At 66.0% G+C, this 57,671-nt stretch carries 46 protein-coding genes and 1 tRNA gene (2 of these 47 running past the window's edge); 29 read left to right on the forward strand and 18 right to left on the reverse strand.

Annotated elements, in window-relative coordinates:
* From AC07VH_RS20330 to AC07VH_RS20345, 4 genes are all read left to right on the forward strand, one after another.
* On the forward strand, positions 1 to 840 hold the final stretch of the coding sequence (locus AC07VH_RS20330; protein ID WP_494787796.1) for an ABC transporter ATP-binding protein. Its footprint begins 912 nt before the window's first position; only the last 840 of its 1,752 coding nucleotides appear in the window; its start codon lies off the left edge, out of view; it ends in the stop codon at positions 838 to 840.
* On the forward strand, positions 830 to 2,641 hold the full coding sequence (locus AC07VH_RS20335) for an ABC transporter ATP-binding protein (protein ID WP_494787797.1): 1,812 nt from the start codon (positions 830 to 832) through the stop codon (positions 2,639 to 2,641). Before AC07VH_RS20330 ends, AC07VH_RS20335 begins: the two co-directional genes overlap by 11 nt.
* Positions 2,642 to 2,766: 125 nt before the next feature.
* Positions 2,767 to 4,467: a methyl-accepting chemotaxis protein gene (locus tag AC07VH_RS20340; protein WP_494787798.1), complete on the forward strand. Its 1,701-nt coding sequence runs from the start codon at positions 2,767 to 2,769 to the stop codon at positions 4,465 to 4,467.
* Between the two features lie 173 nt (positions 4,468 to 4,640).
* Positions 4,641 to 6,707, forward strand: a complete 2,067-nt coding sequence (locus tag AC07VH_RS20345) for a sensor domain-containing diguanylate cyclase (RefSeq protein WP_494787799.1) — start codon at positions 4,641 to 4,643, stop codon at positions 6,705 to 6,707.
* Positions 6,708 to 6,764: 57 nt separating this feature from the next.
* Here AC07VH_RS20345 and AC07VH_RS20350 read toward each other — a convergent pair whose 3' ends face one another.
* Together AC07VH_RS20350 and AC07VH_RS20355 are read right to left on the reverse strand one after the other, a co-directional pair.
* Positions 6,765 to 7,094, reverse strand: a complete 330-nt coding sequence (locus AC07VH_RS20350) for a hypothetical protein (protein WP_475414782.1) — start codon at positions 7,092 to 7,094, stop codon at positions 6,765 to 6,767.
* A 174-nt stretch (positions 7,095 to 7,268) separates the two neighbouring features.
* On the reverse strand, positions 7,269 to 8,156 hold the full coding sequence (locus AC07VH_RS20355) for a hypothetical protein (protein ID WP_494804032.1): 888 nt from the start codon (positions 8,154 to 8,156) through the stop codon (positions 7,269 to 7,271).
* 168 nt (positions 8,157 to 8,324) lie between these two features.
* Here AC07VH_RS20355 and AC07VH_RS20360 point away from each other — a divergent pair, with 168 nt between their 5' ends.
* Positions 8,325 to 9,197 (forward strand): hypothetical protein, encoded by an 873-nt coding sequence (locus tag AC07VH_RS20360; protein WP_494787801.1) that lies wholly within the window; start codon positions 8,325 to 8,327, stop codon positions 9,195 to 9,197.
* Positions 9,194 to 10,708 (forward strand): hypothetical protein, encoded by a 1,515-nt coding sequence (locus tag AC07VH_RS20365; RefSeq protein ID WP_494787802.1) that lies wholly within the window; start codon positions 9,194 to 9,196, stop codon positions 10,706 to 10,708. Before AC07VH_RS20360 ends, AC07VH_RS20365 begins: the two co-directional genes overlap by 4 nt.
* Positions 10,709 to 11,023: 315 nt before the next feature.
* Here the strand turns inward: AC07VH_RS20365 and AC07VH_RS20370 are convergent, their stop codons facing one another.
* Entirely contained in the window at positions 11,024 to 11,443 is a 420-nt protein-coding gene (locus tag AC07VH_RS20370) for a hypothetical protein (RefSeq protein ID WP_475414786.1), read from the reverse strand.
* A 304-nt stretch (positions 11,444 to 11,747) separates the two neighbouring features.
* Here AC07VH_RS20370 and AC07VH_RS20375 point away from each other — a divergent pair, with 304 nt between their 5' ends.
* Positions 11,748 to 12,818: a M29 family metallopeptidase gene (locus AC07VH_RS20375; protein ID WP_475414787.1), complete on the forward strand. Its 1,071-nt coding sequence runs from the start codon at positions 11,748 to 11,750 to the stop codon at positions 12,816 to 12,818.
* A 3-nt stretch (positions 12,819 to 12,821) separates the two neighbouring features.
* On the opposite strand, the gene AC07VH_RS20380 is transcribed toward AC07VH_RS20375, so the two are convergent.
* Entirely contained in the window at positions 12,822 to 13,781 is a 960-nt protein-coding gene (locus AC07VH_RS20380; RefSeq protein ID WP_494787803.1) for a LysR family transcriptional regulator, read from the reverse strand.
* A 110-nt stretch (positions 13,782 to 13,891) separates the two neighbouring features.
* On the opposite strand from AC07VH_RS20380, the gene AC07VH_RS20385 reads away from it, so the two are divergent.
* The 13 genes from AC07VH_RS20385 to AC07VH_RS20445 all read left to right on the forward strand — a co-directional run bounded on the left by AC07VH_RS20385 (position 13,892) and on the right by AC07VH_RS20445 (position 31,346).
* Positions 13,892 to 14,731, forward strand: a complete 840-nt coding sequence (locus tag AC07VH_RS20385; RefSeq protein WP_494787804.1) for a phytanoyl-CoA dioxygenase family protein — start codon at positions 13,892 to 13,894, stop codon at positions 14,729 to 14,731.
* Positions 14,731 to 15,549 (forward strand): sugar phosphate isomerase/epimerase family protein, encoded by an 819-nt coding sequence (locus AC07VH_RS20390; protein WP_494787805.1) that lies wholly within the window; start codon positions 14,731 to 14,733, stop codon positions 15,547 to 15,549. The genes AC07VH_RS20385 and AC07VH_RS20390 overlap by 1 nt, the downstream gene beginning before the upstream one ends.
* Before the next feature lie 109 nt (positions 15,550 to 15,658).
* On the forward strand, positions 15,659 to 16,120 hold the full coding sequence (locus AC07VH_RS20395; protein ID WP_475414791.1) for a MarR family winged helix-turn-helix transcriptional regulator: 462 nt from the start codon (positions 15,659 to 15,661) through the stop codon (positions 16,118 to 16,120).
* Between the two features lie 165 nt (positions 16,121 to 16,285).
* Positions 16,286 to 18,655: a M1 family metallopeptidase gene (locus AC07VH_RS20400; RefSeq protein ID WP_494787806.1), complete on the forward strand. Its 2,370-nt coding sequence runs from the start codon at positions 16,286 to 16,288 to the stop codon at positions 18,653 to 18,655.
* Positions 18,652 to 19,140 carry a DUF6702 family protein gene (locus tag AC07VH_RS20405; protein WP_494787807.1) on the forward strand — a complete coding sequence of 163 codons (489 nt, stop codon included), beginning with the start codon at positions 18,652 to 18,654 and terminating at the stop codon, positions 19,138 to 19,140. Before AC07VH_RS20400 ends, AC07VH_RS20405 begins: the two co-directional genes overlap by 4 nt.
* A 22-nt stretch (positions 19,141 to 19,162) precedes the next feature.
* Positions 19,163 to 21,196, forward strand: a complete 2,034-nt coding sequence (locus tag AC07VH_RS20410) for a TonB-dependent receptor (protein ID WP_494787808.1) — start codon at positions 19,163 to 19,165, stop codon at positions 21,194 to 21,196.
* A gap of 103 nt (positions 21,197 to 21,299) precedes the next feature.
* A complete protein-coding gene (locus AC07VH_RS20415) occupies positions 21,300 to 22,034 on the forward strand; it encodes a 2OG-Fe dioxygenase family protein (protein WP_475414795.1) in 735 nt (244 codons plus the stop codon).
* A gap of 142 nt (positions 22,035 to 22,176) precedes the next feature.
* Positions 22,177 to 23,538 carry a hybrid sensor histidine kinase/response regulator gene (locus AC07VH_RS20420; protein ID WP_475414796.1) on the forward strand — a complete coding sequence of 454 codons (1,362 nt, stop codon included), beginning with the start codon at positions 22,177 to 22,179 and terminating at the stop codon, positions 23,536 to 23,538.
* Between the two features lie 262 nt (positions 23,539 to 23,800).
* On the forward strand, positions 23,801 to 24,529 hold the full coding sequence (locus AC07VH_RS20425; protein ID WP_493047175.1) for a CerR family C-terminal domain-containing protein: 729 nt from the start codon (positions 23,801 to 23,803) through the stop codon (positions 24,527 to 24,529).
* Positions 24,526 to 25,941, forward strand: coding sequence for an efflux transporter outer membrane subunit (locus AC07VH_RS20430; RefSeq protein ID WP_494787809.1), 1,416 nt, complete (start codon positions 24,526 to 24,528; stop codon positions 25,939 to 25,941). Before AC07VH_RS20425 ends, AC07VH_RS20430 begins: the two co-directional genes overlap by 4 nt.
* 13 nt (positions 25,942 to 25,954) lie before the next feature.
* Positions 25,955 to 27,130, forward strand: a complete 1,176-nt coding sequence (locus AC07VH_RS20435) for an efflux RND transporter periplasmic adaptor subunit (protein WP_494787810.1) — start codon at positions 25,955 to 25,957, stop codon at positions 27,128 to 27,130.
* Positions 27,131 to 27,139: 9 nt separating this feature from the next.
* Positions 27,140 to 30,256 (forward strand): efflux RND transporter permease subunit, encoded by a 3,117-nt coding sequence (locus AC07VH_RS20440; protein WP_494787811.1) that lies wholly within the window; start codon positions 27,140 to 27,142, stop codon positions 30,254 to 30,256.
* Positions 30,257 to 30,386: 130 nt separating this feature from the next.
* Complete coding sequence (locus AC07VH_RS20445; protein WP_494787812.1) at positions 30,387 to 31,346, forward strand: hypothetical protein; 960 nt, start codon at positions 30,387 to 30,389, stop codon at positions 31,344 to 31,346.
* A gap of 18 nt (positions 31,347 to 31,364) precedes the next feature.
* On the opposite strand, the gene AC07VH_RS20450 is transcribed toward AC07VH_RS20445, so the two are convergent.
* The 7 genes from AC07VH_RS20450 to AC07VH_RS20480 form a co-directional block, all read right to left on the reverse strand.
* Complete coding sequence (locus AC07VH_RS20450; protein WP_475414802.1) at positions 31,365 to 32,105, reverse strand: hypothetical protein; 741 nt, start codon at positions 32,103 to 32,105, stop codon at positions 31,365 to 31,367.
* Between the two features lie 108 nt (positions 32,106 to 32,213).
* A complete protein-coding gene (locus AC07VH_RS20455) occupies positions 32,214 to 33,608 on the reverse strand; it encodes an efflux transporter outer membrane subunit (RefSeq protein WP_494787813.1) in 1,395 nt (464 codons plus the stop codon).
* The gene (locus tag AC07VH_RS20460) at positions 33,605 to 34,792 is read right to left on the reverse strand and encodes an HlyD family secretion protein (protein ID WP_494787814.1); all 1,188 of its coding nucleotides are present in this window, start codon (positions 34,790 to 34,792) and stop codon (positions 33,605 to 33,607) included. Before AC07VH_RS20460 ends, AC07VH_RS20455 begins: the two co-directional genes overlap by 4 nt.
* Positions 34,779 to 36,473, reverse strand: coding sequence for an MFS transporter (locus AC07VH_RS20465; protein WP_494787815.1), 1,695 nt, complete (start codon positions 36,471 to 36,473; stop codon positions 34,779 to 34,781). The genes AC07VH_RS20460 and AC07VH_RS20465 overlap by 14 nt, the downstream gene beginning before the upstream one ends.
* A 188-nt stretch (positions 36,474 to 36,661) precedes the next feature.
* Positions 36,662 to 39,073 (reverse strand): catalase, encoded by a 2,412-nt coding sequence (locus tag AC07VH_RS20470; protein ID WP_494787816.1) that lies wholly within the window; start codon positions 39,071 to 39,073, stop codon positions 36,662 to 36,664.
* Between the two features lie 240 nt (positions 39,074 to 39,313).
* Positions 39,314 to 39,667: an ElaB/YgaM/YqjD family protein gene (locus AC07VH_RS20475; RefSeq protein WP_475414807.1), complete on the reverse strand. Its 354-nt coding sequence runs from the start codon at positions 39,665 to 39,667 to the stop codon at positions 39,314 to 39,316.
* 332 nt (positions 39,668 to 39,999) lie between these two features.
* A complete protein-coding gene (locus AC07VH_RS20480) occupies positions 40,000 to 40,413 on the reverse strand; it encodes a DoxX family protein (protein ID WP_494787817.1) in 414 nt (137 codons plus the stop codon).
* Between the two features lie 184 nt (positions 40,414 to 40,597).
* On the opposite strand from AC07VH_RS20480, the gene AC07VH_RS20485 reads away from it, so the two are divergent.
* The 3 genes from AC07VH_RS20485 to AC07VH_RS20495 all read left to right on the forward strand — a co-directional run bounded on the left by AC07VH_RS20485 (position 40,598) and on the right by AC07VH_RS20495 (position 43,141).
* Complete coding sequence (locus AC07VH_RS20485; RefSeq protein ID WP_494787818.1) at positions 40,598 to 41,581, forward strand: alpha/beta fold hydrolase; 984 nt, start codon at positions 40,598 to 40,600, stop codon at positions 41,579 to 41,581.
* 172 nt (positions 41,582 to 41,753) lie between these two features.
* Positions 41,754 to 42,488, forward strand: a complete 735-nt coding sequence (locus AC07VH_RS20490; RefSeq protein WP_494787819.1) for a sensor histidine kinase — start codon at positions 41,754 to 41,756, stop codon at positions 42,486 to 42,488.
* Positions 42,489 to 42,496: 8 nt separating this feature from the next.
* Positions 42,497 to 43,141 carry a response regulator gene (locus tag AC07VH_RS20495; RefSeq protein WP_494787820.1) on the forward strand — a complete coding sequence of 215 codons (645 nt, stop codon included), beginning with the start codon at positions 42,497 to 42,499 and terminating at the stop codon, positions 43,139 to 43,141.
* A gap of 23 nt (positions 43,142 to 43,164) precedes the next feature.
* Here the strand turns inward: AC07VH_RS20495 and AC07VH_RS20500 are convergent, their stop codons facing one another.
* Complete coding sequence (locus AC07VH_RS20500) at positions 43,165 to 43,446, reverse strand: XapX domain-containing protein (protein WP_070310324.1); 282 nt, start codon at positions 43,444 to 43,446, stop codon at positions 43,165 to 43,167.
* A gap of 72 nt (positions 43,447 to 43,518) precedes the next feature.
* Positions 43,519 to 44,205 carry a hydrolase gene (locus AC07VH_RS20505; RefSeq protein WP_035828118.1) on the reverse strand — a complete coding sequence of 229 codons (687 nt, stop codon included), beginning with the start codon at positions 44,203 to 44,205 and terminating at the stop codon, positions 43,519 to 43,521.
* A 199-nt stretch (positions 44,206 to 44,404) separates the two neighbouring features.
* Here AC07VH_RS20505 and AC07VH_RS20510 point away from each other — a divergent pair, with 199 nt between their 5' ends.
* Complete coding sequence (locus tag AC07VH_RS20510) at positions 44,405 to 45,037, forward strand: response regulator (protein ID WP_494787821.1); 633 nt, start codon at positions 44,405 to 44,407, stop codon at positions 45,035 to 45,037.
* Here the strand turns inward: AC07VH_RS20510 and AC07VH_RS20515 are convergent.
* Together AC07VH_RS20515 and AC07VH_RS20520 are read right to left on the reverse strand one after the other, a co-directional pair.
* Positions 45,011 to 48,085 (reverse strand): sensor histidine kinase, encoded by a 3,075-nt coding sequence (locus AC07VH_RS20515; RefSeq protein ID WP_494787822.1) that lies wholly within the window; start codon positions 48,083 to 48,085, stop codon positions 45,011 to 45,013. The genes AC07VH_RS20510 and AC07VH_RS20515 overlap by 27 nt on opposite strands.
* Before the next feature lie 8 nt (positions 48,086 to 48,093).
* Positions 48,094 to 48,792, reverse strand: a complete 699-nt coding sequence (locus AC07VH_RS20520; protein ID WP_070223540.1) for a YoaK family protein — start codon at positions 48,790 to 48,792, stop codon at positions 48,094 to 48,096.
* 244 nt (positions 48,793 to 49,036) lie between these two features.
* Here AC07VH_RS20520 and AC07VH_RS20525 point away from each other — a divergent pair, with 244 nt between their 5' ends.
* The 4 genes from AC07VH_RS20525 (at position 49,037) to AC07VH_RS20540 (ending at position 53,407) form a co-directional block, all read left to right on the forward strand.
* Positions 49,037 to 50,911 (forward strand): amidohydrolase, encoded by a 1,875-nt coding sequence (locus tag AC07VH_RS20525; protein WP_494787823.1) that lies wholly within the window; start codon positions 49,037 to 49,039, stop codon positions 50,909 to 50,911.
* 10 nt (positions 50,912 to 50,921) lie between these two features.
* Positions 50,922 to 52,010: a porin gene (locus AC07VH_RS20530; protein ID WP_494787824.1), complete on the forward strand. Its 1,089-nt coding sequence runs from the start codon at positions 50,922 to 50,924 to the stop codon at positions 52,008 to 52,010.
* An 84-nt stretch (positions 52,011 to 52,094) separates the two neighbouring features.
* Positions 52,095 to 52,922, forward strand: a complete 828-nt coding sequence (locus tag AC07VH_RS20535; RefSeq protein ID WP_489629938.1) for an AraC family transcriptional regulator — start codon at positions 52,095 to 52,097, stop codon at positions 52,920 to 52,922.
* A gap of 77 nt (positions 52,923 to 52,999) precedes the next feature.
* Complete coding sequence (locus tag AC07VH_RS20540; protein WP_489629937.1) at positions 53,000 to 53,407, forward strand: cupin domain-containing protein; 408 nt, start codon at positions 53,000 to 53,002, stop codon at positions 53,405 to 53,407.
* Positions 53,408 to 53,481: 74 nt separating this feature from the next.
* On the opposite strand, the gene AC07VH_RS20545 is transcribed toward AC07VH_RS20540, so the two are convergent.
* The 3 genes from AC07VH_RS20545 to pepN all read right to left on the reverse strand — a co-directional run bounded on the left by AC07VH_RS20545 (position 53,482) and on the right by pepN (position 57,469).
* Positions 53,482 to 53,557, reverse strand: a tRNA-Thr gene (locus tag AC07VH_RS20545).
* 117 nt (positions 53,558 to 53,674) lie between these two features.
* A complete protein-coding gene (locus AC07VH_RS20550) occupies positions 53,675 to 54,676 on the reverse strand; it encodes a class 1 fructose-bisphosphatase (protein WP_230539851.1) in 1,002 nt (333 codons plus the stop codon).
* 138 nt (positions 54,677 to 54,814) lie between these two features.
* Positions 54,815 to 57,469 (reverse strand): aminopeptidase N, encoded by a 2,655-nt coding sequence (gene pepN / locus AC07VH_RS20555; protein ID WP_494787825.1) that lies wholly within the window; start codon positions 57,467 to 57,469, stop codon positions 54,815 to 54,817.
* 198 nt (positions 57,470 to 57,667) lie between these two features.
* On the opposite strand from pepN, the gene AC07VH_RS20560 reads away from it, so the two are divergent.
* On the forward strand, positions 57,668 to 57,671 hold the 5' portion of the coding sequence (locus AC07VH_RS20560; protein WP_494787826.1) for a DUF4136 domain-containing protein. The gene runs 626 nt beyond the window's last position; the window shows 4 of its 630 coding nt (coding positions 1-4); its start codon is at positions 57,668 to 57,670; its stop codon lies beyond the right edge, outside the window.

Here is a 57,671-nt window from a genome sequence, read left to right on the forward strand (position 1 = left end):
CGCGCCGCCTGGCAGCGCCTGCAGCCGATGCTCGACGCGCCGCTGGCCATCGACGACCATGGCAGCATCGCCACGCTGACGCCCGGCCCCCTGCAATTGCAGGACGTCGGCTTTGCCTATGCGGGCCAGACGGCGCCCGCGCTGTCCGGCATCTCGCTGCGCTTGCAACCGGGCCAGACCCTGGGCCTCGTCGGCCCCACGGGCAGCGGCAAGTCGACCCTGCTGCGCGTGCTGCTGCGCCAGGTCACGCCGCAGTCGGGCACGGCCACCTGGAACGGCCACGCGCTGGACGCGTATACCTTGCACGCGCTGCGCGCTGCCATCAGCTGGGTGCCGCAGGAGTCCTTTTTATTCTCCGCCACCATCGCCGACAATATCGCGCTGGCCCGCCCCGGCGCCACGCGCGAAGAAGTGGAACGGGCGGCGCAGCTGGCCGACATTCATGCCGATATTTTGCAGTTCCCGGACGGTTATCAAACGCATGTGGGCGAGAAGGGCATCACCCTGTCCGGCGGCCAGCGCCAGCGCGTGGCGATCGCCCGGGCCCTGCTGGCCGACAACGGCCTGCTGCTGCTCGACGACGCGCTGTCCGCCGTCGACACGGGCACGGAAACGCGCATCCTGCAGCACCTGGAAGAACTGCGCCGCAAGCGCCCCGAGCGCAGCGCCATCATCGCCAGCCACCGCCTGAGCGCCGTCGTCAACGCGGACCTGATCCTCGTGCTGCGCGACGGCCACGTCACGGAAACGGGCAACCACGACGCGCTGATGCAGCGCGACGGCTGGTACGCCAGCCAGTGGCGCTATCAACAACTGGAGGCCAGCCTCGATGCCATCTAATAAGACTGACCAAACCGCCAGCGCCACGCCATCCGTGCGCCGCCAGGCCGCGCAAGCCATCGGCCTGCTGCGCCGCGCCGCCGCGCCCGACCTGCGCCATTTGTACTGGGCCACGTTCTGGCTGATCCTCGCCGCCGCGCTGGAAGTCACGGGTCCCATTTTAGGCAAGGCCCTGATCGACCAGCACCTGCTGCCGCGCCATCTGGACTGGACGCGCATGTCGCTGCTGCTGGGCGGCTGCCTGCTGACGGGCTGGGTCGCTTCCGGCCTGCGCTATCTGCAGCTGGTGCGCCTGTCCGGCCTGGCCATGCGCTCGGTGCAGCGCCTGCGCGAAACCGTGTACCAGCACGTGCTGCGCCTGCCGATGAGTTTTTTCGATCGCGCCATCACGGGGCAGCTGGTCAGCCGCGTCACCAACGACACGGAAGCGGTGAAATCGCTGTACGTGCAGGTGCTGTTCGTCATCCTCGACAGCTCCATCGTCCTGGTCGGCACCATGGCCGCCATGGCCTTCCTCGACTGGCGATTGATGCTGATCGTGCTGGCCCTGCTGCCGGCCGTGCTGCTCATCGTCTTCCTGTACCAGCGCTGGAGCGCGCCGGCCGTCACGCGCGCGCGCGCCCTGCGCAGCGAGATCAATGGCCAGATCGCCGAATCGATCGGCGGCATGAGCGTGCTGCAGGCGAATAACGCGGAAAAGCGCTTCGGCGCGCGCTTCACGGGCATTAACCAGGACCACTACACGGCGCGCATGCAGGAATTGCGCGCCAACGCCTGGCTGCTGCGCCCCGCGCTCGACATGCTCAACATCGTGCTGCTGGCCGTCGTCATCTTCAGCTTCGGCCGGCGCGAGATGGGCGCCGTGGAGGTGGGCGTGCTGTATGCGTTCATCAGCTACATCGCGCGCGTGATCGAACCGCTGATCCAGATCACCATGCAATTCAGCCAGCTGCAGCAGTCGGTGGTGGCGACGGCGCGCGTCTCGGCCCTGCTCGACGAAGCGCAGGCGCTGGAACACGCGCCGGGCAAAAACGCGCCAGCCGCACGCCATGGCGCGCATGACGGCAACACGCCCGCCGTGGACATCGCCCGCCTGACCTTCGCCTATGTGGAAAACCAGCCCGTGCTGCACGAGCTGTCGCTGCAGATCCCGCAGGGCGCCTTCTTCGGCATCGTCGGCCACACGGGCAGCGGCAAGTCGACCCTGCTCTCCTTGCTGCTGCGCTTCTACCCCGTCACGCAGGGCAGCATCGCCATCAATGGCGTGCCCCTCGACAGCATCGACAACGAGCGGTTCCGCGCCGACGTGGGCCTGGTGCCGCAAGACCCCTTCCTGCTGGCCGCCTCGGCGCGCGAAAACATCGACATGGGCCGCGGCTACACGCAGCAGCAGATCGAGACGGCCGCGCGCGCCGCGCATGCGCACGACTTCATCGCGGCGCTGGAACACGGCTACGACACGCCGTTGGGCGAAGGCGGCTCGCGCCTGTCGTCGGGGCAGAAGCAGCTGATCGCGATTGCCCGCGCGCTGGCAGGCCAGCCGCGCATCCTGCTGCTCGACGAAGCGACGTCGCGCATCGATAGCCAGACGGAGCAGATCGTGCAGCTGGCCCTCAACGAGTTGCGCGGCAAGGTCACCATCATCGCCATCGCCCACCGCCTGTCGACCATCCGCGAGGCGGACCGGATCATCGTGCTCAACCATGGCCGCATCACGGAAGCGGGGCCGCACGACGCCCTGATGCAGATTGAGGGCGGCTTGTACCAGCGCCTGTATCTGCTGCAGCAGCTGGCAGTTTGAACAACATGGAGTGCCGTTGCGTGGCGGCACTTTTTTTCTGCACGGCATTAAAATGCCGTGCAGACGGGAGTATATTCACCTGACGGGCAATGCCAACGGCCCCAACCACACCTGCGGGGGACACCATGCGCAGCACACTGTCGATCAGGAATATCTTTGCCGCCATTTTTCTGCTCAGCCTGGCGCTCTCCCTCATCAGCCTGTGGGCGCTGTTCCGCGTGGCGGGCAAGCAGGCCGAGGCGAACCAGGTCACTGAAACGCGCTACCAGTCCTATCTGCTGGCCGATGAACTGCGGCAAAGCTCGGACGACCTGACCCGGCTGGCCCGCACCTACGTCGTCACGGGCGACGCCAGGTACGAACAGCAATACCTCGACATCCTCGACATCCGCAACGGCAAGAAGCCGCGCCCCGCCCATTACGAGCGCATCTACTGGGACTTCGTGGCGGCCGGCGTGCCCGTGCCCGCATCGACGGGACCCGCCGTGCCGCTGGCAGAACTGATGCGCAAGGCCGGCTTCAGCGAGCAGGAATTCGCCAAGCTGCGCGAAGCCCAGGCCAACTCGGACGGCCTGGTCAAGACCGAAGTGATCGCCATGAACGCCGTCAAGGGCCGCTTCGACGACGGCAGCGGCAACTTCACCAAAACCGGGCCGCCGGACCTGGAAATGGCCCGCGCCATCATGCACGACGCCGCCTACCACAGCAACAAGGCGAAGATCATGCAGCCGGTGAATGAATTCCTCACCCTGCTCGACCAGCGCACGGGCGCGGCCGTGCAGACGGCGATGAGCGGCACCATGGCGGCGTACTCCGTCACGGTCGGCGTGCTGCTGGTGTCCGTCATGGTCTCGCTGCTGTGCCTATTCCTCGTGTACCGCCACATCAAGCGCAGCCTGGACCAGGCGATCGCCACGGCGCAGCTGATCGCCGGCGGCGACCTGAGCATCGACGCCGTCATCGAACGAGCCGACGAAATCGGCGTGCTGCTGCATGCGATGAATACCATCAACGCCAACCTGACGGGGCTGATCGGCGACATCCGCAGCGGCACCGGCGAAATGTCGGTGGCCACGCACGAAATCGCGCTGGGCAATGCGGACCTGTCGGCGCGCACGGAAGCGCAAGCCAGTTCCCTCGAAGAGACGGCCAGCTCGATGGAAACGCTGACGGCGACGGTGCGGCAAAACGCCAGCAATGCCGGCGAGGCGAACCAGCTGGCCGCCACCGCCTCGGCCGTCGCCGTGCAGGGCGGCGCCGTCGTTGCCAAGGTGGTCGGCACGATGGGCGCCATCAAGGAAAGCTCGAGCCAGATCGCCGACATCATCGGCGTCATCGACGGCATCGCCTTCCAGACGAATATCCTGGCACTGAACGCGGCCGTCGAGGCGGCGCGGGCAGGGGAACAGGGACGCGGCTTCGCCGTCGTCGCCGGCGAGGTGCGCAGCCTGGCCCACCGCAGCGCTGCCGCCGCCCAGGAAATCAAGACCCTGATCAGCGCATCCGTGGAACGGGTCGACGCCGGCAGCAAGCTCGTCGACGAGGCGGGGCGCACCATGGCGCTGGTGGTGGAATCGATCCAGAAGGTAGCCGCCATCATGAGCGAGATCACCAGCGCCAGCCACGAGCAAAGCGCGGGGATCAGCGAGGTCAACCAGGCGGTCACGCAGATGGACAACATCACGCAACAGAACGCCGCCCTGGTCGAGCAGGCGGCTGCCGCCGCCGAGAGCCTGCAGGAACAGGCGCAAGCCCTGATCGCGGCCGTCGCCATCTTCCGCCTGAAGGACAGCGGGCCAGCCCGGGCCGCCCTGCCCCTGCGCTGACGCACAGCCAAAGTGTGCACTTTCGCAAATTTCCGCGTACCGCATGATATTTCTTGATTGCAACAGAATATAATCTGTTACAGACAGGTGGTCATTGCGGGAGCGGGACGTTGGCAGGCAGACAGAGACGGGCATCATGGCGAAAGGCGCATTGGCTGCTGGTATTGGCCTGCTTGCTGCCGCCTGCCGCGCACGCCCAGGTCGGCAACCTCGAGCAGTATCTTGCCGCCGTGCGCGACGACGGCCGCTTCGTGCCCGCGCGCGCCCTGGAGCGCCTGCAAGAGGTGGAAACGCAGGCGCGCAGCGCGCCCTTGCCCTTGCGCGCGGAATTCCTGACCCAGTTGAGCAACGCCCGCATGCGCCTGGGGCAGAACGACATCGCCATGCAGCTGGCCGAGGAGCTGATCGCCTACGCCCGCATGAACAAGAGCGACGTGGCGCTGGCGAAAGGCATACTCAACAAGGCCTACATCACGTTTGCCAGGAACGAGCGCCGCGCCTCGCACCTGCTGGCTTTTGAGGCGGAAAAGATCGCCAATGGCACGGACGACCTGCCCGTGCGCGTGCAGGCGACCATCAGCGCGGGCCAGTCGTGGGCCGAGGAAGGCAATTTCCCGTTTGCGCTGGCCAAGCTGCAGGCGGCCGTCGACCTGGCGCGCCAGAGCAACTCCCCCTCCAGTCTGGCCGCCGCCCTGAATGCCCTCACCCTGCTGTACACGCAGATGCGCGAATACGACAAGGGCTTCGAGGTGCTTGACGAACTGCTGGCAGTCTCCGCGACACTGGCATCGCCGGGCCGCATGGCGCAGGCGAAGAATACGGAATACGGGCTGGCGCTCGACGCGCAGCAGCCGCAGCGGGGCCAGCGCGCCCTGCTGGCGGCCCTGGCGCTGGAACGCCAGCTGGGCGCGCGCGGCATGGTGGCCGTCACTCTCGTCAATCTGTCCGATAGCTATTTGAAGCAAGGCGACTACGCGCGCGCCCTGCGCTACGCGAATGAAGCCATCACGGCGGCGCGCCTGGTCAACGATGAACAGGTGGAGGCGACGGCGCGGCTCAATATCGGCCAGGCGCTGATCGGCCAGGGACGGCTGCAGGAAGGCAAGCAAAGCGTGGCCACGGGCCTGGCCTACTACGAACGCACGGCCAACCAGCCGGACATGCAGGCCGTGCTGCTGGAATACGGCATGGCGCTGGAAAAGGCGGGCGACCTGCGCGGCGCCGTCACGGCCTACCACCGCGAGCGGGGCATTTCCAACCAGCTGTTCGAAAAGCAGCGGCAAAAGGCCGTGTATGAGCTGCAAGAAAAGTATGAGGCGGAAAAGAAACAGCGCCAGATCGAGCTGCTCAGCCGCGACAATCAGATCAAGAGCGCGGAAATCGACAACCGCCGCCTGCAGCAGCGCGTGTGGTGGCTGCTGGCGCTGGTGCTGGCCATGGCCTCCGCCATCGTTGGCTTGCTGTACCGCAAGGTGCGTCACGCGAACGTGCAGTTGAAGGTGAAAAACCAGGAACTCAAGCGCCAGAGCTCGCGCGATCCGCTGACGGCCCTGTACAACCGCCGCCACTTCCAGGAATTCATGCGCAGCCATGCGGGCAAGCCGCAGCCGTCCAGCGGCGGCGCCGACGTCGTGGGCGCGCTGTTCCTGCTCGACGTCGACCATTTCAAGCACATCAACGACCGTTACGGCCATGCGGCGGGCGACCTGGTGCTGACGACGATCGCCGAAACCCTGCACGACGTGTTGCGCGAAACGGACATGATCGTGCGCTGGGGCGGCGAGGAATTCCTCGCCTTCCTGCCGGCCGTCGCGCGCGACGGGCTCGACGATATCGCGCGGCGCATCCTCAACGGCATGGCGGCGCAACGCATCGACTACCAGGGCCAGACCATCGAGGTGCACGTGTCCGTGGGCTTTGCGCCCTATCCGCTGGCGCCGCTGGGGCGGCCGCTCACGTGGGAGCGCAGCGTCAACCTGATCGACATGGCGCTGTACCTGGCCAAGGCGCACGGGCGCAACCGGGCGTATGGCTTGCGCGGTTTCCGGCAGGTGGAAAGAACGACCCTGGAAGCGGTGGAGCAAGACCTGGAACGCGCGTGGCGCGACGGCTTTGTCGATTTGAGCGTGGTGCTGGGGGGAACGGACGGGATGGATGGCGCAAATACAGGGACAGGGACAACGGCGCACGCCAGGCAGGCTGGCGCCGGCGATGGCGTCGCCGCGGCTGGCATCACCTGACGCCAGCCGCGGTGACGGGACCGGCAGCGGCCGGCCCTGGCGCGGTGACTACGCTGATTACTTGTGCGCGGCGTCCTGCATCTTTTCGCCCGCTTTTTCCACTTTCTTGCCGACGGCATCGGCCGCTTCGCTCATTTTCTTGTCGGCGTCAGCGGCGACCTGGTCCATCTTGGCGCCCGTATCGGCAGCAGCCTGGCTCACGGCGGCGTCAGCCTTGGTAGCGGCGGCCTTGATGTCGGCTTCAGCCTTGGCAGCGGCCGCATCGATCTTTTGGCCAGCCTGTTCCGCAGGACCGGCGGCGACATCGTCCTTCTTCTGGCAGGCGGCCAGTGCCACAACCATCATCCCGGCGGCGCACACGGTCATCCAATTTTTGCTTGCTTTCATGATATTCCCTTTCATTGTTATCAAAAGACACAGATCAGTTCGCAATATACACCTGCCTAAAATTTTCTAGCGTGCGCTAACGCACATAAAAACAGGCTTTTGTGGCGTAGTTGTAAGCAATGGTATCTTGATATCTTCATGGCGCCTTTCACGATGGGCCAATGTTGCTGTGCGCTACTGGCCCGGCGCGGCGTCCAGCAGCGAACGCTCGAGCAATTGCGACAACGCCGCGCGCAGCGCCTGCGTGCGCGCCGCCAGTTCCGGCCGCTTGTAGCGCTCCGCGGCGATCAGGCTGTTTTCCAGGCAGACGCGGTCGCCCTTGGCCAGGCAGGCGTCGGCCAGGTCGAGCTGGACGCTGGCTTGCGCCACCTTCACCTTGGCGTCGAGCTCCAGGGTGTCGGGATCGTCGCCCCAGCGCTTCACGTGGGCGGCCAGGCGCGTGGCGGCCAGATCCGGCTTGCCCGCATCGAGCGCCTGCTTGACGCTGTCCTGCAGCGCCGCCCACGCCTGCGCCCGCTGCTGTTGCCTGTCGCAGGCAGCGGCGGACTTGGCGATGCTCGCCTGCAAGCGTTTGATCTGCGCGGCGGGCGCCTTGGCGCTTTTCAGCACGGCCAGCGCGCTGCGCGCGCCGTCCATGTCGCACTGCGCCGCCAGCGCAGCGGCGGCCTCGACCTGTTCCGCCACGCTGGCCGGCTTGTCGGCGGGCTTGTTATAGAACCAGATACCGGTCAGCACCACGGCCGCGGCGATCCACGTGCGCAAGCGTACCGGCGGCCGCGGCGGCGGCACCGAGCCCCTGCCGGCAGGCTTGGCGGGCGGCGCCTTGGCTGGTGCGGATGCTGCGGCGGGAACCGGCGGCGGGAATGGTTGGGGCGCAGGCGCGGGAGCCGCTACCGGTACCGGCGGCGGCATGCGCGGCACCGGCGGCGGCGCTACCGCTTTCTCCAGAACTGGCGCTTGCGCCGCCTGGCGCGCGCCGCAAAACGGGCAATGCGCCACGCGCAGCGGCAAGGTCCGGCCGCAGGCGGCGTTGATGCAAACGTCATTCACTGTTTCAAGCACATTCCAACCTTTTCCTGGAGTCATTCCACTGCATTCTGCCGCAATATTACCTTACGCGGGCACGGCAACGGCGCACCGGCGCCGTGTTCCATTGCCTTGATACCGATCAAAAAGTCTCCGCCGCCGCGGCCTAAGCTACAAGCACAGGCCAAGGACAAGGAGAACGCCATGTCAGCCCACCTGATCATCGAAGACGGCCAGCCCTGGTGGGACAGCGCCGATATCTGGGTCGTGCCCGGGAATGATCCGAATGGCCCGCCCGGCGCGCCCATTGCCGGCACCAGCAACTACCTGTGGGGCCGCGTGCACAACACGGGCAACAGCGCCTCGAACGGCGTGCGCGTGGACTTTTACTGGGCCGACCCTTCCGGCCAGATTGCCGTCGGCGCCGCCACGCAGATCGGTTCCGCGTTTGCCGACCTGCCGCCCGGCGCCACGCAAGAAGTGCTGTGCCTGGTGCCGTGGATACCCGTCATCGTCAATGGCGGCCACGAATGCCTGCTGGCCGTGGCCCACGGGCCTGGCGACGTCAACCCGCTGCCCGATCCGCTGCCCAACGGCTTTCCCTTCCAGCCCAAGCAGCATGAACAGATCGCCCAGCGCAACGTCAACGTGGTGCTGGCGGCAAGGCGCGCGCAATTGCTGGCCATCGCGGTGGCGGCCCTGCCCCGCGAAACGAAAAAAGTGGAACTGCAGATCGAGTATGGCGGCGAGCTGCCGGAACGCCTGCTGGCCACGCTCGGGCTTGAGCGGTGGCAGCCGGCCAGGGATGCGCACCTGGTGGCGGGCCTGGCGCGTACGCCCCATTGCAATGGCGATGCGCCCGGCGAGCAAAAACTGGCGCTGGAAGTGCCGCGCGGCCAGGCGCAGGCCGTCTACCTGAGCGTGCGCGCCGAAGCCTTGCCGCCACGCCAGTATGCGCTGCTGCGCGTGCTGGAAACCCAGGATGGCAAGGTACTGGGCGGCGTCACATATGTCGTCACCGATCTGGAGAAAGAGCAAGCGCAAGAACAGCAAAGCCCCGAGGAGCAAGCATCATGAGCGACACACCCCTGCAGGTGCTGACGCGGCCGTTCGCGATCGAGCCCGTCACCAATATCATGCTGCCCGATGGCATCTTCGACAATGCCATCTATGGCTTGCGCATCGCCGCCCACGTCACGAATATGTCCAACAGCGCACTGAGCAATGTCACGGTGTACCTGGAAAGCGTGGGCGACCCCGGCATCGTGCCCGTGGCGCGCACCTTTTTCTTTGCCAGCATTCCCGCCGGCGCGGCCATGCTGGTCATGTGGGATGCCGACTTCCAGCATGCGGCGCCCGGCAAGCGCCTCGTCAGCTTTGTCGCCAAGGCGGACGGCTACACGCCGCACCGCTCGATCCAGCAAATCTTCGTCTCGCAAACGCGCTTCGACAGCACGACCAACACCTACACGTGCACGGTCGAGGAAGGCACCCTGGAACTGTCCAAGCCGCAGGGCCACCTGCCCGGCAAGCGCTGGGGCAGCACGGGCACGGATGGCAAAGGCGGGGAAAATGCGTGCCGCTGCCCGCCCGGCCTGGGCCCCATCGTGCCGACCGGCATGACCCTCGTCTGGACGCCGAACCCCGCCTATGCGGGCACGCATGGCGAGCTGCCGTTTTCCGATCCGTGGTGGAAGATACTCGCCATCATCATCGCCATCATCGCCGCGCTGGTGGCCATCATTTCCGCCGCGCTCGGTTCCGGCAAGGCCAGCTTCAGCGTGGGCGGCACCTTCGAGGAAACGGACCCCAGCGTCGATTGCTGCTCGCTGGAAGGGGCCGGCTCGGGCCAGCCCGAATTCACGGTGGCGGGCGTGGCCTCGGCCATCGCCTCGGGCGCCATCGCCGTCGCCTGCTCCGATATCGCGGACCCATTCTGGCGTGGACAGGAAGCAACACCACCAGCCGCCGGCGAACTGACCCTGGCCGAGCGCGTGGTGGCGAAGTGGGTGTTGCCGGAAGCGCCGAATGCGGGCCTGCCCTACACGGCCGACATCAGCTGGGAGTATCAACGTTTCACCACGGGCGCCACCTACCAGCACGCCGTGAGCGAAACGCAAGTCAACATCCATGTGGCGGGGCCGGTGGAAACGGATACGCCCGCCGTCGTGCAAGCCTATGAACCGTTGTGGCTGCGCGCCAGCTTCAAGCGCGACAATGGCAATGTCTTCCGCGGCACGGAGCTGTACGCCTTCGTGCTGTTCCAGGCGCCGCAGGGCCTGTATTTCGTGGAATCGCTGACCGATGACGGCCTGGGCTTCGACCCGGGCGCCAACGACGGCGTCTACGCAGGCAGCCTGGACTTGAAGCGGGCTTACCGCACCCTGCTGCAATATGATCAAAAGGTCTTCGGCACCTGGAGAGTCTTCGTCTTCGCCCAGGACGTCAACCTGACCAAGCCCGGCACGCCGCCCGAAATCGCCGCCCAACACATCGGCGGCATGTTCATCGCCAGCGCCATCGAAATCACCTTCGACGACACCCTGCCCTGCCCGCTCAAGGCGCAGGCGAATATCATCGTGGTGTAGCAAGGAGCAAGAAGCGAAGTCAGGCGTAGGTCGCGTAGGTCGGATTAGCGGGGCAACGCCCCGCGTAATCCGACACATTGTTGACTCCAAGCCCACGCGACAGTGGCCGCGCAAGCATGCAGGGCCAAAGCGCCGCCCCCAAGACAATACGCCAGGACCGAGGGGAAGGCTACAAACTGTGGCCTTTCGTACAGCCGTTCGTAAGCGCGCCAAGAGCGGCTGAGAAAATGCTCAGGGCTAGGCGCCGCCTCGAAGACAGTACGTCAGTACGGCGAGAGGCAGGCAACAACGCCTTGGGCGTTTTATCAGCCGCTCTTACACCTTGACCGCGTCGGCCTTGGCAATGACCGTGCGTGGAATGATCTCCGTAACCGGACAAGTATCCATCGCATCCGAATACGCGAGCCAGCGCTGCAGGCTTTCCATGCGGCGGATGGTGATGCCCTTGCCATTGATATAGCCGATCTGCTCGAAATTGGCGGGGCTGGTGGTCAGCTTCGAGACGGTGGGCGCATTGTCGACCAGGCGGTCGTAGGCCTTGCGCGCCTTGTGCTCCCACTTGGCCAGCACGGGGTCGTCAAAGCGGTTGCTTTCAAAATACACGGTGATGGTGCGGTCGTGGTTGGCAAAACCGACGATGGCCGCCCCCTTGCGTATGGTCAACAGGACATCTTCCTTGACGCCCGTGACGGGAACGAAGACGGCGGCGCGCCCATCCGTATCTGGCCGCTCCATGGGAATATCTTGTCCGATTATGCTCATCACATCACACTCTTCATCATCGCCTGTAGGCTTGTTGTCCCTGCTTCACTGAAAGCGTGCCGCCATGCGCATGCGCGCCTTTGCCGCCGCGCCGGGCCGCTTCCAGGCTCGCTGCCATACCCTTTCATACCATTTTTCAAATAATACATTGCCCTAAAGCACTACACAAGATAATCAGGGACGCGGCGCCCCATGTCCTGCGCCGGATGGGGAATGGTGGCGTCCGGGGCAATCGCCTTATAATGCTGCGATTACTTCACGTCCCCACCTTTGCCCCATGACGCTTCCCGAGAATGACACCAGCCGGCTCGACGCCATCAGCGCCGCCGCCACCGAAGTGGCCGCGCAAAACGTGGCCGACCTGCTGGCCATGGCCATCTGCCACCGCCCGGACGAACCGTCCCTGATCGTCTGCGACAAGCGCAGCTGGCTCAACGTCGTGCTGACGGAAGCGTACCGCCAGGCCTTGCCGGACGCCGTCTTCATCGATTTCGACGAGGTCACGCCGGAGGCCGTGCTGGCCGCGTTTGCCGAACTGCCGGCCGGCAGCCTCGTCGTGCTGATCCAGTCGACCAGCTTCCGCCTGGAAGCGTTCCGCATCCGCATCGAGCTGTTCAAGCGTGGCTTGAAAGTGATCGAGCACGTGCATCTGTCGCGCATGCCTGGCGTGCAGGGGCTGCACTACATCGCCTCGCTGGCCTACGATCCCGCCTACTACCGCGGCGTCGGCCATGCACTGAAGGCGCGCATCGACGGCGCCCGCCACGGCATGGTCGACAGCGGCGGCGAGCAGCTGGTCTTCGCCTCCCCATTCGAACCGGCCAAGCTGAATATCGGCGACTACAGCGGCATGAACAATATCGGCGGCCAGTTTCCCCTGGGCGAAGTGTTTACGGAAGCGCAGGACCTGGAAGCCGTGAACGGGCGCGTGCGCATCTTCGTCTTCGGCGATACCCACTTCATGGTCAACCGCCCCGACACGCCGATCACCCTGATCATCGACAAGGGCCGCGTGACGGGCACGGAACACGCCACGCCGGAATTTCTGGCCATGCTCGAGATCATCCGCGCGCATGAAGGCGAAGTGTGGGTGCGCGAACTGGGCTTCGGCATGAACCGCGCCTTTTCGCGCGAACAGCTGGTCAACGACATCGGCACCTATGAACGCATGTGCGGCATCCATCTGTCGCTGGGCGCCAAGCATGGCGTCTACACGAAACCGCAATTCAAGCGCAAGGATGCGCGCTACCACGTCGACATCTTCGCCGTCACCGAGGCCGTTTATCTCGACGACGAGCGCGTGTACGCCGATGGCGCGTGGACGGTGGAACCGGTCGCGTTCAATTGACCGTCAGCTGAAAAATCCAGCCGCTGCCAGCTCGCGGTCCCACGGCGGCACGGGCTGGTATTCGGCCACCAGGAAATCGATCAGCGCGCGCACCTTCGGCGACATCTGCCGGCTGGCCGGATACAGGGCGCTCAAGTGATTCAGCGGCAGCTCCCAGCCGGACAGCACGGGCAGCAGGCTGCCATCGAGCAGGTTGCGCCAGGCGAGAAAGGTGGTGCTGTAGACGATGCCGAGCCCCCGCTGCGCCGCCTGGTGCAGCACCAGGCCATTATTGGCCGTAAACCCCGCCTGCACGCGCACGCTCACCTCCTCGCGCCGCTCCCCGTCTCCACGCAGGAAATGCCAGTTCGTGCCATCGGTCAGGTGGCTGAAATGCAGGCACTGGTGCTGCAATAAATCCTGCGGCGTCCGCGGTACGCCCCGTTGCGCCAGATAGGCGGGGCTGGCGCACAGCACGGCGCGGCACGGCGCCAGCGGACGCATGGCCAGCGCGCTGCTGTCCGGGATGCCGCCCACGCGGATGGTCAAGTCGAAACCGTGGCGTATCGGATCGAGCAGCGCATCGTCGACAAACAGTTCGGCCCGCACCTGCGGATGCAGCAAACTGAAACGGGCGACGGCATCGGCCAGCCACGCGCTGCCGAAACTCGATGGCGCCTGGATGCGCAGCGGCCCGGCCAACTCCGCCCCGGCCCCCGCCTGCGCCACGTGCGCCACCATGCGCGCCGCTTCCTGCGCCTGGCTGACGGTGGCCATGCACGGCGCCAAGTAGGCGCGGCCCGCATCCGTCAAGCTCACTTCGCGCGTGGAGCGGTGCAGCAGGCGCGCATTGAGGCGCTCTTCCAGCTGCATGATGGTCTTGCTGACCATGGCGCGCGTCAAGCCCAGGCGCTGTCCCGCCGCCGTGAAGCTGCGCAGGCGCGCCACTTCGACAAAAATTTCCATCGCTTTTAGTTGATCCATGTCAAAGATTGTCTGCGTTTTAGCGACAATCTGTCAACCGCCGGGCGATTGTTTGCGCACTGTCCCCATCCTACAATGGCGCTTTCCATTGACCTTCCGGAGCCGCCGCCATGCTAACAACTGAACAACAAGAACAATACCAACGCGACGGCTATATCATCCTGCCCGGCTTCAAGGGCGCGGACGAAATCGCCGCCCTGCGCGCGCGCGCCGAACAGATTGTCAACGAATTCGATCCCAGCGTCAGCCAGTCGATCTTCACCACGCGCGACCAGGCGAAGAATACCAACGATTATTTTCTCGCCTCCGACAACACCATCCGCTGCTTCTTCGAGGAAGAGGCCTTCGGCCCGGACGGCCAGCTGAAGCAGGCCAAGTCCCTGTCGATCAACAAGATCGGCCATGCCATGCATGACCTGGACCCCGTCTTCCGCGCGTTTTCGGCCGACCCGAAACTGGCCGATGTCGCACGCGACCTGGGCCTGGCGGATGCGCAGGTCTGGCAATCGATGTACATATTTAAACAGCCCGGCATCGGCGGCGAAGTGCGCTGGCACCAGGACGCCACGTATTTCGAGACCACGCCGGTCAGCGTGACCACGTTCTGGTTCGCGCTGGAAGACGCGACCCTGGACAACGGCTGCCTGTGGGCCGAACCGGGCGGCCACCGCGGGCCCCTGCGCGAACGCTTCATCCGCAACGGCGACCAGGTAAGAGTGGAAAAACTCGATGCCATGCCGTGGCCCGACGACAGCACGGCCGTGCCGCTGGAAGTCAAGGCGGGCGCCCTCGTCTGCTTCCACGGCTTGCTGCCCCATTACAGCGCGCCGAACCGCTCGCCCGTCTCGCGCCACGCCTACACCCTGCACGCCACCGACGGCCAGACGCAATACGCGGCGCACAACTGGATCCAGCGCGACGCGGCGTTCCCCGTACGGGGCTTCATCTGATGCGCATCGACGTCTTTGCCGCCCACTGGGGCAATAACGACCTGCCGCCCGAGGTCTTCATCGACAGGGTGGCGGCGGCCGGCTTCGACGGCATCGAAATGTCGCTGCCGCTGGACGCCGCCCTGCGCGAGGAATGGACGGGACGCATCGCCGATGCGGGCCTGCAGCTGATCGCCGCGCAGTGGGAAACCGTGTTCCACAGCGACTTCGAACTGCACCGCGCCGCCCTGGCGGAACTGCTGGAAAACGCCTGCCTGGCGCGCCCCGTGCTGGTCAACACCCACACGGGCAAGGATTACTATATCCAGGCGCAGAACGCGGCATTGATCGACCTGGCCGCCGCCATCTCGGCCAGGCACGGCGTGCCCGTCGTGCATGAGCTCCACCGCAGCCGCTTTTCCGGCCATCCGATGCTGCTGCTGCCGTATCTGCAGCAGTATCCGCAGCTGCCGTTGACGGCCGACCTGTCGCACTGGTGCTGCGCCTGCGAATCGCTGCTGGAAGACCAGCCGCACACGCTGGCGCAGGTACTGCCGCTGGTGCGCCACGTGCATGCGCGCGTGGGCCATGCGCAGGGGCCGCAGGTGGCCGACTTCCGCGCGCCGGAAGCCAAGCCGGCGCTCGACGCCCACCTGGCCTGGTGGGACGCCATCGTCGCCCTGCGCCGCGCGGCCGGTGCCGAACGCATGACGTTTACGCCGGAATTCGGCCCAGTGCCCTACACGCAAACCCTGCCCTGGACGCAGCAGCCGGTGAGCGACGCGTGGGAGCAGAACGTCGCCATGCTCAAGCTGCTGCGCGCGCGCTACGCGCAGTAGTTCGCCACGACCGCGCCCATGCCCCGGGCCAACCGGTCCGGGGCATGGGCGCGCCAGCCACGCTTGTCACGCGGTTGCAATTAAATAGCGCGCTATATATACTGTCCCCATGGATACCACCACCGCCCCCAACCCCTTGCACCAGGTGCCGCGCCTGGACAGCCAATTGTGCTTTGCGCTGTACTCGACCTCGCTTGCAATGAACAAGCTGTACCGCAAGCTCCTGCGCAAGCTCGGCCTGACCTATTCGCAGTACCTAGTGATGATGGTGCTGTGGGAGCGCGACGGCCTGACGGTGTCGGAAGTGGGCGAGCGCCTGTTCCTGGACTCGGCCACCCTGACGCCCTTGCTCAAGCGCATGGAGCAATCGGGCCTGCTGACGCGCACGCGCGCCGCCAGCGACGAGCGCCAGGTCATCATTTCCCTCACGCAGCAGGGCGACCAGCTGCGCCATCAAGCGGCCCTGCTGCCCGAAGCCATCCTGACGGCCAGCCACTGCAGCGTGGAGCAGGTTGTGGACATGAAACAACAACTGAACCAGTTGCGCGACAGCCTGATGAAAAGTGAGTAAAAACGCCGCTTTTCCGAGCAAAATCAGGTAAAGCATCACCCTGACGGCGCCAGCCAAAAGCCGGCGCACAATCCGCCTTTCTTTATTACAAATCGATACAAGGCCGGTATCGCCCTGCGTATAGAATAGTTGCCACTATTTCCTTACAACAACATCAGGGTGACCATGCGCATACCTTTCGGCTCCGTAGCCTCGTTGGCTCTGTGCTTTACCGTGTCGGCCTTCGCCGCCGAACCATTCGACGACAAGTTCCGCCAGCTCGAAGAAGTGCTGCCCACCCCGAATACCTACCGTACCGCCTCCGGCGCGCCTGGCCACGCCTACTGGCAGCAGCGCGCCGACTACACGATCCGCGCCAGCCTGGACGAAGCCAAACGCGAGATCGCCGGCAGCGGCACCATCACCTACCATAACCGGTCGCCCGACACCCTCGGCTACCTGTGGCTGCAGCTGGACCAGAATATCTACAAGCCCGATTCCGACGCGCGCCGCATGACCACGGCGCCCTCGCGCCAGGCCTGGGCCAAGACAGCGGGCGAAGACACGATGAAGTTCGAAGGCTTGCGCGGCATCCTGGCGCGCGGCGACTTCCAGGGCGGTTTCAATATCCGCCGGTTGACAGGCGCCGATGGCCAGCCGCTGAAGCACGTCATCAACCGCACCATGATGCGCATCGACTTGCCGCAGCCCTTGAAACCGGGGCAGGACTTCGCCTTCCAGATCGACTGGGATTACCGCATCAACGAACAGAAGGTGCTGGGCGGGCGCGCCGGCTATGAAGTCTTCGACGACAAGAACGCCCTGTTCGAAGTGGCGCAGTGGTTCCCCCGCATGGCGGCCTATTACGACGCGGCCGGTTGGCAGCACAAGCAGTTCCTCGGCTCGGGCGAATTCACGCTGGAATTCGGCGACTACGACGTGCAGCTGACGGTTCCGGCCGACCATATCGTCGCCGCCACGGGCGCGCTGCAAAATCCGCAGGAGGTGCTGTCCGCCGCGCAGCGCGAGCGCCTGGACAAGGCCCGCGGCAGCGACAAGCCCGTCGTCATCGTCACGCAGAAGGAAGCGGAAGCGGCCGAGAAATCCGTCAGCCGCGCGCAAAAGACGTGGCACTTCAAGGCGGCCAACGTGCGCGACTTCGCCTGGGCCTCGAGCCGCAAGTTCATCTGGGATGCGCAGGGCTACAAGAAGGGCGGCAGCGACGTGATGGCCATGTCCTACTATCCGAAAGAGGGCAATCCGCTGTGGGAAAAATACAGCACGCAAGCCATCGTGCACACGATCGAACAGTACAACAAGTACAGCATCGACTATCCGTATCCGACGGCCATCTCCGTCAACGGCCCCGTGGGCGGCATGGAGTATCCGATGATCTCGTTCAACGGCCCGCGTCCCGTGAAGGACAAGAAGACGGGCGAGCTGACGTATTCGAAACGCACCAAGTATGGCTTGATCGGCGTGATCATCCACGAGGTGGGCCACAATTACTACCCGATGATCATCAACTCGGACGAGCGCCAGTGGACGTGGATGGACGAAGGCCTCAACACCTTCGTGCAATACCTGGCGCAGCAGGCGTGGGAAGAAAACTATCCGGCCTCGCGCGGCGAACCGCGCGAAATCGTCGACTACATGCGTAGCCGCGACCAGGTGCCCATCATGACCAATTCCGAGTCCCTGCTGCAGTTCGGTAACAACGCCTATGCCAAGCCGGCGGCGGGCCTGAACATTCTGCGCGAGACCATCCTCGGGCGCGAACTGTTCGACTACGCCTTCAAGGAATATGCGCAGCGCTGGAAGTTCAAGCGCCCCACGCCCGCCGACTTCTTCCGCACCATGGAAGACGCTTCCGGCACGGACCTGGACTGGTTCTGGCGCGGCTGGTTTTATACGACCGACCCGGTCGACATCAGCATCGACGGCATCAGCGAATACGGCGTGAGCTCGAAAGATCCGGCAACGGAAAAAGCCTGGAAAAAGGCGCAGAAGGACGCCCAGCCGGAATCGGTGACGAGCCGCGCCAACAAGGGCATGCCGCGCCGCGTCGACGCGCATCCGGAACTGAAGGATTTCTACAACCAGCATGACGATTTCACGGTCACCAACAAGGACCGCAACGCCTACGCCGAAGCGCTGGCCGCGCTGGAACCGTGGGAAAAGGACTTGCTGAAACAGGGCAAGCACCTGTATCTGATCGACCTGTCGAACCTGGGCGGCATGGTCATGCCCCTGATCCTCGAGATCGAGCTAAAAAGCGGCAAAAAATACGTCGAGCGCGTGCCGGCAGAAGTATGGCGCTACTCGCCGAAGAAAATCACCAAGGTCGTCATCACGGACGAGCCGATGGTGGGCCTGGTGCAGGACCCGTACTGGGAAACGGCCGACATCGACACCAGCAACAATAGCTGGCCGAGAAAAATCACGCCATCGCGCCTGGAACTGTTCAAGAGCGAGAAGTCGCCCAGGGAGAACCTGATGCGCGACTTTCATACGCCGTTGAAGGGCAGCGGCCCGGCCAAGGGCGGCGAGGCGTGAAGCGCTGGCGCCTTCTCGCTTGCGCCGTGCTGGCCTGCGCCAGCATGGCGGCCGGCGCCCATAATTTCCACATGGGTATCGCCGACATCAGCTATAACGCGGCCAGCGGCAGCACGGAGGTGGTGCACACCTACACGGGCCACGACGTCGAGGCGCTGCTGACGAATCTGTACCAGCGCCAGTTCGACCTGGGCCAGGAAGACAGCGAAGCGGCGCTGCGCCGCTATGTCGAAAAACAGTTCTATCTCGTGGGGCCGGACGGCAAGCGATTGCGCCTGAACTGGGTCGGCATGAAGGTCAACGCCGACAACGTGGTGATCTTCCAGGAGATCGAAGGCACGCGCCTGGCCCCCGCCACGCGCATCCACAACCAGTTGCTGACCGACTTCCTGCCCAGCCAGCGCAATACCCTTAACGTGCAGGACAGCGGCAGCATCCAGACGCTGATCTTCGACCGCCAGAACACGGAACTTCCGATTCGCTAAGCCCCGGCTCCCCCATACACCCATGACGCCACGCTCCCTTCCCCTCCTCCTCGCCGCCCTGTTTTCATCCGCCGCCCACGCCGACGACATCTTCCAGCGCGTGCTGATCGACGGTTCGCGCCTGAATCAGCTGGGCGTGGCCGATTCGGCCAACGCGGGCAGCGTCACGCAACAGCAGCTCGACGCGCGCACCAGCTACCGGCCCGGCGAATTGCTCGAAGCCGTACCGGGCTTGATCGTCAGCCAGCACAGCGGCGAAGGCAAGGCCAACCAGTTCTACCTGCGCGGCTTCAACCTCGATCACGGCACGGACTTGCGCACCACCGTCGACGAGATGCCCGTCAACCAGCGCAGCCATGGCCACGGCCAGGGCTGGACGGACCTGAACTTCTTGATCCCCGAACTGGCCATGCGCCTCGATTACAAGAAGGGACCGTATGCGGCGGCGCAAGGCGATTTTTCCTCGGCGGGCGCGGCGTCCGTCGTCTACGCGAACCGCCTGACGCAAGGCATCGCCAGCGCCGGCATCGGACAAAACGGCTTTCGCCGCGCCCTGCTGGCCGACTCCATCGATGCGGGCGACGGCAGCCTGCTGTACGCGCTCGAAGCGCAGCATAACGATGGCCCGTTCACGCAGCCGGACCGCTACCGCAAGCGCAATGGCGTGCTGCGCTACAGCGAAGGCTATGCCAACAACGGCTTCAACGTCACGGCCATGGCGTACGACGCCAGCTGGAACGCCACCGACCAGATCCCGCTGCGCGCCGTGCAGGACGGCAGCTTGGGCCGCTTCGACGCCGTCGATGCCAGCGACGGCGGCAAGGCGCAGCGCTACAGCCTGTCGGGCGCCTGGCGCCAGACGACGGACGACGTGTCGTCCAGGGTCAGCGCGTACGTGATTGCCAACCGCCTGGCCCTGTTCTCGAATTTTACGTATGCGATGGACGACCCGCTCAACGGCGACCAGTTCGCCCAGCCCGACCGGCGCGTGACGGCCGGCCTCGACGCCAGCCACACCTGGCACCGGCACACGGACAGGGGCAGCAGCGATACCACCATCGGCCTGCAGCTACAGAGCGACAATATCCACAATGGCCTGTACAACACGCGCCGGCGCCAGGTCCTGTCGACCACGCGGCAAGACCATATCGTCGAAACGAGCATCGGCGTGTATGCCGAAAACAGCACGCGCTGGTCGCGATCGCTGCGCACCGTGGCCGGCCTGCGCGCGGACGCCTACCGCTTCGACGTGCGCAGCGACCGCGCCGCCAATTCGGGCACGGCCAGCGACCATTTGTTCAGCCCCAGCCTGAGCGTGATCGCGGGGCCGTGGCGCGACACGGAGGCGTATGTCAACATCGGCAACGGTTTTCACAGCAACGACGCGCGCGGCACGACCATCACGGTCGACCCGAAGACGGGCGAAGCGGCCGCCAAGGTCACGCCCCTGGCGCGCTCGCGGGGGCTGGAACTGGGCTTGCGCAGCGCCGCCATCACCGGCCTGCAAACCTCGCTGTCGCTGTACCGCCTGGACTTCGATTCCGAGCTGCTGTTCATCGGCGATGCGGGCGCCACCGAGGCGGGCCGCCCCAGCCGCCGCTACGGCATCGAGTTTTCCAGCTACTACAAGGCGGCCAGCTGGCTGTCGCTGGACCTGGACCTGGCGTATGCGCGGACACGCTCGCGCGGCAGCGACCCGGCGGGCGACTTCATCCCCGGCGCCATCGAAGGCGTGGCCCAGCTGGCCATGACGGTGACGCCGCCGGGGCCGTGGTCGGGCTCCTTGCGCCTGCGCTACTTCGGTCCGCGGCCCCTGGTGGAAGACAACAGCGTGCGCTCCGCCGCCAGCGTGGGCTTGAACGGGCGCATCGCCTACCAGGTCGACAAGACCTGGCGCGTGGCAGTGGAAGGCTACAACCTGGCCAACCGGCGCGACTCGGCCATCGATTACTACTATGCCTCGCGCCTGCCCGGCGAGGCGCAGCCCGTGGACGATCTCCACTTCCATCCGGTGGAATCGCGCTCGCTGCGTATGACCCTGGTAAAGAATTTTTAACTCAACAAGAATAATTCCTGTCGTACTGCACAGGAATCGCCGCGAAGTCGTAGAATGCCAGGCTGGATAAACTGATACAGGCCGCGTTCCGGCCGGCACCGCCATGAGCACTTCCGCACCGATCTTTACCGACCCGTCCCACGTCAAGGAAGCCTTGCGCGATGACGGCTATGCCGTCCTGCGCCCGCAGGACGTGGCCGCGCTGGCCGGCTGCCCGCTGGCCGCGCTGCGCGCGCTGGAACCCAGCTGGAACACCCTGGCGCTGGACAATTACCTGAAGGATGGCGGCCGCTATCGCCGCCGGCGCCACTCGTGCTTCGTGCAGGATGGCGAACGCCTGACGCAGACGGCGCACCGTCCGCACTGGCAGCCGGTGGAATACAACGCCCTGCACGGCGGCATGCACCGCCTGTTCGAACCGGTCGAAGCGGCTATCGTCGCGCAAGCGGCCTGGCAGCAGCTGATCCGCGCGCTGGGCGACGCCTGCTCGCAGGTCAAGGGCCGCCAGCCGTGGTTCATCGAGGCGCACCAGTTCCGCATCGATACGACTGACGGCATCGGCCGCCCGACGCCGGAAGGCGCGCACCGCGACGGCGTCGATTTCGTCGCCGTGCTGCTGATCGGGCGCGAGCAGATCAAGGGCGGCGAGACGCGCATCTTCGAAGCGGATGGCCCCAACGGCAAGCGCTTTACCCTGACCGAGCCGTGGTCGCTGCTGCTGCTCGACGATGCCGCCGTGATCCATGAATCGACGCCGATCCAGCCCATCGGCGAACACGGCCACCGCGATACGCTCGTGCTGACCTATCGCGCCGGCCAGTTCCAGGGCGAGAACTGACAGGCGGCCACAGCATTCCCTGTGGCCAAAATAGTTACTTGGAAGTTACTTTTGCAGACCTAAATCCGATATAGTCATACGATGTCGATATTGCGCGCTCACCGCGCCCAGCATCACCACACTGAAATCCTAGGAGAGGTCTGTGGACTCCAACAACCAAATCAAGCCTGACGAAATCGAGATCCTGATCGTCGAGGACAGCCCGACCCAGGCGGAGCGCTTGCGCCGCCTGATCCAGTCGCTGCACTACAACGCGCGCGTGGCGGCGAATGGCCAGCTGGCCCTGGCCGCCATCCGCGAGCGCAAGCCGCACCTGGTGCTGTCCGATATCGTCATGCCTGAAATGAATGGTTACGACCTGTGCCGCGCCATCAAGTCCGACCCGACCCTGCGCGACATCCCCGTGATCCTCGTCACCTCGCTCAACGACCCGAAGGACATCATCCGCGGCATCGAGTGCGGCGCCGACAATTTCATCCGCAAGCCCTACGCGGAAGACTACCTGCTCAACCGCATCAGCCACATGCTGATGAACCAGAAGCTGCGCAAGAACCAGAACGTGGAGATCGGCATCGCCCTGTACCTGGGCGACCAGAAGCATTTCATCAACGCGGAGCGCCAGCAAATCCTCGATTTGCTGATCTCCACGTATGAACAGGCGGTGCAGGTCAACGGCGAACTGCAGGCGCGCGAACGCCAGGTGATCGAACTGAACATGCGCCTGGCGCACCATGCGGCCGAACTGGAAACCATCAACCGCGAAATCGCCCTGAAAAACCTGGAGCTGGCCGAAGCGAGCCGCATGAAGTCCGCCTTCATCGCGAATATGTCGCATGAACTGCGCACGCCGCTCAACGCCATCATCGGATTCACGGGCGCGCTGCTGATGAAACTGCCCGGCCCCCTGACGTCGGACCAGGACAAGCAGCTCAATACCATCCGCGCCAGCGCGCGCCATCTGCTCTCGCTGATCAACGACATCCTCGACGTGGCCAAGATCGAGGCGGGCAAGCTGACCCTGTCGATCGAGCCCGTCCACTGCCAGGAGCTGATGGCCGACGTGGCCGACACCCTGCGTCCGCTGGCCCAGCAAAAAGGCCTGGCGCTGGAGATCGAACTCGGCGAACCAAATCGGCCGCCCGCCATCATCGACACGGACCGCCGCGCGCTGACGCAAATCCTCATCAACCTGCTCAACAACGCCATCAAGTTCACGGAACAGGGCACGGTGCGCATCAGCCTGGCCCAGCGCGAGGAAGACGGCGTGCTGGTGACGGAAATGAGCATCGCCGACAGCGGCGCCGGCATCAAGGAAGAAGACCAGGCCAAGCTGTTCCAGGCCTTCTCGCAGCTCGATTCCACCTCCACGCGCCACGTGGAAGGCGCGGGACTGGGCCTGTACCTGTGCCAGAACCTGGCCAACGCCATCGGCGGCGCCCTGTTCTTCAACAGCGACTACGGCTCCGGCAGCACGTTCACGCTGGCGCTGCGCAGCAAGGCCTGAGCTTCTGTGCGCCGCAGCATGGAATGCGGAAATTTTGCCATCCAGGAGAGACCGATATAGTAGTTCTACGGTATTGCACTGCAACATATTCGGCGCTATAGTGGAACTGTCTCCTCCAATTCGTTCCCTGAACATTGGATTCAGCCCGCGCCAGTTCGCGGGCTTTTTTTTGCCTGCGTTTGACATTATCTTCATCATTCCTTAACTAAATCAAGTGATTTAGTTATATCAATCGTTTGAGATATGTGATTCAATCTGCGGCATGATTGAAAAAAATATTTCCCCAACGCCAAGCGCCGACGACGGGCGCAAGCCCCGTTCCGATGGCGAGCAGTCGCGCGAGCGGCTGCTGCACAGCGCCATCCGCCTGTTTGCAGGACAGGGCTACGCCAAGACCTCCACGCGCGAACTGGCGCAGGCGGCCGGCACCAACGCCGCCGCCATCCGCTACTATTTTGGCGACAAGGCGGGCCTGTACCGCGCCGCCTTCGCGCAGCAATCGGCCAGCCCGCAAGACAATATCGCCCTGTACGAGCAACCGCATTTCACCCTGCGCCAAAGCCTGGAAGGCTTTTATGCGCAATTGCTCGCCCCCATGCAGCAGGGCGAGATCGCGCGCGATTGCATGCGCCTATGGTGCCGCGAGATGCTCGAACCGACGGGCCTGTGGGCGCGCGAGATCGACCAGAACATCCGCCCCGAACACGAGGCGCTCACGCGCGTGCTCGCGCGCCACCTGGGCGCGCCCGACAACAGCGACGACATGCACCGGCTGGCGTTCTCCATCGCCTCGCTGGCCCTGCAGCACATGGTGGGCGCCGACGTGCTGCAAACGCTGCGCCCGCAACTGCTGGAATCGCCGCACGCGATCGACACCTGGCTGGCGCGCATGACCGACTACGCGCTGGCCATGGCCGACGTGGAGCGCCGGCGCCTGGCCATCCCCCCCTCCTCCCCTACCACTCAACGACAAGCAGAAGGACCAGCATGACGATTATTCGATGCACCGTTCAACGCGCCCTGGCCGCCGGCATCGTGCTGGCGCTGGGCGGCTGCGCCCTGCAGGGACCGCCCGCCGCGGTGGCCGCCAGCGCGCCCGCGCAGTGGCAGGCGCCGCTGCCGCATAACGGCAAGCTGACGGACCTGGCCAGCTGGTGGCAAGGCCAGGGCGACAGCCTGCTGGTGGAATTGATCAGCGATGCGCAGCAGGTCAGCCCCACCATCGCCGCCGCCGGCACGCGCATCGCGCAGGCACGCGCGGACAGCATCGCCAGCGGCGCCGCGCTGGCGCCCACGCTCGACGCGACGGGCAGCGTGGTGCGCACCAGCCAGCAATCGGCCCAGCCCAGCGGCACCACCTCGCAGGCGGCGCTGCAGGCGTCGTGGGAAATCGACGTGTTTGGCGCCAACCGCGCCACGCGCGACGCGGCGCAGGAGCGCTACGCCAGCGCGCGCGCGCTCTGGCACGAGGCCCGCGTCTCCGTGGCTGCCGAAGTGGCGAACCAATACTACGCCTTGCGCACCTGCCAGCAATTGCAGGCCGTGGCCGAACAGGATGCCGTCTCGCGCCGCGACTCGGCACGCCTGACGCAACTGAGCGCCGGCGCCGGCTTCCAGCCGCCCGCCAACGCCGCGCTGGCCCGCGCCAGCGCGGCCGAAGGCGCCAGCCGCGCCATCGAACAACGCGCCGCCTGCGACGTGAATGTCAAGGCGCTGGTGGCCCTGTCGGCCATGCCGGAAACGTCGCTGCGCCAGAAGCTGGCGGCCGGCCCTGCCATCCTGCCCTCGCCCGTGGCGATTGCGGAACTGCCGGCGCAAACCCTGGCCCAGCGTCCCGACATCTACAGCGCCGAACGCGAAGTGGCGGCCGCCAGCTTCGAAGTACGCGGCGCGCAGGCGCAGCGCTATCCCCGTCTGAGCCTGGCCGGCTCCATCGGCAAGGGCAATATCCGCGCCGGCGGCACCAGCATCACGGCCAGCACCTGGAGCATCGGCCCGCTGGCCGTCAGCCTGCCCATCTTCGACGGCGGCACCCGCCGCGCCCAGATCGACGCGGCCACGGCGCGCTACGAGGAAGCCGTGGTGAAATACCGCGCCGGCGTGCGCCAGGCCGTGCGCGAAGTGGAAGAGGCGCTGGTCAACCTGGCCAGCACGGACGAGCGCAGCGAGCATGCCAAAACCGCGCTGGAAGGCTACCGCGTCTCGTTCGTCGCTACCGAAGACCGCTACAGGAACGGCCTGGCCAGCCTGATCGAACTGGAAGACGCGCGCCGCACGCGCCTGGCCGCCGAAAACACGGTGGTCAACCTCGAGCGCGAACGCAGCGCCGCCTGGGTGGCGCTGTACCGCGCCGCCGGCGGCGGCTGGAACGGCAGCAACGCCATCGCCAACAATGCACCTTGACGGATACGACAACATGAAAAAACCGATTTTGACACCCACGACAGTCGCCCTTGCCGCCCTTTGCGTGATGCTGGGCGCGGGCGTTACCCTGTACGCCCCTTCCTCCACGGCCGCCGACGAGGCGAAGGACAAGAAGGCGGCGCAGAAACCCGCGCTGACCGTCACCACGGCCAAACCGCAGACGGCCAGCCTGCCCATCAAGCTGAGCGCCAACGGCAACGTGGCCGCCTGGCAGGAAGCCGTCATCGGCAGCGAGTCGAACGGCTTGCGCCTGACGGAAGTACGCGTGAATGTCGGCGACGTGGTGCGCGCCGGCCAGGTGCTGGCCGTGTTCTCGAACGACACGGTGAACGCCGACGTGGCGCAGGCCAGGGCAGCCGTGCTGGAAGCGGAAGCGAATGCGGCCGAGGCGGCCGCCAACGCGCAGCGCGCCCGCTCGCTGCAAAGCACGGGCGCCATCAGCGCGCAGCAGATCAGCCAGTACCTGACGGCCGAACAGACGGCCAACGCGCGCATCGCGTCCGCCAAGGCGCAGCTGGCGTCGCAGCAGCTGCGCCTGAAATACACGCAGGTGGTGGCGCCCGACAGCGGCATCATCTCTGCGCGCTCGGCCACCGTGGGATCGGTGGTCGGCGCCGGCACGGAATTGTTCCGCATGATCCGCCAGAGCCGCCTCGAATGGCGCGCCGAAGTGACGGCCACCGAACTGCTGAACCTGAAGCCGGGCACCGTGGCGCAGGTGAAGGCGGCCAACGGCAGCGTGTTGACGGGCAAGGTGCGCATGATCGCTCCCACGGTCGACCCGCAGACGCGTTCCGCCCTCGTGTACGTGGACCTGCCGGCCAGCACGGGCAACAATGCGCCGTTCAAGGCCGGCATGTACGCCAGCGGCGAATTTGAACTGGGCACCTCGGGCGCGCTGACGGTGCCGCAGCAGGCGATTGCCGTGCGCGATGGCTTCAGCTATGTCTTCCGCCTCAATCCCGACCAGCGGGTCAGCCAGATCAAGGTGCAGGCCGGACGGCGCTTGAGCGACCGCATTGAAATCCTTGGCGGCATCACGGCCGACACGACGATTGTCGTCAGCGGCGCCGGCTTCCTCAATGACGGCGATCTGGTACGGAATGTGCAAAACCCGGTGGCATCCCCGGTGGCAGCAGCAGCCAAGCCGGCCGCAGCGAAAAAGTAAGGAGAGGCCATGAATTTTTCCTCCCTCTCGATCAAGAATCCGATCCCGGCCATCATGCTGTTCGCGCTGCTGACCCTGGCCGGTCTGCTGGCCTACAAGGCCAATCCGGTGCAGGATTTCCCCGATATCGAACTGCCCATCGTCACCGTCAGCGCGGTGCTGCCCGGCGCCGCGCCGGCCCAGCTGGAAACGGAAGTGGCGCGCAAGATCGAAGACTCCGTCGCCACCCTGCAAGGCGTGAAAAACATCTACACCAAGGTGCTCGATGGCGTCGTCACGGTGACCGTCGAATTCATCCTGGAAAAGCAGATCGCCGAAGCCGTCAACGACGTGCGCGACGCCGTCGCGCGGGTCAAGGCGGACATGCCGGCCGAACTGCGCGACCCCACCGTCACCAAGGCATCCACGGCCGGGCGCGTGGTGCTGACCTTTATCGCCACGGCGAAAGGGGGCGTGGACAACCCGCTCGACGCGCCCGACCTGTCCTGGTTCGTCGACAATACGGTGGCCAAGCGCCTCCTGACCGTGCCCGGCGTGGGCGCCGTCACCCGCGTGGGCGGCGTCTACCGCGAGATCCAGGTGGAACTCGACGAAGCGCGCATGGCCGCATTGAAGGTCTCGGCCCTCGACGTCTCGCGCCAGCTGCGCCTGGTGCAGCGCGAAGCGCCGGGCGGCCGGGGCGACGTCAGCGGCGCCGAGCAATCGGTGCGCACCATCGCCACCGTCAAGACGGCCGATGAATTGTCGCGCGTGGAAGTGCCGCTGCCGGACGGCCGCCATGTGCGCCTGGACCAGGTGGCCACCGTGCGCGACACCATTGCCGAACCGCGCGCGCTGGCCGAGCAGGATGGCAAGACGGTGGTCGCCTTCGAGGTATTCCGCACCAAGGGCGCCAGCGAAGTGGCCGTCGCCAAGGGAGCGCGCGACGCCATCGCCGACCTGCAAAAGGAAAACCCCAACGTGGTGCTGCAGCAGTCGATCGACAATGCCTTCCCCGTCGAGGAAAACTTTGACGGCTCGATGGAGCTGCTGTACGAAGGCGCGCTGCTGGCCGTGCTGGTGGTGTGGTGGTTCCTGCGCGACTGGCGCGCCACCCTGGTGGCCGCCGCCGCCCTGCCCCTGTCCGTGATGCCGGCCTTCCTCGGCATCTACTGGTTCGGCTACACGCTCAATACCGTCACCCTGCTGTCGCTGGCGCTGGTCGTCGGCGTGCTGGTCGACGACGCCATCGTGGAAATCGAAAACATCGAGCGCCATCTGCGCATGGGCAAGTCGCCCATGGAAGCGGCCATGGAAGCGGCCGATGAAATCGGCATGGCGGTGATCGCCACCACCTTCGCGCTGGTGGCCGTGTTCCTGCCGACGGCCTTCATGAGCGGCATTCCCGGCCTGTTCTTCAAGCAGTTCGGCTGGACCGCCGTGCTGGCCGTGCTGGCCTCGCTGGTGGTGGCGCGTCTGCTCACGCCGATGATGGCGGCCTACATATTGAAACCGCTGCCGCACAAGGAGGAACAGGATGGCTGGCTGATGACGCGCTACCTGACGGTCATGCGCTGGTGCCTGAACCACCGCGGCATCACGGCCATCGCCGCGGCCCTGTTCTTTGTCGGTGCCATCGCGCTCGTGCCGCTGCTGCCGACCGGTTTCGTGCCGGCCGCCGACCGCGCGCAGACGCAGATCAACCTGGAACTGCCGCCCGGCTCTACTTTGAGCGAAACGCAGGCCGTGGCAGCCATGGCGCGCGACGCGGCCATGCGCACGCCGGGCATCCAGGGCGTCTTCAGCTCGATCGGCGGCGGCTCCAGCGGCGACGCCTTCGCCCCCGGCGCGGCGGCCGAGGCGCGCCGCGCCGTGCTGACCCTGACCACCGTGCATCGCACCGAACGCAAGGAATCGATGGCGGACCTGGAAACACAGCTGCGCCACAAGCTCGATACGATCCCCGGCGCCCGCTTCACGGTGGGGCCGCCCGACACGGGCGTCAAGATGCAGCTGGTGCTGCGCTCGGAAGACCCGGTGGCTTTGACGACGGCGGCGCAAAAGGTCGAGCGCGAGCTGCGCGGCCTGAAAGGCATCGGCAACGTCAATTCCAGCGCCTCGCTGGTGCGTCCGGAAATCATCGTGCGCCCCGATTTCGCCAAGGCGGCCGACCTGGGCGTGACGGCGGCCGCCATCGGCGAGACCGTGCGCGTGGCCACGGCCGGCGACTACGACACGGACCTGACGAAAATGAACCTGCCCGAACGGCAGGTGCCGATCCGCGTCAAGCTGCCCAACAGCGTGCGCGCCGACCTGGCCGCCATCGAGCGCCTGACCGTGCCCGGCAAGAATGGCCCCGTGCGCCTGGCGAACGTGGCCACGGTGACGATGGAAAGCGGCCCGGCGCAGATCGACCGGTTGAACCGCAGCCGCAACGTCACCCTCGACGTGGAACTCGGCTCGCGCACGCTCGGTGAACTGAATGAAGAAGCGCGCGCGCTGCCGTCGATGAAGAATCTGCCGCCGTCCGTGAAGATCGCCGAACTGGGCGACGCGCAGGAAATGGCCTCGCTGTTCGCCAGCTTCGGCCTGGCCATGCTGATCGGCGTGCTGTGCATCTACTGCGTGCTGGTGCTGCTGTTCAAGGACTTCATGCAGCCGGTGACCATCCTGGCGGCGCTGCCGCTGTCGATCGGCGGCGCCTTCGTGGCGCTGCTGATCACGGGCAGCGCCCTGTCGATGCCCTCGATGATCGGCCTGATCATGCTGATGGGGATCGTCACCAAGAACTCGATCCTGCTGGTCGACTATGCGATCCTGGCGCGCCAGGCCGGCATGAACCGCTTCGATGCGCTGGTTGACGCCTGCCACAAGCGCAGCCGCCCCATCCTGATGACGACGATCGCCATGGGCGCCGGCATGATGCCGCTGGCGCTGGGCTGGGGCGCCGACCCCAGCTTCCGTTCGCCGATGGCCATCACCGTCATCGGCGGCCTGATCACCTCGACCTTATTGAGCCTGCTGGTGGTGCCGGCCGTGTTCACCTATATCGACGACCTGGAGCACCTGCTCAAGCGCGGCATGGCGAAACTGCGCCGCCAGAAGGCGCCGCTGCGGCGCGATGACAGGGTGGCGCTGGAAAAATAAGCGCCAGGCTGATTGCAAAATCGCCCCCTGCGGGCAAGGAAGCGAGGGACCGGCCGCCAGACCGCGCTCCCTCGCTTCCGTCTATCTGGCATACTGCGCCCATTCTCCATGAACGCAATCTGCCCTGCCTATGAATTACCGCACCCCGCTCGTCCTGCTGATGGCTTCCGCACTGCTCGGCGCCTGCTCGGAAAAAACCGCGCCCGCCACGGCACAGGAAGCCGCCGACGCGCCAGCAGCAGCCGTCGAACCGGCGCCGGCCGACATTGTGCCGCCGCCGTCCGCCACCGCGCCCAGGACGGAAGCGATGAACACGCCGCAGGCGCGCGAGCGCGAAGCAGGCATGATGCGCGCCGTCTTCGGCAAGGACTACCGCGGCGACAGCGACGACGCGCTGGCCGACCTGTCCGATCCGGACAACCACATCGACAAACTCAGTTACGTCGTCAGCGCCGTCAGCCACAAGCTGCTGCCCGATGGGCGCGCCATCCTGGTGGCGAATGCGGAAACGGCGAATACGGAAGGCACGGCCGAATCGGCGCATGCCTCGCCGGGCCTGTTGAACGTCTTTTTCCTCGCGCCCAAGGGCCAGCCGGAAGACGGCCAATGGCAAGTCGTGAAACGCCTGGAAAACATCGCCACACTCGGCTCGTCGGGGCAGCTCGGCGAAGTGCACTGGGTCATGCTGGGTGCGAACAAGCCGGGACTGGCGATACGCCATGGCTACACGGGCCAGGGTTACACCATCACCCAACTGGCCCTGTTTGAAATCGGCGATGGCAAGGTGACCGCGATCGATGGCGGCATCGACCTGTATTCGGACAATATGGGCGCCTGCGGGCCTGACACGGACGAGTGCTGGATGGTCGACGGCAAATGGCGCTTCGCGCCTGCGCGCGATGGCGGCGCCTACGACGACTTGCTGATCGATTTCAAGGGCGCCTCCGAAAAAATCAAGCCGGGCGTCACGCTCAAGCCGGACGAAGACCCGCCGCGCATCGCCACGCCCCTGAACGGCCACGCGCGCTATGGCTTCGATGGCAAGGGGTACAAACTGCTTGAAGGGAAGAATCCAGTGCCTGGCGTGTAAGCCGGCACCGGCAAGCCATCAGCGGCGCGCCGCCTCCAGGCGCGCCAGCAGCGGCGCATACATGGCACGCGTATGGCTGCTCCAGCGGGCCATGGCGCTGTCGATATCGAGCAGCAGGCGCTCCGACAGCACCTTGTCGCCCTGCTGCAGCGCCCAGATCGCGCACTCGGCGCGGCACTCGAAGCTGTTGTAGCGCGTCAGCGCATCGTCGAATTCCGCCTTCGCTTCCTGCTGTCGCCCGCTTTGCGCCAGCGCGCGCGCCGTCAGCAGGGACACCATCTCGGGACGGAAATGGATGTCCGTGCGGCGGATGAATTCCAGGTGCGTCAGCGCTTCGGCGCCGCGCGCGCATTCCAGATAGGCGCGCGCAGCGCCCAGGCGAATTTCCAGGTCCGATGAAAACGCTCCCCGCAGGCAGGCTTCGTACGTCGCTGCCGCTTCCTGCGCAGCGCCCGCCTCCAGCTGCGCGCTGGCCAGGCGCATCTGGTTTTGCGCCGTCGGCGTGTACTCGAAGGCCGCCTTCGCCTCGCGCAGTTCGCGGTTCGGGTCGAGCACCTGCACGGCCACCGAGGCGACCTTGCGCGCGCCTTGCGGCAGGCGCGAATTGGGCAGGTAGATGGCAAAGAAATACACCACGCTGCCCAGCAGCGGGAACATGAATAAAATGAGCAGCCAGTACAGCTGCTGCCCGTTGCGCACCACGTGGATCGCAAAAAATACCGCGATCAGGATGTGGATGCCTATGCCAAAAATCGTCATGCTGCGACCTCGTTCGTTCGTGATGGAAGCGGCTGGCACCATGCCGCCGCTTTCCCTGGTCAGAATATTACACTGGCGGCGGCGAACGGCCGCGCCGGACACGCGCCCCTATTGCGCCTTGGCCGACCAGCCGCCGCCCATGGCGCGGTAGAGGTCGACGGAAGCGACAAGGATGCGCGTCTTCAGTTGCAGCAGTCCCACGTCGGCGCTGTACAGGGTGCGCTGGGCGTCGAGTTCCTCCAGGTAGGAGGCGTAGCCATTGCGGTAGCGGTTGTGCGCGATGCGCAGGGTGTCCGCCGCCGCGGCGCGGCGCGCGTCGTTTTCCACGGCCTGCTGCCGCAGCCGGTAGATGGCGCCCAGGCTGTTCTCCGTTTCGGCGAAGGCGTTGCGCACCACGTTTTCATACACGTACACGAGCTGGTCGCGCTGCGCGCCGGCCGCATCCGTCTGCGCCTGCACCCGCCCGCCATCGAACAGGGGCCCGGCCGCCAGGGCCGTCAGGCGCCACAGGGCCGTGGGCGCATGCAGGAAATCGGTGAGCGTGGTCGCTTGCCCGCCGCCCACGGCCGTCAGCTTGAACGAGGGCAGCAGCTGGTCGCGCGTGGCGGCCAGGCTGGCATTGGCGGCCGCCAGGTTGTGTTCCGCGCGCGCGATGTCGGGCCGCCGGCGCAGCAGTTCGGACGGCAGGCCGGCCGGCACGCCAGGCGCGGCCAGCTCGGCCAGCGGCAAGCCGCGCGCGATGGGGCCGGGATTGCCGCCGACGAGGACGGCCAGCGCGTTTTCCTGTTCGAAGATCTGCCGCTGCAGCTGCGGCACCTGCTCGGCCGCCGCATGGTATTCCGATTGCGCCTGCAGCCATTCCAGGCGCGAGCTGTAGCCCACCTCGAACTGCTTGCGCGCCAGCTCGCGCGACTGTTCGCGCAGCTGCAGGGTCGATTGCGTCAGCGCCAGCTGCGCGTCGAGTCCCCGCAGGTTCAGGTAACTGGTCGCCACGCTGGCGGCGATCGACAGGGCCGCGGCATCGAGGCTGGCCTGCTCGGCGCGGTAGCTCTCGGCGGCCGCATCGCTCAGACTGGCCAGCCGGCCCCACACGTCGATTTCATAGCTGGCCTGCAGTTCCGCCTGGAAGACATTCGTCACATACGGTTTGCCGCTGGACGCCAGGGTGCGCGTGCGCGTGGGCGAACCGTCGAAGGCCAGATTGGGCGCGCGGTTCGCGTCGGCCTGCGCCAGGCGCGCGCGGTATTCCTGCACCCGGGCGCGCGCCACGCGCAAGTCGCCATTGCGCGCCAGCGCCTCGCCCACCAGGTCGCTCAAGACGGGGTCGCCGAAGGCTTGCCACCACAGCTGCTCCACATGGGCACCAGCCGCCGCAGGCGCGCCGATGGCTTGCGCGCGCCAGCCGGAAGGCAGCTGCAGTGCCGATGCGGGCTGCGGCGGCGCCTTGGCGGCGCAGCCGGCCAGCGCCAGCGCGGCGGCCATCAGCAGGTGACGGCGCTTCATGACTTGGCCTTCTTCGGTGCAGGCGGTGGCGCCGGGTTGTCCGCCGAGTCGTTCAGCACGGCCGACGTGTCGACGCTGACCACCACCGACATGCCGGGCACGAGCCGGCGCGCATTCGCCTGGCCCGGATCGATGCGGATGCGCACGGGAATGCGCTGGGCAATTTTGAGGTAGTTGCCCGTCGCGTTATCGGCCGGCAGCACGGAAAACTCGGACCCCGTGGCCGGCGAAATGCGCTCCACCTGGCCCGTCAGCACGGCGCCGTCGAGCGCATCGACGTGGAAGGTGGCGCTTTGCCCTTCCTGCACGCCGTTCATCTGCGTTTCCTTGAAATTGGCGATCACCCACATCTGGCGCGGCACCAGCGCCATCAGCTGCGCGCCCGAATTCACGTAGGCACCCTGGCGCACCGTCACCTGGCCCAGCTGGCCATCGGAGGGCGCCACGATGCGCGTGTTATCGAGGTCGATCTTCGCCGCCTTGACGGCCGCCTGCGCATTCGCCACGGCGGCCTCCAGCGCCTGCTTGTTGACCACCACGGAATGCACGCTTTGCTGGGCGATGTCGAGATTGGCCCTGGCCTGCGCCAGCGCGGCCGCCATCTGCGCCTGCGTGGCGCGCGACTGGTCGTGTTCGCGCTGAGACAGCGAGCCGTCCGCCACCAGCTGCTCCACACGATGGAGGTCGGCGCTGGCCTTGCTCGCCTGCGCTTCCGCGTTGGCCAGCGCCGCCTCGCTGACGGAAATGCCCGCCTGCGCGCTGGCCTTCTGCTGCGCCCAGTTCGACAGGGCCGCCTGCTGCGCCGCCAGCTGGGCCTGCGCCTGCTCGTAGCGCTGCTGGTAGATGCGGTCGTCGATGCGCACCAGCAGCTGGCCTTCCTTGACGTCCATGAAGTCCTGCACCGTCACTTCCACCACATAGCCCGACAGCTGCGTGCCGATGATGGTCACCTGCCCCCGCACGGTGGCGTTTTCCGTCGTCACGATGGGACTGGTGAACGGCGGCAGACGCCACGCATACAGCACGATCAGCACGCCCACCAGGGCCACGGCGGCAAAGGCCAGCGCGGACAGCCACTGGTGACGCCGGTCCGGCTGCGGCGGCGTACTGCTGGCCGCGGGCGCTGGCGCAACTGGCGTCGGTGCAGGGGTCGGTACTGGCGGCGTGGTGTTATTTTCTGTCATTGCTCGGTTCCGAATTGGTAATGGGGACGATGGCCATGGCCGTCTGCGCATCGCGCACGGGGCCGACCAGGCGGCGCGCGCCGGTGGTGATGCGGGTCCAGGACTGGCCGACCAGCATCCAGATCAGGGTGGCGATGGCGACGCCGGCGATCATCAAAAAGACGTCGTTGTAGGCCAGCACATTGGCTTCGCGCGTGGCGACGGCGCCCAGGCGGGCCACGCCCTGGGCGCTGCGCAGGGCCGGGTCCGTCAGGACGCCGCCATAGCTTGCGGCTCCGGACTGCACGCGCGCGGCCACCTGCGGGTCGAGCATGGTGAGGTGCTCGACCAGGTAGCTGGAATGGTATTTTTCGCGCGCCGTCTGGATGGTGCCGACGATGGCCGACCCGAGCAAGCCGCCCAGGTTCTGCGTCATGGTAAACATCACGGAAAAGCTCACCAGGTTGCGCGGTTCGGCGATCACGGCGCCCATGCCGGCCACCATGGTGGGACCAAGGAAATACGTGCCGCCAAAGGCCAGCAGGAACTGGCTGACATACATGTTGACGGGGCGCGTCTGGCTGGTGGCGTGCGCGTCGATGAGCGCGCCGGCAGCGATCAGCAGCAGCGCGAACATCAGCGAGCGGTGCAAGGTCGCCGGATTGATCGTCAGCGCGCTGACCACCAGGCCCGCCACGCTGCCCAGCAGGACCACGACGAACAGGTTCTGCATCTGATCCGTGTTCAGGCCCAGCGCCTGCAGGAAGCCCACGGCGCCCGTCGATTCGGACAGCACGATGCGAAACAGCAGCACAGATAAAAACAGCTTGGCGATCTTGCCCGTGGTGAGCCAGCGCGTGTTGAGCAGCGGGCGCGCGCGGTTATGCTCGATGGCCAGCGCGGCGGCGATCAGCACGATGGAAGCCGCCAGGCAGACGCCCACCCACTCCGATTCCATCCACCACGCCGTGCGTCCCTGCGCCAGCACAGCGCACAGCAGGGCCACGCCGGGCGCGAACAACATAAAGGTGAGGAAATCGAGCGGCTCGAAGGTCTGCACGCGGTCGCCGGGCGGCAGTTTCAGGGCCAGCACGCAGCCCAGCGCCAGCAGGGCCAGCCCCAGCTCGAACAGGTACAGGCCGTGCCATTCGCCGATCTGCAGCAGTTCGGATGTGAAGATGCGCGCCAGGGGCAAGGCCAGCTGGGCAAAGCCCAGGCCCAGCACCACGCCCTTCAGGCGGTGCCGCGCGGGAAACGCCTGCAAGGTGTAGTACAGCCCCAGCACGCCCAGCGCACCGCCCACCATGCCATGCGCGGCGCGCACGGCGATGGCCGACGGCAAGGTATTCGCATACAGGTGGGCGAAGGTGACGAGCGCATACAGCACCAGGAACGCTTCCGTAAACAGGCGCAGGCCGAACTGCTGGCGGAACTTCACCAGCAGCAGATTCATGGAGACGATGGTCATCACGTAGGCGGCCGGCAGCCACTGCATCTGGTAGGCATAGGCGGCCAGGGAGCCTTGCAGGTTCAGCAGATTGGCCGTCACCAGGCCGTTGCCGAGTCCCCCCGTCAGCGCGACGATCAGGCCGACGATGAAATACGCGACACGCTTGGGCGTCGAATGCTCGGGCATCGATGGCGACCCGGGCAAGGTCGGGCGTTCGCCCGGCCCCCAGGTGCGAGGTGTGTACTTGTCCATGCGGTAATCGCGATCCGGTTTGCTGAAGCCGTTCTTTGCTGCAGTGATAGAAATAGTTGCAAATGAACAGTTCTAGTCAGCAGCATATCATCGCAGGACGTTTTTATTGTTTACATTGTTGCGCGAAGTTGCGCACCATGACGTCAGCGGGGCAAGCCAGGCCTGCCCCGCTGACGCTCAAGCGGGCATCACACGCGGGGCGGATCCGTTTCGCGCGCAAACGCCCGGTGCGCGGCCAGTGCCTTTTTAAAGGCCGCCACGCCTTTCACCACGTCGCCCGCCGGCACGACGATGATGGCGGGGTCCGGCTTGCCATCGGGCAGGGTCGTCGGCACGCCGGCCTTGTCCAGCAAGCCCTTGCCGGCGCCGATGGCCAGCATCGGCTTGCAGTGGCGATACTGCAGGCGCAGGAAGTCGAGCGCGTTGGCGTCGCTGCCCAGCTGCTGCACGGCGCCCTGGCCATCCGGAACCACGACGGCGTCGAACAGCACGGACGGTCCCGTTTCGAGCGAGATTTCCACGTCGAGCGGCGCGCCGCCGCTCGTGTCGACTTTCCCCAGGTGGCTGCCCACCAGGCGCGGCACGGCGCCGTCGGCCAGCAGCGAAGCATAGATGCTGCGCACCTGCGCGCCATCGCTGCCCGGCCCCACGAGGATGGCCACGCGCAGGGTATGGATGCCCGTCTTGCCGGGACGGAAAAAGAGCGACAGCGACGGCGACGGCGGATACGTGGGAATCGGCAGCATGGACACGGGCGGCATGACGGGCGGCAGCGCCAGGCCCAGCGCATCGGCCAGGCGCTGCGCCAGGGTCTCGTCGACGTTGCGCAACATGGCGACGATGCGCTTGCGGATCGCCACCGTCTGCACCTTGCTCAGTTCAAAGCGGAACGCATGCACGATATGGTCTTGCTCGACCGGCGTCTGGCTGATCCAGAACAGACGCGCCTGGCCATAGTGCTCGGCGAATTTCTCGGGCTTGCCGCGCACCTTGTCGCCTTCGGTGGGCGCGGGAAAACTGTTGAACCCCTTCGCGCCCGCCTGGAACGGACAGCCGCCCGCCAGCGAATTGGGCTCGTAGGCGACCCGGCCCCGGTTGATGGCCTGGCGGTGGATGCCGTCGCGCTGGTTGTTGTGCACGGGCGCCAGCGGAGAGTTGATGGGGATTTCATGGAAGTTGGCGCCGCCCAGGCGCGTGATCTGCGTGTCGACATACGAGTGGATGCGCCCCTGCAGCAGCGGGTCGTTGGAAAAATCGATGCCGGGCACGATGTGCGCCGTGCAAAAGGCCACCTGCTCCGTCTCGGCAAAAAAATTGTCGGGATTGCGGTTCAAGACCATTTTTCCGACGGGGACCAGCGGCACCAGTTCCTCGGGAATCAGCTTGGTGGGGTCGAGCACGTCGAAGGCAAACGCCTCGGCCTGCGCTTCCGTGAAGACCTGGAAGGACAGCTCGTATTCGGGATATTCGCCGCACTCGATGGCTTCCCACAGGTCGCGCCGGTGGAAATCGGAATCGGCGCCGCTGAGCTTGACGGCTTCGTCCCACACCAGCGAGTGCGTGCCCGCCATGGGCGACCAGTGGAATTTGCAGAATACGGACTGGCCCTTGGCGTTCACGAGGCGGAAGGTGTGCACGCCGAAGCCCTGCATCATGCGGTAGCTGCGCGGGATGGCGCGGTCGGACATGGCCCACATCAGCATGTGCGTGATTTCCGGCGACAGCGAGGCGAAGTCCCAGAAGGTGTCATGCGCGCTGGCTGCCTGCGGCATGCCATTGTGCGGCTCGGGCTTGACGGCGTGGATCAGGTCGGGGAATTTCATCGCGTCCTGGATGAAGAAGACGGGGATGTTGTTGCCGACCAGGTCCCAGTTGCCTTCGTCCGTATAGAACTTCACGGCGAAGCCGCGCACGTCGCGCGCCGTGTCGGTCGAACCGCGCTCGCCGGCCACCGTGGAAAAGCGCACGAAGACGGGCGTGCGCTTGCCCGCCTTGGCGAACGGCGCGGCGCGCGTCAGCTTGCCTTGTTCCTTGTAGCATTCGAAATAGCCGTGGGCGGCCGAGCCGCGCGCATGCACGACGCGCTCGGGGATGCGCTCATGGTCGAAATGCGTGAGTTTTTCACGCAGGATAAAATCTTCCATCAGCGTGGGGCCGCGCAAACCCGCCTTCAGCGAGTTCTGGTTGTCGCCCACGGGCACGCCCTGGTTGGTCGTCAGCACGCAGCCGCTGTCGTCGCTGCGGGCGCCGTCGAGCGAGGCGTTACGCGCATTCTCGCCCAGCGCGGGCTGGCCATCGCCCGTCTTCGGCGACGCCAGCGTTTCGCCCGTGGTGCTGGCCGTGGCCAGCGCTTCGCCGGCCGCCACATGCACGCCTTCGGCCGGCGTGCGCGCCGCCTCGCCATACTGGCCGGCTTCCTTGGGATTATCGGCCATGGCGGCGGACAGCTGCTGGCCGGCGGCCGTCTTTTGCAGCAGCGCGCGGGTCACGTCATTGTCCGCGCCCAAGCTGTGCGGCGCATCGCCGTCGGATGGTCCGGACATGCTGCTCAAAACGGAACCCGCACCGTCCGTGGACGGCGTTTTTTTATTGGTAGCCATTACGTCTCCTGTGAGTAGTTTGCCCCGGGAGAACGCTACAACTCCCTCATTCAGCGCACGAACAGGGCAATCAAAATAATGATGGGAATAGGAATGCCAATCAACCACAACAAAATGGAGCGCATCATCACTCTCCTTTACTGCCTGCTACTACCTTGTGCGCGTGGGCGCCGCTCCGGCCCGCCATGAGGGCAGACCGGGCCAGCGCCCACGACAAATACTTCCAGGAAAGCGTAAAACTTATTTGCGCGAACCCAGCAGCTTCGACAGGCCATAACCGGCCGCCGCCGCAATCAGCAGGGACACGGCCGGGCGTTCGCGCACATAGCCGCGGCCCGTTTCGCCGGCGCGCTGGCAGGCGGCGCCCAACTGCTTGCCGCGCGCCATCAGGCGTTCCGAGGCCTTGCTGACGGTGTCGCTGACCTGCTCGATGCGGTCGCCCACCTGGTCCACGCCGTCATGGGCGCGCGTGGCGACCTTGTCGGCCAGGGGCTGGGCCTGGCTCGCCACCTTGTCGATGGTGCGGTGCAGATCCTGGCGGGTATCCTGGGCGGTGCCGTTCATCTCGGAGCTGGTTTTTTCAATCGCGTTCATGATGGTTTCCTTCAAAGGTGAATAAATCAACCATGCTCGATGCCGTGACCGAATCATGATTCTCCTCGCTTCCGGAAAAAAGAAGCGGCTAAACGCTGCCGGGCTGAGCCATATCAAATGCTGGATCAGCAGCAAGCTGTTGGCACCACCTTAACCGCGCCCGCCGCCCGCCACCGTGCGGTGCCACACGTTGAAGCACAGACTTAAATTCCTGATGGAAATAACAATCCCCGCCGGCCTGGTGGGGCGGACGGGGATCGGGGTGAAATGGTGTTATTTAGGCGTAGGTCGGGTTAGCGGAGCGTAACCCGACACATCGTTGACATCACCGCTTACGCCCGCAACCGCGCATCGAGCGAATAGCGTCCCGCGCCACTGATGGCAATGGTGCCGAAGACGATGATCAGCAGCCAGCCGAACTGGCCGTCGGCGATGCTCCAGTCCGGGTGCACGAGCAGCATCGACACGCCCAGCAGGAACAGCAGGGGCAGGCAGGCCAGGCGCGTCAGCAGACCGGCGGCGACCAGCAGCGGGCAGAGGATTTCCGCGAACAGGGCGCAGTACAGGGTGGCGGCGCGGCCCAGGTGCAGCGGGTCGTCGATGTGCGCCAGTTCCTCGGAAAAATGCAGCAGCTTGGGCAAGCCGTGCACGTGCAGCACCAGCAGCGCGCCCGCCACGCGCGCAAACAGCAGGCCGGCATCGGGTAAGAAGGGGCCGGCCAGCGCCGCCATCCAGTGTTTCTTCATGTTCGCTCCAGTGGGAAAGGCAGGCGGCGCGGCGCGCCGCCGCCAGCCATCATAGGCAGGAGGGAGACCCGGCGCGACTGGTCTTTTGGCAGAGGCGCCGGCGCGCGCGAAGGCCTAGACTGGCCGCTGCCATCACTGGTCCAGGCCCTAAGCGGCCCCTCCCCCATCCCCGAAGGAAAGCATCATGTCGAAGAAAATCGAAGCCGAAGAAGTCAACTCCCGCCGCAAGCTGCTCGTCAGCGTCGCCGGTGTCGCCGCCGGCGCGGGCCTGCTGGCCGCCGGTGGCGCCAGCGCCGCCGCCAAGCCTGCCGCTGCCGCTGCCGCCGCCGCGCCGGGCAAGCTCACCGTCAACAAGGTCACCGTCAAGGACGGCACCGTCATCCATTTCAAGGACTGGGGCACGGGCACGCCCGTCGTCTTCAGCCACGGCTGGCCCTTGCAGGGCGACGCCTGGGAAGACCAGATGATGTTCCTGGCCAGCCACGGCTACCGCGTGATCGCGCACGACCGCCGCGGCCATGGCCTGTCCAGCCAGCCATGGCAGGGCAATGACATGGATACCTACGCCGACGACCTGGCCACCCTGCTTGACGCGCTCGACATCAAGGGCGCGACCCTGGTCGGCCATTCGACGGGCGGCGGCGAAGTGGCGCGCTATATCGGCCGCCATGGCGAAAAGCGCGTGGCCAAGGCCGTGCTGGTGGGCGCCGTGCCGCCGCAGATGGTCAAGTCGGACACCAATCCCGGCGGCTTGCCGATGTCCGTCTTCGACGGCATCCGCGCCGGCGTGCTGGCCGACCGTTCGCAATTCTTCAAGGACCTGACCGTGCCGTTCTTCGGCGCCAACCGTCCCGGCAACAAGGTGTCGCAAGGCATGCGCGACACTTTCTGGCTGCAGGGCATGCAGTGCGGCATCAAGAACGCCTACGATTGCATCAAGCAGTTTTCCGAGACGGACTTCACGGCCGACCTGAAGAAAGTCTCCGTGCCGACCCTGGTGGTGCACGGCGGCGACGACCAGATCGTGCCGATCGACGCTTCCGGCAAGGCTGCTGCCAAGCTCATCAAGAACGCCAAGCTGGTCATCTATGAAGGCGCGCCGCACGGCTTGCCGGCCACCCACAAGGACCGCCTGAACGAAGACTTGCTGGCCTTTATCAAGTCCTGATCCGCTCTTTGCTTCCCGCACCGCCGGCCCGCCCGGCGGTGTTTCCTGCCCCTGCCTTGCAAAAAAACCGTCCGCCTCCCCCATTCGTATAAGTGCCCTGGCGACGATGCCATGCATACTTGTTGCAATGCGGCATACGCCGCGACAGCACAGGAGCACGGCGATGGCCAGCATGCATTCTTTACCTCAGCAACAAGACCCCGGCCTGGCGCAGGCACAGCGCATGAGCGGCATGAGCGGCATGGGCGAATTTGCCGCATCGGTCGCGCACGAGGTGCGCCAGCCGCTGGCGGCCATCGCGCTCAACGCCGATGCCGCCTTGCGCTGGCTCGACCACGATCCGCCCCGCCTCGATGAAGCGCGCGCGGCGCTGGCCCTGGTCGCCAGCGCCGGCAGCCATGCCAGCGCCGTGCTGCGCAGCGTGCATGGCCTGGCCTGCCATGCGCCGGGCAGCCACGCGCATTTTGTCGCCGACGACGCCGTGCAGGAGTTGCTGCCGCTGCTGCGCGCGCCGCTGCTGCGCCACGCCATCGACCTGCAAACGCGGCTGGCGCCGGGCCGCCCGCTGCTGCATGCCGACCCGGTGCAATTCAGGCAAGTCGTCCTGAACCTGCTGATGAACGCCATCGAGGCCCTGCAGGGCACCAGCGGCCGGCCGCGCACGGTGCTGCTGTCCTCGCACCTGGATGGAAGCGTGCAGCATTTCAGCATCGCCGACAATGGCGCGGGCATCGCGCCGCAGGCGGCCGCCCGCCTGTACCACGCCCGTTATTCCAGCAAGCCGGACGGCATGGGCATGGGCCTGGCCATCTGCCGCCGCATCCTCGACGCGCATGGCGGCCGCCTGTGGCATGCGCCCGGCGCGCCGCACGGCAGCGTCTTCCACTTCACCCTGCCAGCACCATGAGCACAAGCATGCACATGCTCCGCGACGACGACACCCCTATCTCGCTGCTGATCGCCGACGACCACCCGCTGATCCTGGCCGGCCTGGCCTCGCTGATCGCGTCACTGCCCGGCTTGCGCTTATTGGGCCAGGCCGGCACGGGCCGAGCCGCCGTGGCGCTGTACCGGGAGCTGCGGCCCGACGTGGTGCTGATGGATTTGAACATGCCGGAAATGCATGGCGTCGAGGCGATCGAGCGCATCTGCGCGGACGATGCGCAAGCGAAGATCGTCATCCTCACCACCTACCAGGGCGAGGACAGCGTGCACCGGGCCCTGCGCGCCGGCGCGCGCGGCTACCTGCTGAAGGATGCCGGCTTCCTGCAACTGACGCAGTGCATCGGCCAGGTGGCCGCCGGCAGGCACTACCTGCCGCCGGAACTGGCGGCGCAGCAGGCAGGCCGCATCGAGGCGAACCGCCTGTCGAAACGCGAGCACGACATCCTGCTGCACCTGTCTGCGGGCAAGAGCAACAAGATGATCGCGCGCAGCGCCGGCATCGAGGTGGGCACCGTCAAATTTCATGTAAATAATATTTTGACCAAGCTCAACGTATCAAGCCGCACCGAGGCGGCCACGGTGGCCGCCCGGCGCGGCTTGCTGGGCGCGTTCTAGCGTTTTGACTCGGCAGGCGGGGTTCAGGCGGCGCCGTCGTCCTGCTGCTGCGACTGGGCCTTGGCCAATGCCGGCTTGGCTTCCACGCCGCTGATCTTCGGCACGCATTCGCTGCGCAGCCACGACACCGTCACGGCTTCGCCCGCCATCAGGCGCTTGACGCTGGGGACGATCTGTTCGCCGATCAGCATGCCCAGCAGGCCGATCAGGGCAATGGCTGGCGGCGCCGGCGAACGTACCTGCAGGACGGCGTAGATGATGCCAACCAGCAAGCCCACGGCCAGCGAAATCACATATAACTTCATGGCGCATTCCTTTCGATGAAAAAAACGCCGCGCGCGGTCAGGCGCGCGGCGCATGGCATGGCCGCGCGGCGTTTATTTGGCCGGCACCGGCGCCAGGGTGGCGTGTTCGCCATGGATGCGCTGCGGCGCCTTGTGCACCATCGTGTAGGCGTAATCGACGCCCATGCCGTAGGCGCCCGAATGTTCGCGCACGATGGCCATGACGGCGTCATAGGTCGCCTTGTGGGCCCAGTCGCGCTGCCATTCCAGCAGCACCTGCTGCCACGTCACGGGCACCACGCCGGCCTGGATCATGCGCTGCATGGCGTAGTCGTGCGCTTCCTTCGAGGTGCCGCCCGATGCATCGGCCACCATGTAGATCTCGTAATCGCCTTCGAGCATCGCGCACAGGGCGAAGCTGTTGTTGCACACTTCCGTCCACAGGCCCGAGACGACGACTTTTTTCTTGCCGTTGGCGGCCAGCGCATCGCGCACCTTCTGGTCATCCCACGAATTCATCGAGCTGCGCTCGAGGATATCCTTGCCCGGAAAGACGTCCAGCAGTTCCGGATAGGTGTGGCCGGAGAAGCTTTCCGTTTCCACCGTGGTGATGATGGTGGGGATGTTGAACACCTTGGCGGCCTTGGCCAGGCCCACGGTATTGTTTTTCAGCGCCTGGCGGTCCATCGACTGCACGCCGAACGCCATTTGCGGCTGCTGGTCGATGAAGATGATCTGGCAATTGTCGGGGGTAAGGACTTCCAGTTTCGGATTGGTCATGATGTCATCCATGAAGAGTGGGGTTGAGTGGGTACTGCCGTGCATCGTATGCCTGGCGGCGTGCCCGCACCACTATCTAAATATAGGCTCCCCCCGAGCAATCCCCCTCGGCAGGCTGGCAGGCGCTGCGGTAAAATACCTTTTGCTCACCATCTTCCGACGACTCTTGATCGATCACTCCTCTTTGCCAGGCAACGTCATGCGCAGCGATGCGGCAGCGATACGCGTCCTCATCGCCGACGACCACCAGTTGCTGCTCGACGGCATCGCGGCCCTGCTGCGCGCCTTTCCCGGCGTGGCGCTGGTGGGCCAGGCCACCGATGGCCAGCAGGCGGTGCAGCAATTTGATGCGCTGCAGCCCGATGTCATGCTGATGGATTTGCAGATGCCGCGCATGAGCGGCCTTGACGCCATCGGCGCCATCCGCGCGCGCCATCCGCAGGCGCGCATCATCGTGCTGACCACCTACAAGGGCGACACGCAGGTGCTGCGCGCCATCCGCGCCGGCGCGTGCGGCTATGTGCTGAAAAGCGCGCTGCGCCACGAATTGCTGGCGGCGATACAGAACGTGCACGCGGGGCGGCGCCACATCACGCCCGAAATCGAGGCGGAGCTGGCCCTGTATGCCTGCAGCGACGTGCTGTCGAACCGCGAACTGGACGTGCTCAAGCAAGTCGCGCAAGGCAATTCCAACCGCGAAACGGGCGCCCTGCTGCAGATCAAGGAAGAAACCGTCAAAGCGCACATGAGCACCATCCTGGCCAAGCTGGGCGCCAGGGACCGCACCCACGCCGTCACCATCGCGCTACGGCGCGGCATCCTCGACGCCTGAACGGCGCCAGCGCTGCCACCAGCGTCGCAACGGCCCGTGCGCCGCCGGCCAGGCGCGCCGCGCCGGCACCCGCAGGCGCCACTGCGTGCCGCCCCCGTCGCGCCCGTCCACGGACAGGCGCGCGCCGAGCCGGGCGGCGCGCTCGCGCATGCCGGGCATGCCCCAGTGTCCGGGAATCTGCCCGTTCGCCGCCACCACCGGCGGCAAGCCCTGGCCATCGTCGCGCACGACCAGTTCGATGCCGCCGCGCGCATGGCGCACCGCCACCTCGACCACCTGCGCGCGCGCGTGCTGGAAGGCATTGCGCAGCGCTTCGCTGGCGATGCGATAGATTTCGTGCGCGGCGCGCGCATGCAGCATGCGCGCCTCGCCCTCCTCCGCATAGCGGAACACGATGCCGTGCTGCGCCGCCAGCCGTTCGCCTTCGCGCCGCAGGATGGCGCTCCAGCGCGCGCCGGCATCGTCGCCGGCGCGCAAGTCGTGCACGTGGTCGCGCCCCTCGCCCAGCATGCGGTCGGCGTCGTCCAGGGCGCGCAGCATGGCGGCGCGCGCGGGATCATCCTCGGCGATGGCCATGCTGGCATTGTGAAAGTGCAGGATCATCGCCTGCGTGCCCTGCAGCAGGGTATCGTGCAGCTCGCGTGCGATGCGTTCGCGCTCGGCCTGCTGCGCCTCCATCCGCACCCGCAGGCGCGCGGCGTGCCGGCCCAGCCGCCAGCGGTAGGCGCCGTACGCGGCGGCCAGCAGCGCCGCCGCGCACAGGCTGCGGAACCACCATGTCTGGTAGAAGGCGGGCAGCACGCGGAACGGCAGTTGCGCCACCGTGCTGTCCACGCCGTCGCCATTCGCCGCGATTAGCTCGAAGCGGTAGCTGCCCGGACCCAGGCCCGTGTACTGCGCCAGACGCCGGCCGCCCGCCTGCTGCCACTGTGTATCGTAGCCGTCGAGCCGGTAGCGGAACTGCAAACGCTCCGGCGTGCCCAGACTGGCGGCGTTGTAATGGAATTGCACGTCGCGCGTGCCGGCCGCCAGTTGCAGGCCGGCGCTTGCGGCTGGGTCGACGCGCCGGCCGTCCGCCAGCAGCGCGCCGATTTCCACGCGCGGCGCCGGCAAGGCCGCAAGCGCCTGGCGCGGATCGATCCAGAACGTCGCGCTCTGGCGCGAAAACCAGATCCTGCCATCGTCCGCTTCGGCCACCGAGCGGTTGTGCAGCATGCCGATGCTGCCGTTCAAGCCATCGACGGCATCGTACGAGGTGGCGCGCATGACATGGGCGGCGTCGCGCAGCGCCAGGTCCACTTGCGCGGCGGGGATGTGCGCGGCGCCGCTGCCGTGATTGAGCCACAGGCTGCCGTCGCGCGCGCGCAGCAGGCCCACCACGCCCTCGGTGGCGCTGGCCGGCTCGCTGCGCAGGGCGACGAAACGGCCGCCGCGCCACAGCGCCACGCCACGCTGCCCGCCCGCCCACACCTGCCCGTGGTATTCGATCAGCATAGGAATCTTGCCCAGGTCCAGGCCCTGCGCGGGGCCGAAGGCGTGCAGCCGCCCCTTTTCCAGCATGGCGACGCTGCCATCGGCATACGACAGCCACAGGCGCCCGGCCGCGTCGGCCAGCAGCGCCAGCGGCACTTTCGCGCCGCCATCGGGCAGCAGCGGTTCGCGCCGCCAGGCCCCGTCGCGGTACTGAAAAACGCCGGCGCCGCTGAACACGCCCCAGATGCTGCCATCGGGCGCGAGCACGCCGGCGCGCATGCGCTTGAGCGCGGCCGCGCCCGATGGATAGGCGATCGTGCGCAGCACGCGCCCATCCGCGCCGGCCAGCTGCTGCAGGCCGGCGCGGGCCGCCACCCACAGGCCGCCCGGCGCTGCCAGGATGGCGCTGACGGGCCCAAGGCGCGGCGCGCGCAGCACCGTGCCGTCGGCCCGCGCCAGCAGCAGCGGCCCCAGGACGTCGTCGCGCGACAGCCACATCGCGCCTGCCGGTCCGGTCAGCATTTCCTGGGTACGGAACACTTCGGCCACGCCGGGCGCGGCGCGCGTGCGCAGGACCACGGGCGCGGCCTGGCGGAAACGGTCCAGGCCGCCATACGTGGAAACCCAGACATTGCCTTCATTGTCGTCGCACATGGAGCCGACGAGGACATTGCTCAGGCCATCGCGCGGCAGGAACGATTCCGTGTCGCTGCTGATGCCCAGCTGCCCCGGCGCCAGCGCGCCGGCGCTGCGCGTGCGGTGCAAGCCGTACTGGCTGTCGAACCACAAAGTGCCCGCGCGGTCGACCAGCATGCTGCCGCTGGTGCCGCTGGTATCGCGGTAAATCCACCGATGATCGAGCTGCTCGTAGCGTTCCAGCGACTCGATGATGCGGATGCCGCGCATCTCCAGCAAATAGATGCGGCCGTCCGGTCCCTGCTGCGGCGGCGCGCGCAGATCGAGCCGGCCGATGGGCGGCGCGAAGCGCGACTGCGTCGCCTGCCATATGAACAGGCCTTTTTCACTGAACACGGCGACGCGGCCATCGCGGTCGGCAAACACGGCGGACGCCTTTTGCGCCGTGTAGCCCTGCGCCGCTCCCATCGTCTGCCAGCGCCGGCCATCGAAGCGCGAGATGCCGGACACGCCGGCCGCCCACACGGCGCCGTCGCCGCCGATGGCAAAGCCCCAGATGGCGCCCGCCTGCACGCCCTGCGGCTCGGCATAATTGCGCACCACCCCATCCTTGACGTGGCTGATGCCGCCCACTTGCCAGCCTATCCACATGCCGCCGTCGGCGGCGCGCTTGAGCGCCAGCGCCACCGTGTCGGGAAAGCTGCCCTGGCGCGCACGCACGGGCTCGAAGCGCAAGCCGTCGAAACGGCGCACGCCCGCATGCGTGCCCAGCCACAGGAAACCGTCATTGCCCTGTGCCATGACGATGATGTCGTCGGGCGCGCCGTCGCTGGCCGTCCAGCGCGTGTGCTGCAGCTGACGGATGCCGCGCGCGGCATCGATGGCCAGCCCGCAAGGACTGGCCAGCATGAACATCAGCCACAGCAGGAAGGCGCGCATGGCGGCCGTCAGGACACGGGCACGGCGGTCCGACCGCTACGCTGCTCCACCACGATCAGGCCGCCCAGCAGCACCAGCGGCACGGCCAGCGCCGCGAAACCGAAGACCAGGTAGCCAAAGCCGGCAGCGATGGCGCCCAGCGCAAAGGCCAGCAGCGGCCAGAAGAACTTCCCGCAGCGCGCGCGCGTACCCCCATCGGCCGCGCCGCGCAGCACGTCGACGGTGTCGAGCACGATCTGCGTCACGTTCCCCGTCATCATGGAGGTGGGCGCCAGATGCGCCAGCAGCAGACGGCTGGTGGCGCTGTGCACGCCCATGGCGGCCGTGCCCAGCAAGCCGGCCAGCATCGCCAGCGTGCCCACCTCCTTGCCGAGCGGCTCGGCCAGCACGCCGAACACCATGAAACCGGCCAGCAAGATCCATTGCAGCAGGAAGGCCAGCGTCAGCGCCGGACCGCCGCGGCGCTCGATGGCCAGCACCATCAGGCGCGTGACGACGATGCCGGCGATAAAGGCGGGAAAGGCGAGGATTTTCAGCAGGATGGGGATGCGCGTCGGTTCGGCCAGCGCGGCGCCGATCAGCACGAAGTTGCCCGTGACATGGGCGGTAAACAAGCCGAACAGGGCGATGAAGCCCAGCGTATCGACATACCCGGCCAAAAAGCCCAGGCTGGTGCCGTATAAACGGCTGTGTGGTGCTTGATCCATGAGGACTCCCTGCGATGCGGTAAACCGCGATAAAAAAATGCATCCGGACGCATGCCCAGCCGCCAATGCCGGCATGGTAAGCCATGTCGCGCGCCGCCGCACCCGTCCTTAGACCAGTCGGCGCGCCGCCATACCTGCCATACCTGATCTTTTGGCCCGTGTCCGCCTCCCGGGCCCTGGGCTACACTGGCCGCAGATCCTGGCCGCGCCCCGGCCTCCCGCATTGCCACCATGGAGCTGCATCATGACCGAACCGACCCTTTCCTCCGCCGCGCCGCTGATACTGATCAACGGCTGCTTCCACACCGTCGACAAGTCGTGCCCACAGGCGAGCGCCGTGGCCATCGCCGACGGCAAATTCCTCGCCGTCGGCGATGCCGACGACGTCATGCGCCACCGCAAGCCGGACAGCCGCGTGATCGACCTGGGTGGCCGCACGGTGATTCCCGGCCTGAACGACTCGCACCTGCACCTGATCCGCGGCGGCTTGAACTACAACCTGGAACTGCGCTGGGAAGGCGTGCCATCGCTGGCCGACGCCCTGCGCATGCTCAAGGAGCAGGCCTTGCGCACGCCGAACCCGCAATGGGTGCGCGTGGTCGGCGGCTGGAACGAATTCCAGTTCGCGGAAAAACGCATGCCCACCCTCGACGAAATCAACGCGGCCGCGCCCGACACCCCCGTCTTCATCCTGCACCTGTACGACCGCGCCCTGCTCAACCGCGCGGCCCTGCGCGTGGTCGGCTACGACAAGAACACGCCGAACCCGCCCGGCGGCGAGATCGTGCGCGATGCATCGGGCAACCCGACCGGCATGCTGATCGCGCGGCCGAACGCGATGATACTGTATGCGACCCTGGCCAAGGGCCCGACCTTGCCGCGCGAACTGCAAGTCAACTCCACGCGCCAGTTCATGCGCGAATTGAACCGCCTGGGCATCACCAGCGCCATCGATGCGGGCGGCGGCTTCCAGAATTATCCGGAAGACTACGCGGTGGTCGAGGAACTGGCGCAAAAGGAGCAACTGACCATCCGCATCGCCTACAACCTGTTCACGCAAAACAAGGGCCGCGAACTGGAGGATTTTGAAAAATGGACGGAGATGGTCACGCCGGGCCAGGGCGACGATTACTACCGCCATAACGGCGCCGGCGAAATGCTGGTGTTTTCCGCCGCCGACTTCGAGGATTTCCTCGAACCGCGCCCGGACCTGGCGCCCGGCATGGACGACGAACTGGAAAAGGTGGTGCGCCACCTGGTCTCCAAACGCTGGCCCTTCCGCCTGCACGCCACCTACGATGAATCGATCGACCGCATGCTGACGGTCTTTGAAAAGGTCAACCGCGATATCCCGTTCGACGGCCTGCACTGGATGTTCGACCACTGCGAAACCATCACGCCGAAAAACATCGACCGGGTCAGGGCGCTGGGCGGCGGCATCGCCATCCAGCACCGCATGGCCTTCCAGGGCGAATACTTTGTCGACCGCTACGGCGCGGAAGCGGCCAAGGCCACGCCGCCGATCGCCCGCATGCGGGCCTCGGGCGTGCCCGTGGGCGGCGGCACGGACGCCACCCGGGTCGCCAGCTACAACCCGTGGACGGCGCTGTACTGGCTGGTATCGGGCCGCACCGTGGGCGGCTTGCGCCTGTACGACGCGGGCAGCCGTTTGTCGCGCGACACGGCGCTGGAACTGTGGACGGCGGGCAGCGCCTGGTTCTCCAGCGAGCAAGGCAAGAAGGGCCGCATCCAGGAAGGCATGCTGGCCGACCTGGCCGTGCTGAGCGCGGATTTTTTCAGCATCGATGAAGAGGCGATCAAGTCGATCGAATCGGTGCTCACCATCGTCGGCGGCAAGATCGTCTACGGCCAGGCGGAATTTACCCATCTGGCGCCGCCAGCCATCCCCGTGCTGCCCGACTGGTCGCCCGTGAAAAACGTGGCCGGCCACTACCGCGCCGCGCCGCCGCAAAAGACCAGCGCCATGCAACAGCACCAGTGCCAGGGCGCCTGCGGCGTGCACGCCCACGCCCACGACGTGGCGCGCAAGAGTTCCGTGCCGGTCTCCAGCCACTCCGGCTTCTGGGGCACGCTGGGGTGCAGCTGCTTTGCGTTTTGAGAGCATGGTGATGCATGTATTCTCATGCGCTGCCGGCGCCCTGGCGCTGGCGGCCGCCCTGCCCACCCAGGCGCAGGAAAACGTGCAGCTGTACGGCCGCCTGAACGTGGCGCTCGAAGCGCTACACTCGTCCGGCAGCGGCGACAGCGTGCGGCGCCTGTCCAACAACCGCTCGGTACTCGGCTTTCGCGGCAGCGAAGACCTAGGCGGCGGCTGGCAGGCGCTGTTCCAGGTCGAGGGCACGCTATCGCCCGACACGGGCGCCGGCAGCCTGGCCGCGCGCGACACGCGCGTCGGCATTGCCGGCCCGTGGGGCACGCTATTTGGCGGCAACTGGACCCTGCCCTACAACAGCGCCACGTCCATGCTCGACCCGTTCTACCCCACCACGGCCGGCTACATGAGCTTGATGGGCAATGGCTCCGCCTCGAACGATAGCAATACCAGCAACACATACTCGTTCGACCGGCGCCAGCAGAACAGCCTGCATTACTGGACGCCGCAGTGGCAGGGCTGGTCGCTGCGCGTGGCGCTCGGCATGGGGGAAGAGCGGCCCGCCAACGGCGCGCATCCGGCACTGACCTCGGCCGCATTGATCTACGACGGCGGCGTCCTGTACGCCACCCTGGCGCGGGAAGACCATCACGACTACCAGGGACGGGGACTGACCGACCAGGGCAGCAAGCTGGCCCTGGCCTGGAGGATCGACAGTGTCACGCAGCTGGCGCTGGCGCTGGAAAACCTGCGCTACGCCACTGCCACGGGTGAGCTGCACCGCCGCACGGCCTACTTTTCCGCCACGCGCCAGTTCGGCCGCCATGGCCTGCGTTTTGGCCTGGCGCATGCCCAAAACGCCAGCGGCAGCGCGCTGGAAAGCATCGGCACGGTGCGTGCGGGAGCGGATACGGGCGCCACCCACGCCACCGCCGGCTACGACTATCAGCTGTCGAAACGCAGCAGCCTGTATGCCTACTACACGCACCTGGCCAACGGCCGCAACGGCATCGCCGACTTTGCCATCAACAGCCTGGGACGCGATGCAGCAACCAAGGGCGCCACCTTGTCGGGCGTGGCGCTGGGAATCCGGCATAATTTCTGATTCGGTGGTTTTCGTGGACAGCCCCGCGCGCGGCGGGTACAGTCAGCAATCGGCAACCAGGGCGGGCATCCACGGACAAACATCATGAAGCGAGCAGCAGCGCCAGCGCGCAGCGACTGGGTCAAGTGCGCCGAACCGGTACAAGGCGTCGAACGCATCGAGGCATGGTTCAAGGGCAAGGCCTATGCCATGCACCGCCACGACACTTACGCCATCGGCCGCACGCTGGCGGGTGTGCAGCGTTTCAGCTACCGCCGCGGCCAGCGCGACAGCCTGCCCGGCAATACCATGATCCTGCATCCGGACGAGGCGCACGATGGCCAGGCGGGCACCGACGCCGGCTTCCGCTACCGCATGCTGTATATCGAACCGGCGCTGTTCCAGGATGTGCTGGGCGGACGCGCGCTGCCCTTCATTGAAGGCGGCGTGTCGACCGATCCCCGCCTGGCGGCGGCCACGTCCGCCTTGCTGCCGCACGACGGCCGCCCGCTCGAAGCGCTGGAACAGAGCGAGGCGCTGGCCGAGCTGGCGCATGCGCTGGCGGCGGCGGCCGGCACGCCGGCGCAGCGTCCAAAAGGCGACTTCCTGGCGGCGCGGCGCGCACGCGACTACTTGCAGGCGCACTGCACCCACGCCGTCACCCTGGCGCAGCTTGAAGCGGCAACGGGACGCGACCGCTGGAGCCTGTCGCACGACTTTCGCGTCTTCTACGGCACCAGTCCGTACCGCTATCTGACGATGCGGCGCCTGGAAATGGTGCGGCGCCTGCTTCTGGCAGGCAGCACGCTCGCCTCGGCCGCCATGGCCGCGGGATTTGCCGACCAGAGCCACATGACGCGGCATTTCCTGAAGACCCATGGACTGACGCCTGGCCGCTGGCTGCGCTACGCCAGCGGCATCGGCCAGGACTGAAAACACCCACGATCGTTCAATACGGCCGGCAAGCGCCTGCGTATTCTGGCTGCATCGCCACTTGAACGGAGCACAGCATGACTATCACCACCACGCGCGGCCAGGGCCGGTCCATCGACCTGGCCGGCAAGGTCTCCCTGTTAGAGGGGCACTGGCAGCCGCGCGTCATCGCCGAAATGAATGACTACCAATTCAAGGTCGTCAAGGTACTCGGCCAATTCCAGTGGCACCGGCACGCCGATACGGATGAAACCTTCATCGTGCTGGACGGCGAATTGCGCATCGCCCTGCGCGGCCCTGGCTACGCGGAAAGGCACGCCATCGTGCTGACTGCCGGCCAGATGGCCGTGGTGCCCAAGGGGGTCGAACATAGACCGTGCGCCCTCGCCGAAACCCGGCTGCTGCTGATCGAACCGCGCGGCGTGGTCAACACGGGCGACGGCGACGCGGGCGAGCGCACGGTGGAGAACGATCAGTGGATTTGAAGCAGGAAAGATAACAGTGACAAAAACAAAAAACCCGCTGACTTTTGCAAGTCAGCGGGCTTTCTGATGAAACCTGGTGCCGTTGGCCGGAATCGAACTGGCGACCTTCACATTACGAATGTGCTGCTCTACCAACTGAGCTACAACGGCGAAGACCCACATTCTACAAACAATGCACAAAATTTGCTAGTGTCAACGCGAACTTTTTTGCATTTTTTTAGCGGCCCGGCTGCGGGCCGCTGAAAATCGTGGAAAAGTGCGGCTTTTTTACTCGGCGTGATACGCGGTGACGCGGGCCACTTCATCCTTCGAGCCGAGGAAGACGGGCACGCGCTGGTGCAGCTTGTGCGGGGCGATGTCCATGATGCGCTGCTGGCCGTCGGTGGCCGCGCCGCCGGCTTGCTCGACGATGAAGGCCATCGGGTTCGCTTCATACATCAGGCGCAGCTTGCCCGGCATCGAGGTGTCGCGCAGGTCGGCCGGGTACATGAAGATGCCGCCGCGGTTCAGGATGCGGTGCACGTCGGCCACCATCGAGGCGATCCAGCGCATGTTGAAATTGGTGCCGCGCGGGCCCGTGTCGCCGGCCAGCAGTTCGTCGACATAGCGCTTCACGGGCGGATGCCAGTGGCGCGCGTTCGACATGTTGATGGCGAATTCCTTCGTCGTGGGCGGAATCTGCATATTGCTTTGCGTGAGGACCCACGAACCCATCTCGCGGTCCAGGGTGAAGCAGTTCACGCCGTTGCCGAAGGTCAGCACCAGCATGGTTTGCGGGCCGTACACGGCGTAGCCGGCCGCCACTTGCTTGCAGCCCGCCTGCATGAAGTCCTGCTCGGTCGGCTGGCCCATGCCGTCCGGCGCCTTCAGCACGGAGAAGATGGTGCCGATCGAGACGTTGACGTCGATGTTCGACGAGCCGTCCAGCGGGTCGAACAGCAGCATGTATTCGCCCTTCGGATAGCGGTTCGGGATCGGGTGGATCGATTCCATCTCTTCCGACGCCATGGCCGCCAGGTGGCCGCCCCATTCGTTCGCTTCCAGCAAAATCTCATTGGAGATGATGTCGAGTTTTTTCTGTACCTCGCCCTGCACGTTTTCCGTGTCGGCCGTGCCCAGCACTTCACCGAGGGCGCCCTTGCCGACGGCGTGGCTGATGGTCTTGCAGGCGCGCGCGACGACTTCGATCAGCAGGCGCAGTTCGGCCGGAATGCTGTTGTTCGAGCGCTGCTCTTCAACCAGGTATTGCGTAAGACTGATGCGTTTCATGAAACCCCTTAGTAATAGTGTTTTAAATACGTCTCGTGCGGTGATTGTCGGCTTACGCGCCGTTGGCGCCAAGCCGACCTACGAAATCATGACGCCGTGTAGGTCGGATCAGCCCGCAGGGCGTAATCCGACACACCGTCAATTGGCCAGCGCCTTGCTGACCACTTCCATCACGTCGTTCGACAAACTGGCCTGGCCGGCGACTTGCTCCAGCGCGTCGCGCATGTGGCCTTGCAGCGCCGGCACGTAACGGCGCCAGCGGTCCATGGAGCGCGCCAGGCGGGCGGCCACCTGCGGATTCAGGGCGTCGAGCGCGATGACCTGCTCGGCCCAGAAGGCGTAGCCGCTGCCGTCAGACGCATGGAATTGCGATGGATTGCCATTGGTGAAATTGAAGATCAGACTGCGCGCACGATTCGGGTTTTTCAAGGTGAACGCCGGATGCGTCATCAGCTGGCGCACGGCTTGCACGTCGGTCGTCGGCGCGGCCGCCTGCATGGCGAACCATTTGTCGACCACCAGCGCCTCGTTCTCGAAGTCTGCATAGAAACTGCTCAAGGCCGCCTGCGCATGCGGCTGCGAGCCGGAATGAATCAGCGCCGCCAGCGCCGCGGCGCGGTCCGTCATGTTGCCGGCATTGTCGAACTGCAGCCGCGCCAGGTCCAGCTCCGCCGCTTCGGGCGCGATCAGCAGATACGACAGGGCCAGGTTTTTCAGCGCGCGCTTTCCGGCCGACAGGGCGTCGGGGCTGTAGTCTCCCGGCGTCTGGTTGGCGTGGTACTGCGCCAGCAATTCAGGTTTCAGGGCCGCGGCGATGGTGCGGCGCATGAACTGGCGCGCCGCATGGATCGCCTGCGGGTCGACTTGCGCCATGCGCTCGGCGATGATGGTTTCCGACGGCAGGATCAGGGCCAGCTCGCGGAAAGCGGGATCGAGCGTGTCGTCGGCCAGCAGGGCGCGCTGCGCTGCGATGAAGGTGTCGTCCAGCGCCAGGGGCTCGCCGGCGGCGACGGCGGCGGTCAGTTTCAGCAGGCGCTCCATGGCCAGGCGCTGGCCCGCTTCCCAGCGGTTCACGGGATCGCTGTCGTGGCGGAACAGGTGCAGCAACTCCGCATCGGTATAGCCGTATTCGAGCACCACGGGCGCGGAAAAATCGCGCAGCAGCGATGGCACGGGTTCTTCCGTCACATGCGTGAAGCGGAAAGTCTGCGACGCCTGCGTCAATTCCAGCACCACGCTGGCCGCGCCGTTCGACGCCACGCCATCCACGTGCAGCGGCAGGTCGCTGCCATCGGCGGCCAGCAAGCCGACGGTGACGGGAATGTGGAAAGGCAGTTTTTTCGGCTGGCCCGGCGTGGCGGGGCAGCTTTGCGCCAGGGTCAGCTCGAACGTCCGGCTGGCGGCGTCGTAGCGCGTGGAAGCGGTGACGACGGGCGTGCCGGCCTGGCTGTACCAGCGTTCGAACTGGCTGAAGTCGCGGCCATTCGCGTCCGCCATGGCGGCGCGGAAGTCGTCGCACTGCACGGCCTGGCCATCGTGGCGTTCGAAATACAGGTCCATACCCTTGCGGAAACCGTCGCGGCCGACCAGGGTCTGGTACATGCGCACCACTTCGGCGCCCTTCTCGTAAATGGTGACCGTATAAAAGTTATTGATCTCGACGAAAGAGTCGGGACGCACGGGATGGGCCATCGGGCCCGCGTCTTCGGGGAACTGCGCCTGGCGCAGCGTACGCACCTGGTCGATGCGCGTGACGGCGCGGCCCGTGTCCGTGCCGATCATGTCAGCCGAGAATTCCTGGTCGCGGAATACCGTCAAGCCTTCCTTCAGCGACAGCTGGAACCAGTCGCGGCAGGTCACGCGGTTGCCGGTCCAGTTATGGAAGTATTCATGGCCCACTACCGCTTCGATGCCCGCGTAATCGACGTCGGTCGCCACGCGCGAGTTGGCCAGCACGTACTTGGTGTTGAAGATGTTCAGGCCCTTGTTTTCCATGGCGCCCATGTTGAAGTCGCCCACGGCAACGATCATGAAGCGGTCCAGGTCCAGTTCCAGGCCGAAGCGTTCCTCGTCCCAGCGGATCGAGTTTTTCAGCGACTGCATGGCGTAATCGGTCTTATCGAGGTTGCCCTCTTCCACCCACACCTGCAGCAGCACTTCGCGGCCCGATTTCAAGGTATAACGCTCTTCCTGGCACACCAGGCGCGCCGCCACCAAGGCGAACAGATAGGATGGTTTCTTGAACGGGTCTTCCCACTTGGCGTAATGGCGGCCGTCGCCCAGGTCGCCCTCTTCGATCAGGTTGCCGTTCGATAGCAGCACCGGATAGCGTTCCTTGTCGGCGCGCAGCATGACCGTGTACCTGGCCATCACATCCGGGCGGTCCGGGAAGAAGGTGATGCGGCGGAAGCCTTCCGCTTCGCACTGCGTGAAGAAATTATGATTCGACACGTACAGGCCGGACAGCGAGGTATTGTCCTGCGGCGCCAGCACGGTCTCGATATCGAGCAGCACCTCGCCCGGGGCCTTGGGGATGGTCAGCATGCCGGCCGTCAGCTTGTATTGCGACGGTTTCAGCAGCTTGCCGTTCAGGCGTACCATCACCAGTTCGATGTGTTCGCCGTGCAATTCAATGCTGCGGCTGCTGCTGGCAGGGTTGTGGCGCATGCGGATCCGGCTCGCCACCACTGTGCGGGCGGGATCAAGATCGAAACCAAGTTCGACGCTGTCGACCAGGAAGCTGGGCGGCGTGTAATCTTTGCGGTAAATCGTCTGAGGGCTATCTGTGCGCATAGGGATTTGGGTGGGAGCGGAGGCAAAAGCCTATTTTACCAACACCAGCCCCCGCTCGTCGCGATTCAGCTCAGGAATGTTGGATTCCCTTACACGCCGACATGCTCGGTAACATTCTGTAATAATGAATAGAAACAAATAGAACTATTCTTATAATACTAAGCGATGAATTGTGTCTACTAATCAGGAGGTCATGCAATGA

The organism is Janthinobacterium sp. GW821-FHT03C10 (assembly GCF_059420865.1).

What these genes read in the sequence shown, in the direction of transcription:
- AC07VH_RS20335 (WP_494787797.1), top strand. Translation starts at nt 830, where the DNA reads ATGCCATCTAATAAGACTGACCAAACCGCCAGCGCCACGCCATCCGTG.
- AC07VH_RS20445 (WP_494787812.1), top strand. Translation starts at nt 30,387, where the DNA reads ATGAATTACCGCACCCCGCTCGTCCTGCTGATGGCTTCCGCACTGCTC.
- AC07VH_RS20415 (WP_475414795.1), top strand. Translation starts at nt 21,300, where the DNA reads ATGAGCACTTCCGCACCGATCTTTACCGACCCGTCCCACGTCAAGGAA.
- AC07VH_RS20440 (WP_494787811.1), top strand. Translation starts at nt 27,140, where the DNA reads ATGAATTTTTCCTCCCTCTCGATCAAGAATCCGATCCCGGCCATCATG.
- AC07VH_RS20375 (WP_475414787.1), top strand. Translation starts at nt 11,748, where the DNA reads ATGACGCTTCCCGAGAATGACACCAGCCGGCTCGACGCCATCAGCGCC.
- AC07VH_RS20535 (WP_489629938.1), top strand. Translation starts at nt 52,095, where the DNA reads ATGAAGCGAGCAGCAGCGCCAGCGCGCAGCGACTGGGTCAAGTGCGCC.
- AC07VH_RS20465 (WP_494787815.1), bottom strand. Translation starts at nt 36,473, where the DNA reads ATGGACAAGTACACACCTCGCACCTGGGGGCCGGGCGAACGCCCGACC.
- AC07VH_RS20455 (WP_494787813.1), bottom strand. Translation starts at nt 33,608, where the DNA reads ATGAAGCGCCGTCACCTGCTGATGGCCGCCGCGCTGGCGCTGGCCGGC.
- AC07VH_RS20400 (WP_494787806.1), top strand. Translation starts at nt 16,286, where the DNA reads ATGCGCATACCTTTCGGCTCCGTAGCCTCGTTGGCTCTGTGCTTTACC.
- AC07VH_RS20550 (WP_230539851.1), bottom strand. Translation starts at nt 54,676, where the DNA reads ATGAAACGCATCAGTCTTACGCAATACCTGGTTGAAGAGCAGCGCTCG.
- AC07VH_RS20520 (WP_070223540.1), bottom strand. Translation starts at nt 48,792, where the DNA reads ATGGATCAAGCACCACACAGCCGTTTATACGGCACCAGCCTGGGCTTT.
- AC07VH_RS20470 (WP_494787816.1), bottom strand. Translation starts at nt 39,073, where the DNA reads ATGGCTACCAATAAAAAAACGCCGTCCACGGACGGTGCGGGTTCCGTT.
- AC07VH_RS20500 (WP_070310324.1), bottom strand. Translation starts at nt 43,446, where the DNA reads ATGAAGTTATATGTGATTTCGCTGGCCGTGGGCTTGCTGGTTGGCATC.
- AC07VH_RS20480 (WP_494787817.1), bottom strand. Translation starts at nt 40,413, where the DNA reads ATGAAGAAACACTGGATGGCGGCGCTGGCCGGCCCCTTCTTACCCGAT.
- AC07VH_RS20475 (WP_475414807.1), bottom strand. Translation starts at nt 39,667, where the DNA reads ATGAACGCGATTGAAAAAACCAGCTCCGAGATGAACGGCACCGCCCAG.
- AC07VH_RS20395 (WP_475414791.1), top strand. Translation starts at nt 15,659, where the DNA reads ATGGATACCACCACCGCCCCCAACCCCTTGCACCAGGTGCCGCGCCTG.
- AC07VH_RS20490 (WP_494787819.1), top strand. Translation starts at nt 41,754, where the DNA reads ATGCATTCTTTACCTCAGCAACAAGACCCCGGCCTGGCGCAGGCACAG.
- AC07VH_RS20410 (WP_494787808.1), top strand. Translation starts at nt 19,163, where the DNA reads ATGACGCCACGCTCCCTTCCCCTCCTCCTCGCCGCCCTGTTTTCATCC.
- AC07VH_RS20495 (WP_494787820.1), top strand. Translation starts at nt 42,497, where the DNA reads ATGCACATGCTCCGCGACGACGACACCCCTATCTCGCTGCTGATCGCC.
- AC07VH_RS20360 (WP_494787801.1), top strand. Translation starts at nt 8,325, where the DNA reads ATGTCAGCCCACCTGATCATCGAAGACGGCCAGCCCTGGTGGGACAGC.
- AC07VH_RS20460 (WP_494787814.1), bottom strand. Translation starts at nt 34,792, where the DNA reads ATGACAGAAAATAACACCACGCCGCCAGTACCGACCCCTGCACCGACG.
- AC07VH_RS20380 (WP_494787803.1), bottom strand. Translation starts at nt 13,781, where the DNA reads ATGGATCAACTAAAAGCGATGGAAATTTTTGTCGAAGTGGCGCGCCTG.
- AC07VH_RS20515 (WP_494787822.1), bottom strand. Translation starts at nt 48,085, where the DNA reads ATGCGCGCCTTCCTGCTGTGGCTGATGTTCATGCTGGCCAGTCCTTGC.
- AC07VH_RS20390 (WP_494787805.1), top strand. Translation starts at nt 14,731, where the DNA reads ATGCGCATCGACGTCTTTGCCGCCCACTGGGGCAATAACGACCTGCCG.
- AC07VH_RS20485 (WP_494787818.1), top strand. Translation starts at nt 40,598, where the DNA reads ATGTCGAAGAAAATCGAAGCCGAAGAAGTCAACTCCCGCCGCAAGCTG.
- AC07VH_RS20385 (WP_494787804.1), top strand. Translation starts at nt 13,892, where the DNA reads ATGCTAACAACTGAACAACAAGAACAATACCAACGCGACGGCTATATC.
- AC07VH_RS20370 (WP_475414786.1), bottom strand. Translation starts at nt 11,443, where the DNA reads ATGGAGCGGCCAGATACGGATGGGCGCGCCGCCGTCTTCGTTCCCGTC.
- AC07VH_RS20425 (WP_493047175.1), top strand. Translation starts at nt 23,801, where the DNA reads ATGATTGAAAAAAATATTTCCCCAACGCCAAGCGCCGACGACGGGCGC.
- AC07VH_RS20540 (WP_489629937.1), top strand. Translation starts at nt 53,000, where the DNA reads ATGACTATCACCACCACGCGCGGCCAGGGCCGGTCCATCGACCTGGCC.
- AC07VH_RS20430 (WP_494787809.1), top strand. Translation starts at nt 24,526, where the DNA reads ATGACGATTATTCGATGCACCGTTCAACGCGCCCTGGCCGCCGGCATC.
- AC07VH_RS20435 (WP_494787810.1), top strand. Translation starts at nt 25,955, where the DNA reads ATGAAAAAACCGATTTTGACACCCACGACAGTCGCCCTTGCCGCCCTT.
- pepN (WP_494787825.1), bottom strand. Translation starts at nt 57,469, where the DNA reads ATGCGCACAGATAGCCCTCAGACGATTTACCGCAAAGATTACACGCCG.
- AC07VH_RS20525 (WP_494787823.1), top strand. Translation starts at nt 49,037, where the DNA reads ATGACCGAACCGACCCTTTCCTCCGCCGCGCCGCTGATACTGATCAAC.
- AC07VH_RS20350 (WP_475414782.1), bottom strand. Translation starts at nt 7,094, where the DNA reads ATGAAAGCAAGCAAAAATTGGATGACCGTGTGCGCCGCCGGGATGATG.
- AC07VH_RS20450 (WP_475414802.1), bottom strand. Translation starts at nt 32,105, where the DNA reads ATGACGATTTTTGGCATAGGCATCCACATCCTGATCGCGGTATTTTTT.
- AC07VH_RS20510 (WP_494787821.1), top strand. Translation starts at nt 44,405, where the DNA reads ATGCGCAGCGATGCGGCAGCGATACGCGTCCTCATCGCCGACGACCAC.
- AC07VH_RS20340 (WP_494787798.1), top strand. Translation starts at nt 2,767, where the DNA reads ATGCGCAGCACACTGTCGATCAGGAATATCTTTGCCGCCATTTTTCTG.
- AC07VH_RS20505 (WP_035828118.1), bottom strand. Translation starts at nt 44,205, where the DNA reads ATGACCAATCCGAAACTGGAAGTCCTTACCCCCGACAATTGCCAGATC.
- AC07VH_RS20530 (WP_494787824.1), top strand. Translation starts at nt 50,922, where the DNA reads ATGCATGTATTCTCATGCGCTGCCGGCGCCCTGGCGCTGGCGGCCGCC.
- AC07VH_RS20365 (WP_494787802.1), top strand. Translation starts at nt 9,194, where the DNA reads ATGAGCGACACACCCCTGCAGGTGCTGACGCGGCCGTTCGCGATCGAG.